Origin of the sequence: Consotaella aegiceratis, assembly GCF_036541425.1 — a bacterium.
Classification (GTDB): domain Bacteria; phylum Pseudomonadota; class Alphaproteobacteria; order Rhizobiales; family Rhizobiaceae; genus Consotaella; species Consotaella aegiceratis.
The window spans coordinates 1-53,928 of record NZ_JAZHFT010000007.1; the positions used below are offsets into that span (position 1 = coordinate 1).

Here is a 53,928-nt window from a genome sequence, read left to right on the forward strand (position 1 = left end):
CAGTCGGCCATCGACCCGCAGACGACGAGGAGCAGGATCTCCGGCAATGGATGATAAATCCGCCGGACGTCGCGCGGATCCTCGATCTCGCCGAAATGCTCCAGCAGAACAGCCAGACGCGACTTGGCGCCCAGGGCATCGGCAGTAGGCGACATGGCGGCGGCTCCTCGAATCAACCGCCGCCATGGAATCAGTCTCTGCGCAACCCGTCACCCAATGTCATTTGAGTTCGGAGCCCTGGAAGAGCCGGTCGGCGGGTTGACGGAAAATCCATATATGATAGACCAGAATTCCAATTTTGAAAACGTCGCGTCATGCAGCCGATGAACCCCACCGAGAGGACGCTTCAGGTGCTGGAATATCTGATGGCAGCAGGGCCCGGTCCGGTGAAGCAGGTCGACATCGCGCGCGACTGCCATCTCTCTCCGGCGACGCTGCATCGGATCATCCGGTCGCTTTCGGAGTGGGGGTATCTGTTCCGCACCAGCGAGAAATATTGCGTGCGGAATTTCCGGCTGGACCGCAACGTACCGATGTCCGAGCCCTATCTGGCGGAGCTCGATCGCATCACCCATGCCATCACCGCGCAGCTCGGTGTTTCGTCCGAGGTCGTGGTCGCGGCAGGGCACGAACTGCTCTGGCACTCGAAGACCGAACATCCGGATCCCTCCGTGGTGATCCGCGCCAATACCGGCTTTCGTCGAAGCCTCTATGAGTTGGACGCGATGGCACGGCTCTATCTGAGCCGCGTGGACCCGGACGAACTGGCGGCGCGCTTCTACACCGAAGGCTTCTACGATACCGGCTACCGATCCGGCCGAGACATCACCTGGCTGCCTGAGAAAGCTGCGCTGGAGCGCATCGCCGCCACGAGCGGCGTCGACTTCGATTACGATTTCGCCGGCAACCACGTAGGCATCCGCCGCTTTGCAACAGTGATCAGCGATCCGGACGGCGGCTTTCTGCATCTTCTGTCGATCGCGGAGCCGGTACGACCCGTGGCCGACGAGGCGGCGCACGTCGCCGCCTATGAGGAGGCCTTGCGCGTCGCGCGCGAGCGCCTGATGGCGCTGGTCGCCGCCGAACAGACGGCCCGGCGGCGCCCGCCCAAATTTCATGCCGCACCCGGCCGCGGAGGATAGGCAGCCGGGCGTTCATCACTGGGAGGAGAAGAATGCCATTGACCACACGACGGACCTTGTTGATCTCGGCGCTGGCCGGCGCCACGGCGTTGTATTCGGGCACGGCCCTGGCGCAGGAGAAGACGATCAACGTGCTTCTGTTCTCGATGCCCTATACGCAAGGGCTGCAGAAGCTCGCGCAGGACTTCGAGGACGAGACCGGCATCAAGGCCAATATCGACGTCGTCGGCCAGGATGTCTTCGAAAGCCGCATCACCCTGTCCTTTACCGGCGGCACGGGCGATATCGACGTGGTGCACACGCCGGTGATCCAAGTCCAACGCTGGGTCGAGGCCGGCTGGCTGACACCGCTAACCGACCAGATCAACGGCATCGAGGACAAGGACGACATCCTCAAAGGGCCGCTCGACGCCTATGAGGTGAAGGGCGACCTGTGGGCCGTGCCGTTCTTCGCCGAGACCGGGCTGATGGCTTACCGCAGGGACATCCTGGAGGAGGCCGGCCAGAAGGTCCCCGAGACCTGGGACGAGATGCTGGAGGTCGCCAAGGCCATCGACAGCGACGACACCGCAGCGATCGCCATGCGCGTGGCGCCCGGCCAGGGCTTCAACATGTTCGTCTTTCCGATGATCATGCGGGCCTATGGCGGCAAGTTCTTCGCCAACTACCCCGACGATCTGACGCCGGCGATCAACTCGCCTGAGAACCTCAAGGCGCTGCAGGTCTATTCGACGCTGATGAACGACTACGGGCCGGAGGGCGTCGGCAACTTCAACTTCAACGAAGTCGCGGCCGCGGTCCAGGCCGGCAAGGTCGCGATGATGGTCGACGGCACGTCGATCGTCAGCCAGGTGGTCGATCCGGAAAAGAGCCAGGTCGCCGACAAGATGGCGATCGCGCTGCCGCCGGGTGGTCCAGCCGGCCGTTCGCCGGCGATCGCCGTGCATGGCCTGGGCGTGCCCGCCAGCGCCAAGGATCCGGAAGCCTCGTTCAAGTTCATCGAATGGGCGACCAGCGCCGAGACGCTCACCAAGATCGCGCTCGCCGAACCCTATCCGGACTTTACGCGGGCCTCGCTCGCCGACAACCCGGAGATCAAAGAGAAGTATGCGGCGATCCAGCCGGACTTCCTGAGGCTCCGGGTCGAGGCGCTCGATCTCGCCAGCGGCAGCTATCGGCCGCTCATCCCGACCTGGCCCGAGATCGGCGCCGCGGTCGGCGACAACGTCAACGCGGCCGTCAACGGCTTGATGTCGCCCGAAGAGGCGCTCGAGGCGGCCGAGGATGAAATGAACGACATCCTCGGCAACTGACCTTCCGATTGCGCCCGACGAAATGCCTCGTCGGGCGCTCTTTTTCCAATCGGAGCAGACTATGAAACGAGTGGGCGCCTCGGCGGAGCTCGAGCGCATCTATCTGACCATGCTGATCCCCGCTGTCGTGGCGGTGGCGCTGTTCGCGATCCTGCCGCTGATCGGCATGTTCGCTCTGTCGCTCAGCGACTTTCATCTCGTGCGTGGCTGGAGCGGGCGGATCGGCATCCAGAACTTCATCAAGCTTCTGAGCGATCGTCGGTTCGTCGAGTCGGTCTACGTCATGGCGGCGCTGAGCGGCTTCGGCGTCGTCGCGCAGGTGGTGCTCGGCACGGCGATCGCGGTCGGCCTCGACAAGATCGTGCCGCGCTGGCGTTGGGCGCGGGGCATCTTCGTGGTCCCCTTCGCCGTGCCGGCCGTCGCCGTGGCGCTGATCTGGCTGTCGCTGTTCACGCCGACCCTGTCGCCGATCAACGCCTTCTTCGATCTCTTCGGGATCACGGTTCCGGCCTTCCTGACCACGCAGTGGGGCGCGATCGCCGCCATTGTCGTCGCCGATACCTGGGCGAGCTATCCGTTCGTCATGCTCATCGTGCTGGCGGCGCTGCAGGGGATCTCGTCCGAACTCGACGAGGCGGCGGCGCTGGACGGGGCAACCCAGGTGAAGGCCTTCTTCCTGATCACGCTGCCGCTCTTGACGCCTGCGCTGCTGATGGTCGCGCTGTTCCGCTTCATCGAGACGCTGAAGCATTTCCCGCTGATTTTCGTCATGACCAATGGCGGGCCGGGCCGGGCGACGCAGGCGACGAACTACTATGCCTACGTCCAGACGTTTCAGAACTCGAATGTCGGCTACGGCGCGGCGATTGCCGTCTTCCTGTTCCTCTTCGCCGCAGCGGTCAGCTTCTATATCGCGCGGGTCAACGCGAGGGTCGGCCATGCGTGACCCGTCGACGGCCTACAAGGTCAAGCGCGGCGCCGGCATCGCGATGATGGCGATCTTCCTGGCGTTCACGCTGCTGCCGATGATCTGGGCTATCCTCCTGTCGTTCCGTCCGGCCCGCGAACTGTTTGAGCCGATCTGGGAATCGCCGGGGGCTTTGACGCTCGACAATCTGCGCTCGATCGCGGGATCGGATTTTCCGCGCGCGCTGTGGAACAGCTTCGTCACCGCCGGCAGTTCGACGCTGCTTGCCATGATCATCGGCGTGCCAGCGGCGTTTGCGCTGTCGAAAAGCCGGATATCGGGAAAATTCCTGGCGTCCTGGATGCTGTTGCTGCTGAGGATGGCACCGCCGGTGGGTTTCGTCATCCCGCTCTTTCTCATCTACATCAAGGCCGGCCTGATCGACTCCTATGCCGGCCTGATCTTCGCCTACATGTCCTTGACGCTGCCCTTCGTGGTCTGGTCGATGTGGACCTCGTTCAACCAGATCCCGGACGAACTGGTCGAGGCGGCGTTGATGGACGGTGCGCCGCTGTGGAAGACCCTGCTCCTCGTCGTTCTGCCGGCGGCGCGGCCCGGCGTGGTCGCCGCCGCCGTGCTCGGCTTCCTGCTCGCCTGGAACGACTTCTTTTTCGCCCTGGTCATCACCAGAACCGGCACGATGACGGCTCCGGTCGCGGTGATGAACTTCGTCTCCTACGCCAGCGTCGACTGGGGCTCCATCGCCGTGGCGAGCATCGCGCTCACTCTGCCGATCCTACCCGTGCTGGTTCTCGCCAACCGGTATATCGTTCAATCGCTGGGCGGCGCGGTGAAGGGCTGAAGCGCATGATCATCGAACGCCGCCACAACTCCTGCCAGGCTCCGCAAACGCCATGACTTCGCCGCGTCCCAATATCGTCCTCGTCATCACCGACCAGCAGCGCTTCGATACGATCGCCGCGCTGGGCTTTCCGCACATGATCACGCCCAATCTCGACCGCATGGTGCGCGAGGGTGTGGCTTTCCGGCAGATGTTCGTCACCGCGCCGTCCTGCGCCCCGTCGCGCGCGAGCCTGTTCACAGGGCTCTATCCGCACACCAACGGCGTGCTGCGCAATGACGACCGCTGGACCTGGTCCTGGGTCGAGTGCCTGGCGGACGCCGGCTATCGATGCGTCAATATCGGCAAGATGCACACCTTCCCCTACGAGCAGTCGTTCGGGTTCCACGAACGCCATGTGACCGAGAACAAGGACCGGGCCCATCCCAGTCTGCCCTATTTCCTGGACAACTGGGACAAGGCGCTCTGGGCGCGGGGGCTGGAGAAGCCGAGCCGTGTCACCTACCGGCGCCGGGCGGACTATCGCGACCGCCTGGGTGCCTTTGTCTGGGAGCTGCCGGAGGACATGCACTCCGACAATTTCGTCGGCGATCTCGCCTGCCACTGGCTCGACAGCTATACGGGTGAGGAGCCGTTCTTCCTGGAGATCGGCATTCCGGGGCCGCACCCGCCCTATGATCCGACGCCGGATGCCCTGGCGCTCTATGCGGATCGCGACGTGCCCCTGCCGATCCTCGACGAGGCCGAACAGGCGAGCCAGCCGCAGCCGCTGAAGGATCTGCGCCGCGAGCATTGGGAGCAGGATCACGACGCTGTGGTGCATCTACCCGATCCGACGGATGAGCAGGTGCTGCGCCAGCGCCGGCACTATTTTGCCAACGTCACCATGATCGACGCGCAGATCGGCCATCTGATCGCGACGCTGGATCGGCGCGGCGTGCTCGACGACACCATCGTCATCTTCACCTCCGATCATGGCGACTGTCTCAACGACCACGGCCACAGCCAGAAATGGAACATGTACGAGCAGACCGTCCATGTGCCGGCGGTGATCTGGGGGCCGGGACTGACGGCCGGCGGCCGTCAGGTCGACGACCTGGCGGAGCTGATGGACTGGGGCCCGACCATTCTGGAGCTCGCCGGCATCACCCCGCCGTCCTGGATGCAGGCGCGCTCACTGCTGCCGCTTATCACCGGAGAGGGAGAGGGCAGCCGCCGCTACGTCTTTTCGGAACATGCGCGCGATGCCATCCTGAAGTCGACGGAATGCATGACGATGATCCGCGATCATCGCTGGAAGCTCGTTCATTTCGTCGACAGCGACGAGGGCCAGCTCTTCGACCTCGAGGCCGACCCTCGGGAGGTCCGCAACCTTTGGGACGAGCCGAGCCATCAGGGGCAGAAGAACCTGATGATCGACGAGATTCTCCGCTGGCGCACACGCACGGCGCTGGACAGCCAGAACTGGCGTCCTCAAACGAGCTAGATCGCCTCCCATTTTGCGGTTGCGATCGATGACCGGTGACGTGCCCTCGCGCCGAGCGCCCGGGCGTGCCTAAAACTGCTCGTCCGGGTAGACGCCCCAGATCTCGTGCTGGTGGACATAGCCGGTGCGTCCGGCGACCTCGATCTCGCACCAGCCGAGCCCGCAGGTGTCGACCTTCGACACGACGCCGGGCTGCATCTGGGCGATCAGCGTGCTGTCCTCGCTGGCCTGGGCGCGGACGTCGATGGTGGCTTCCTTGCCCTTCAACCACGGGGCGGCTTCGGCGGTGCGGTCGCCGCTTAGCAGCGAGTGGTAGACCCAGCCCTCGGTGCCTTCGCTGTCGCGCACCCGGCGCCAGAGATCGTATTCCTGGACGACCTCCATGGGCAAGCCGCGCTTGAGGTACAGCCAGGAAACGGCGTACTCCGTGCCCGGCCCGACGCGCATGTTGACGCGTTCGGCCTTCAGCGAGACATAGCGCGGCAGCGGCAGGCCGGTGCCGCCCGACCCTGCCGCGCCGGCGCCCGCCAGCGGCGCGGACATCGCGATCAGCGCGGCGACGGCTGCGAGAATGGGGCGCTTGACGGCGATGGCAAAGGGCATCTCGAACTCCATAGAACGGTGCCGACCTTACAGTTCGTGCCTCGCGCGGATTCGGCAGGGTACGAGCGAGGTCGGTTGGCCGGTCGGCCGCAATGCGGCAGGAGGCATGTCCTTCCGGGCCGAAGCGCCCTCTGCTAGGAAAGACCTCCCTGCCAACGATCCGATTATTGTTCGACTTGGTTAATGATGACTTTCGAGGGATGCGCCCGATGACGGAGAAAAAGAAGCCGACGGTCGTCATCACCCGCAAGCTGCCCGACGCGATCGAAACGCGTATGGCGGAACTCTTCGACGTCCGTCCCAACCAGACCGACCGTCCCTTCACGCAGCCGGAACTGGTTGCGGCGGTTCGCACCGCCGACGTGCTGGTGCCCACCGTGACGGACCGCATCGACCGCGCCGTCATCGAACTGGCGGGACCGCAGCTGAAGCTCATCGCCAATTACGGCAACGGCGTCGACAACATCGACGTCGATGCGGCATTCTCCAAGGGCATCTTCGTCACCAATACGCCGGACGTTCTCAACGAGGACACCGCCGACATGACCATGGCGCTGATCCTGGCGGTGCCGCGCCGGCTGGTCGAGGGGGCAGGACACCTGTCCGAAGACGAGTGCTGGCTGGGCTGGTCTCCGACCTGGATGCTCGGCCGCCGCATCCGGGGCAAGAAGCTGGGGATCATCGGCATGGGCCGGATCGGCACGGCGGTCGCCCGCCGCGCCAAGGCGTTCGGCCTTTCGATCCATTACCACAACCGCCGGCGGGTCAGCGCCCATACCGAGGCCGAGTTGGGCGCGACCTACTGGGAAAGCCTCGACCAGATGCTCGCCCGCATGGACATCATCTCCATCAACTGCCCCTCGACGCCGGCCAACTACCACCTGCTCTCGGCCAGGCGGCTGTCGCTGGTTCAGAGCCATGCCTTCATCGTCAACACGGCGCGCGGCGACATCATCGACGAGACCGCCTTGGTGCAGAGGATCTCGGCCGGCCAGATCGCCGGCGCCGGTCTCGATGTCTTCGAAGGCGAGCCGGTGCCCAACCGCAAGCTTCTGAAGCTCGCCGCGCAAGGCAAGGTGGTGGTGCTGCCGCATATGGGCTCGTCGACGATCGAGGCTCGCCTCGACATGGGCGAGAAGGTGATTCTCAACATCCGCACGTTGATGGACGGTCATCGCCCGCCGGACCGCGTGCTGCCAACCGATATCTAGGTCGAAGCGACTGCGTCAATCTGTCCCACGGACATCGCCTTATCTGCTCGTCGCGCACAGTGGACGGTCTTCATAAAACATGATCCTATTCATCATGTTTTTGTGAGCGCGCCTCCGGTGACGGCAAAGCGCGTCGGCGTGTTCGATCAGGAGACGAAGTGCCCGGTTTGCTGACGGAGCCTGCGAGCGCCGGCAAGGCTGCGCCGCCGTGCCGGCTGCGCCGACGGTGCGAGAGTTCGACCATTCAGGGCCTTTGTCCACCCACCAATGCGTTTTGCAGCGGACGGCCCCAGGGCCAATAGAAGGGGAAGTAATGCTCTCATGACCAAACACGTCATCTACGGATCGGACAGCGGCGCGACGCGAGGGATCGCCAAGAAGATCGCCGCGAAGCTTGATGCCGAGGTCTTCGACGTCAAACGCGTGACCGTCGCCGAGTTTGAGAATTGCGACCTCCTGGTCCTGGGCGTGCCGACCTATGGCGACGGGACCCTGCAGGACGACTGGGACGCGGCTCTGGACACGCTGCGCGCGGCCAATCTGGAGGGCAAGAAGGTCGCCCTGTTCGGGCTCGGTGATCAGATGGGCTATCCGGACACGTTCGTCGATGCGATCGGCATTCTCTACGACGAACTGATCGAAAAGCAGGCCGAGATCATCGGCCAGACCGCCACCGACGGCTACGAGTTCGAGGACTCCCTGGCGGTCCGCGACGGCGTCTTCGTCGGCCTGGCCCTCGATCAAGATAATCAAAGCTCCATGAGCACGAACAGGATCGCCGCTTGGACCAGCCAGCTCCCCTGATTTCCATTGCCAGACGCATCCTCAGCCACTCGCTGTACGAGTTCAAGAAGGGGGTGCGCCCCCTTTTCATGATCACCGTCGAGGAGGTCGAGTTGCCGAGGCTGCTGGAGCGGCTGATGGCCGATGCGGTCGACTATCATGTGCACACCGCGTCGGGCACCAAGGCCAATCTGTTCTTCGGGAAGCCGCTGCTGGTGGAAACCGTGCGCACCCTCGTGACCAAGCCGCTGTGCCACCTGACAGCAGAGGAGGACTTCATTCTCGGCGTCCTGCTCGGCTACGATCGGGAGCAGCAATGCGCGCGGCTGCTCGAGCGCATGTGGGATCGCCCGGACACGCGACAGACGACCGTCCGCAATCCGGAAATCCTGTGCGGGGCAACAGGATCCTGATTTTAGAACAAGCGGTTGGAGCGGGTTCGTGACTCGGCGTGATCACGCATCCCGCCCGCCCGCGAGCTATTCGACGACGCGGCCGACGAAGGGCAGTTCGCGCAGGGCGTGGCCGACATCCATGCCGTAGCCGACGACGAAAGCGTCCGGGCATTCGAAGCCGACATAGTCGGCCTCGATGGCGTGCTGGCGGCGTCCGCTCTTGTCCAGGAGCACGGCCAGCTCGACCTGCGCGGCTTCGCGCGAGACCATCAGTTCGCGCGCATAGCCGACGGTTCGTCCCGATTCCAGGATGTCGTCGATCAGCAGCACGTTGCGCCCCTTCACCTCGCTCTCGATGTCGCGCAGCACGCGCACCGGACCGCCTTCGGTTCCAGCGCCGTAGCTCGACAGCGAGATGAACTCGACCTCCGGGGCAAGGCCCGCACCGTGCATCGCCCGGATCAGGTCGGCGGCGAACACGAAGGAGCCTTTCAATACGGCGATGACCAGCAGATTTTCCGGCTTCTTGACCGCAATCTCCTTGGCCAGACGGCTCACTTCGGCGGCGATCTGCTCTTCGGAAAAAACGGTCTCGATCCGTCTGCCGGCCACGGTGATCATTGCAGGTCCTGATGTGATGGAATTGTTCTGTCCGTCGCCATGGCAGATACCGGCGCGGACTTCAAATCCTAATAGCACATCGAGGCCTGAAGCCGATGCTTGTCACCGGGATTTCGACGGCGGGTACCGATCGGCGCGGAACGGGCCTGGGCGACGTCCTATTGGCGCCGGAAGCCGATCGCGATGTCGCCGCTGGTGCCGTTTTCCACCGCGACGAAGGAGCGAAAGCGGATTTCGTCGCCCGGATCGAGGGTCGAGACCGCGGAGGCCATCGGACGGGTGCCGAGGCTTTGCCCGCCCTTGTCGTAAAGCGCGATGAGGATCGGGGGCACGGTCTCGGCCGAGCCGGACGTGTTCCGGATCAACCCTTCGACCGACAACACGTCACCATCGCCCCGCGGCTCGATCGCGGCGGTGGCCTCGGTGATGACGAGCCCGCGTGATGAGGAGGCGAGGGGAAGGCTCGCGGTCTCGGAGCGTCCGGACCAGATCGCCGCGGCAAAGGCGGTGGCGATCACGAGGCAGGCAGCCGCCGCGACACCGACTGCGATGGTGCGGTCCATCGACGGCCAAGACCGGCGAGATGCCGGACGCCGATGGCGCGCCGGGTTGACGGACGCCAACACGGAGGTGGGCACCTCCTGGAAGATGAATCCTGCGACGGGCACAAGCTGCCGCTGGGGAAGCATGGATTCGGCGGCCTCGGAGCGGGTGGTTCGCGGGCGGATCTGAAGCGGCCCGACCGTCGCCGGATCGTCGTTGGCGGGCTTGCCCACGCGCCGCGAGACCAGCGTCGCGGTTCCGTCGATGACGACGGATCGATTCCGCCGGAATTTACCGTCGTCGCGGCGGCGCATCGGTTCCGCGGTACTGCCCAATCCTGCCATGACGCCCCTCCAGGGTTGGCTGTTCAGAAATTGGTAACGACTTATGGTTAACTAAGAGTTTACCGCTGGTTCCGTGCGACCGGGACGGCGTGAAAACGACAAAGTCTCACGTCATTGAGTGAGTGTTCCAAACGACGGGCGAGGGGTGTCGGTGGTACGTTTCGAGAATGTCGGCTTGCGCTATGACATGGGACCGGAAGTGCTGCGCGACCTCAGTTTTCAGATCTGGCCGCAGTCCTTTCAGTTTCTGACCGGACCGTCGGGCGCCGGCAAGACCAGCCTGCTGCGCATGCTGTTTCTCGCGCTGAAGCCGACCCGAGGCTTGATCACCATCCTGGGCAAGGACGTCTCGACGTTGTCGCGCGCCGATCTGCCGATGATCCGGCGCCGAATCGGCGTGGTGTTCCAGGACTTCCGTCTGCTCGATCACCTGACGACCTACGAGAACGTCGCGCTGCCGCTGCGCGTACGCGGCAAGGAGGAAGCCGAATACCGCCGCGATGTCATCGATCTGATCCGCTGGGTCGGCCTTGGCGATCGGATGAACGCGCTGCCCGTGGTGCTGTCGGGCGGCGAGAAGCAGCGCGCCGCGATCGCCCGCGCACTGATCGACCGGCCCGACATCCTGCTGGCGGACGAGCCGACCGGCAACGTCGACCCGCCGCTGGCCCGGCGAATCCTGCGCCTTTTCCTCGAGCTCAATCGGTCCGGCACGGCGGTGGTGATCGCCACGCACGATCTCGCCCTGATGGACCAGGTGGAGGCCCGGCGGCTGATCCTCTCGGAGGGGAGGCTTGCGGTCTATGATTGACGCCTTGCGGACGTTCAATCCGCGCGATCGGCTGCAGCGCTGGCTGATGCAAATCTCCCGGCGGACTGCCGGACGCAGCCGGTCGGCGCCGATCGTGCCGCCCGCCAACGTCGCCGGCCGCGCCTTGATGACGGTGATCGGCATCATGACCTTCCTGGCGAGCCTCACGCTTGGAGCCGTGACGCTGGTCGCCGACACCGCCGCCGAGTGGCAGAGCCAGATCTCGCGCGAGATGACCGTGCAAATCCTGCCGGAAGAAGGCTTGGACATGGCTTCCGCGCTGACCCAGGTCCAGACGATTCTTCTGGCGACGCCGGGCGTCAGCAATGCCAGCGTTCTCGATGACGGCGCGACTTCGCGCCTGTTGGAGCCTTGGCTGGGCGACGACCTGGATCTCGACGAATTGCCGGTGCCGCGCCTCGTGGTCGTTTCCATAGACGAGGACGCGCCGCCGGATTTTGCGGCTTTGAAAGCACAGATCGAGGCGGCGGTGCCGCAAGCTAGCCTCGACGATCATCGCGCCTGGGTGTCGCGGCTGGTGGCGATGGCGCATGCCACCGTTCTCGTCGGCCTGTCGATCCTCGCGCTGGTGCTGACCGCTACGGTGCTGACCGTCGTCTTTGCCACGCGCGGTGCCATGTCCGGCAATCGCCATGTGGTCGAGGTGCTGCATTTCGTCGGGGCCAGATCCAGCTTCATCGCGGGCGAGTTCCAGCGCCACTTTTTGCGCCTCGGGCTGGTCGGAGCGCTGATCGGCGGAGCGACCACGCTGGTCCTGTTCGCCGTCATGGGTCGCTGGACCGCCAACAATCAGGCGACGCCGGAGGCCGACCAGATTAGCGCGCTGTTCGGTTCGTTCTCCATCGGCTGGCGCGGCTATGTCGGTGTGATCGTGGTCGCCGCAACCGTAGCGGGCCTCACTGCATTGACGTCACGAATAACGGTCATGCGTCAGTTGGCGCTGATCGACATGATTTCTCCGGTGGAGGGCTGAAGGATGAGGCCCCGTTGCGATTTCTGGCTTGCAGGCGGCGCTTTCGCCCGCGCCGCCACTCTTGGCGTCGGTCAAGGGTGATCTCATGACGATCGCAACGTCGCGTCTGTCTGCCGACAAGGAATGCGCCGAAGATTTGCCCGACGGCGCCAAGCGGCGGCCTTCGTCCTTCTGGCGATGGCTTCGCCGAGGCACCTTGGCGGTGTTCATCCTGCTCCTCTTGGCGGGCGGCTATGTCGTTGGCGGATTCCTTCGGTTCATGGAGGACGTCTCCAATCTCTCGATACCTGCGGACACCGGACCTGCCGATGGCATCGTCGTCCTGACCGGGGGAGCGATGCGCCTGGAAAGCGCCATCGACCTGCTCAAGAACGGCAAGGCGCGGCGGCTGCTGATCAGCGGCGTCAATCGCGGCACCAGCGCCAGGGCGCTGTCGCGGCTGACGGCGACCGATCCGTCGTGGTTCGAGTGCTGCATCGACATCGACCGCGCGGCGCTCAACACGATCGGCAACGCCGAGATGGCTGCCGCCTGGGCCCATCAGCGCGGCCTGCAGAGCCTGATTCTCGTCACTAGCGACTATCACATGCCGCGCTCGCTGCTCGAGTTCGATCGCACGCCGCTGATGCCGGCGATCCAGCCCTATCCGGTGGCGCGCGAGGACTTCTGGACGAAGGATCGCGTGCCGACATCCATCGGTTTGCGCGTGCTGGCGATGGAGTATCTCAAGTTTCTCGCGGCCAAGGCGCGCTCGTTCACCGGCTACCAGCCCACGCGCCCTGTCGACGAGCGTATCGCCGGCCTCGGCCAGGGCTGATCCGCGACGCCTTAGCGCGGGGATTTTTTCAATTTCGCTGCGCAAGACCCCTGGCCGAACGTCGATCTGGACGGACAAACGGTTTTTCCTTCCGCTGGATTTGCACTAAGAGAGCGACGCCGATCGTTGCCCGGCCATTCCCGGCCGGCCCAAGAGGACCGACACGCCACCGATGACCACGCTGCGCTCGCTCGTCTTCAACGCGCTCTTCTATCTGAACCTGATCGGGCAGCTGCTGGTCCTGTCGCCGATCTTCTTCGTCGTGCCCGAGCGGCTGACCTGGCGGTTCCTGAAGAACTGGGCGCGCTCGAGCCTCTGGCTCTTGCGCCACGTCGCCGGGCTCGACGCGAAGATGATCGGGCGCGAGAATATTCCGGCCGGCCCCGCGATCGTCGCGTCCAAGCATCAGTCGTTCTGGGATATCGTCGCGCTGGTGCCCGAGCTCGACAAGCCCACGTTCATCCTCAAGCGGGAGCTGATGCTCATTCCGTTCTTCGGCTGGTTCGCGGGGCGGCTGAAGATGATCCCGGTCGAGCGAGGCCGCGGCGGTGCGGCTATTCCGGAGATGCTGAAGAAGGCGAGAGAGGCCGTTGCCGACGGGCGCCAGATCGTGATCTTCCCGGAGGGAACGCGCACGGCGCCCGGTGCAGACCCCGGCTATCGCTCCGGCGTCTTTCGGCTCTATCGCGAACTGGCGCTGCCCGTCGTGCCGGTGGCACTGAACTCCGGGCTCTATTGGCCACGCCGCCAGTTCATTCGCCGACCCGGCACCGTCGTGGCGGCCTTCCTGCCGCCCATTCAGCCGGGACTGGAGCGCGATGTCTTCCTGTCGCGGTTGCGGCAGGCGATCGAAGGCCGGTCGGTGGACCTGCTGCGCGAGGCCTATCGGGACCAACCCGACCTGCCGGTGAGCCCGGAGGTGAGCGCCCGGCTGGCTGACCCCCTGAAAGCCTCCGCCGAGGCCGGCTGACGGCGGGGGCTACAGCCGGGCCACCACCTGCTCCAGCCACCCGTCCTTCAGGCCAAAGGCGCGGATTTCGTGCAGCGCATTGACCACGTAGTCGCGATTCGGCCCTGCCTGACCGTGCGATCGCGCGACGATTTCGGCCGCGTGCTCGGCGCTGATCCGTCCGGCATATTGCGAGTGGCCTTGGTCGACGACATAGACCAGGGCACGGACCGACCGGCCGTCATTGAGACGGACCGGCAGCGTCAGCTCGCGATAGACGTTGGTCACCAATTCGCGGGCACGCAGATACGCGGTGACGGCTTCGCGCTCCTCGGGCTTTACCCGAAACGCCATGCCGACGCAGGAGCCGCCACGATCCAGCCCAAAAACCAGGCCAGGCCGCTCCGGCGTGCCGCGATAGATATGCGACCAGATGCACAGCGACCGATGATAGCCCGCCAGCCGCCCCTTGATCCGATCCTCGTAGGCGAAACCCGGCTGCCATATGAGCGAGCCATAGCCAAAGACCCAGAAATCATTCATGGCGATGCGGTGCCTTGCGGGGACGGGGCCGAAACGAAAGCGGGACGAACTCTATGACCGTTGTCGAGGCGCGAGGGAAGAGGCGGGGCCGGACGTTCGCCTTCATCGCCATGATCGTCGTGCTCGTACTGGCGGTGTTGTTCACCGCCGGCTGGTTCGTCCTGGCCCGGCGCGTCGACCGCGCCGTCGACGACCTGGTGCGCCGCGCGGCCGAGGCGGGCATATCGGTCGCCTGCGACGGACGCGACGTCTTCGGCTATCCGCTGCAGATGGGCGTTCGCTGCGAGGCGTTAAGCGTCGACGCGCCGAACCGCGACCTTCGAGTGGCGGCCGCCGGAGCGAGCACCGCGGCGCAATTCTACGCCCCCGGCCATGCGTTTTTCGAGCTGAAGGCGCCGGTCCGTCTTGCTGGCGCGGGTGCGCCACCGATGGATTTCGACTGGCAGAGCGCGCGGGCGAGCGTCGAGGCGTGGATCGATGGCCTGAGCCGCGTCTCGATAGTCCTGGATTCGCCGCAGGTTGCCTTGGCTCGGCCGGCCGGCGACCGCTCGCCCGTGGCGCAATCCGATCATCTGGAGTTCCATGCGCAGGCGCGTGACGAGGATCTCGACATCGCCCTGGCTGATCAGGCTCTCAAATTTTCCGCGCCGAATGCCGCCACTCTGCCGCCGCTCGATCTCGCCGTTGACGTTTCGGTGCACGGCGCGGCGGATTGGCTGCGCCGGGGCGGGAATGGAAGCGGCGAACGGCCGAGCCTGCTCGGCCGGACGGGTGAAATCCGCCAGGCCCGCCTTGCGGTGGTGACGGACGAGGATGCCGACCTCTCGGTGTCGGGGCCGTTCTCTGTGTCGGACGAGGGCGCGATATCCGGTGATTTCCGCTTGGCGGTGGGCGATCCGGCAAAGATCGCCAATGTGATCAAGGCGGCGGCGCCGCAGGCTGCCGATCTCGCCGACAGCATCGCCGCGACGCTGCAACTGGCCGGCAGCAACGACGAGGGCCAGCGCGTTCTGCCGATCACCGTGCGCGATGGCATGGCCTCGGTCGGCATCATCCCGCTCGGGCGTATTCCGTCGCTGCGCTGAACGGGTCAGGCCTTGCCGTCGTCCTTGTGCGCGGGATGGCGGCCGAAGTCGGGCGCGGCGGTGTCCTGGCCGGCCTCGATGATGCCACGGCGGATGGCCCGCGTGCGGGTGAACAGCTCGAACAGCGCGTCGCCGTCGCCCCAGCGGATGGCTCGCTGCAGCGACGACAGATCCTCCGAGAAGCGCGCCAGCATTTCCAGCACCGCCTCGCGATTGTTGAGGAAGACGTCGCGCCACATGGTCGGATCGGATGCCGCGATGCGGGTGAAGTCGCGGAAGCCCGAGGCCGAGAACTTGATCACCTCCGAGCGGGTGACGGTTTCCAGGTCCGCCGCGGTGCCGACGATGTTGTAGGCAATGAGATGCGGCACGTGGCTGACGATGGCCAGCACCAGATCGTGGTGCTCGGCGGTCATCACCTCGACCATGGCGCCGCAGCCTTCCCAGAAGCGTTTCAGCCGATCGGAGGCCTGCGGATCGGTGCCCTCGACCGGGGTCAGGATCGTCCAGCGGTTTTCGAACAGCGCGGCGAAGCCGGCGTCGGGGCCGGACTCCTCTGTGCCGGCGATGGGATGGGCCGGCACGAAGTGGACGTGAGCCGGCAGGTGCGGTCGCATCTGGGCGATCACCGAACCCTTGACCGAGCCGACGTCGGAGATGATCGCGCCAGGCTTCAGCACGCCGGCAATCTCGGCGGCGACGGCGCCGCAGGCGCCCACCGGCACGCACAGGATCACCAGGTCGGCGTCCGCGCTGGCCTCGGCCGCGCTCAGCGTATAGCTGTCGCCCAGGCCGAGCTCTTCCGCGCGGGCCAGCGTCTCGGCGCGACGTGTCGCGATGGCGACGTGGCGGGCGAGACCGTGACGGCGGATGTTGAGCGCGATGGAAGAGCCGATCAGGCCGATACCGATCAGCGCCACCTTGTCGAAGAGCGGTTCTGCCTCGGTCATGCCTATGCCTTCAGGAAATCCGAAAGGGCGGCCACCACGCCGCGATTGGCCTCTTCCGTGCCCACGGTCATTCTGAGCGCGTTGGGAAAGCCGTAGCCGGTCACGCGCCGCAGCACGAAGCCGCGCGCGGTCAGGTGGGCGTCGGCCTCCGGGGCGGTCTTGCCGGGCTTATCCGGGAAATGGATGAGGACGAAGTTGGCGACGCTCGGCGTCACCGTCAGGCCAAGCCCGGTCAATTCTTCGGTCAGCCAGCCAAGCCAGCGGCCGTTGTGTTCCACCGACGCTTCGACATGCCCCCGGTCGCGCAGGGCGGCCGCTCCCGCCGCGATCGCCGCGGCGTTGAGGTTGAAGGGACCGCGCACCCGGTCGAGCGCGCCGACCACGGCCTCCGGCGCGTACATCCAGCCGATGCGCAGCGCCGCCAGGCCGTGCACCTTGGAGAAGGTGCGCGTCATCACGACGTTCTCCGCCGAGGCGACCAGTTCGATGCCGGCCGCGTAGTCGTTGCGCCGGACATATTCGGCATAGGCCGCGTCGAGCACCAGCAGCACGTTCTTCGGCAGGCCGGCCTGGAGGCGGCGGATCTCGTCGAACGGCAGATAGGTGCCGGTCGGGTTGTTCGGGTTGGCGAGGAAGACGATCCTGGTGCGTTCGGTTACTGCGGCCAGGATCGCATCGACGTCGGCGCGCGCCTCGCGCTCCTTGACGACCACCGGCGTGGCGCCACGCGCCAGGATCTGGATGTGGTAGACGAGAAATCCGTGCTCGGTGTGGATCGCTTCGTCGCCCGGCGCCAGATAGACGGCGCAGAGCAGGCCCAGCAGTTCGTCCGAGCCGTTGCCGCACAGAATGTTGGCCGGGTTGAGCCCCTGAGTCTCGGCAATCGCCTGCTTGAGCGCGATCGCCTGACCGTCGGGATAGTATTCCAGCCGCTCGGCAGCCTTGAGATAGGCCTCGCGCGCCTGCGGCGACGGACCGAGCGGCGTCTCGTTGGACGACAGCTTGTGGAGCTTGACGCCGGCCGGGACCTTGTCCTTCCCCGGCACGTAGGTGTCGATATCGAGCACACCCTTGATCGGCGTCGGGCGCAGGGTCTCGCTGCCCATGAAACAGTTCCTTCACGACGGGTCGAAGATCGGGCCCGTTTGGCTTTGGAGCGGGTCCACCGAGCCGGATAGCTCCCAACGACAGAGATGTCGAGGGCGTCCGGCGACGCCGATGCCCACTATTCGGCCTCCGCGGTGTGGCGATGCAGCTTTCGCGCGAGCCATGCGGTTGGCAACGACGCGGCCGAGCGTTTATATCCAGCGCGGTAGCCTGGGCGCTGCCCGCGAAGACGAGAGACCGGCTGGAATGCCATGACCATCGACGCCACCAAGCAGACTGTGTTGCCGGCGCTGGGCAGCCGAGAGGCCAACCATCCGTCGAGCCCTGTCGCCGTGTTCGGGACCGACGAGCCGCTGAGCCTCGACGCCGGCCGCGATCTGGCGCCGTTCCAGGTCGCCTACAACACCTACGGCAAGCTGAACGCCGACAAGTCCAACGCCATTCTGGTCTGTCATGCGCTGACCGGCGACCAGCATGCCGCCAACACCAATCCGGTGACGGGCCGGCCGGGCTGGTGGTCGACGCTGATCGGCGAAGGCAAGCCGATCGACACCTCGAAATACTTCGTCATCTGCTCCAACGTGATCGGCGGCTGTATGGGCTCTTCCGGCCCGGCTTCGGTCGATCCGGCGACTGGCGAGCCTTATGCGCTCGACCTGCCGGTCATCACCATTCGCGATATGGTGCGCGCCCAGGCCATGCTGATCGACCGGCTCGGCATCGAGACCCTGTTCGCCGTCATCGGCGGCTCGATGGGCGGCATGCAGGTGCTGCAATGGACCGTGAGCTATCCCGAGCGCGTCTTCGCGGCGCTGCCGATCGCCACCGGCGCCCGGCACACCTCCCAGAACATCGGTTTTGACGAGGTCGGACGCCAAGCCGTCATGGCCGATCCGGACTGGCGCGGCGGACGCTACATCGTCGAGGGCGTTCGTCCGCACAAGGGGCTCGCGGTGGCGCGCATGGCCGCGCACGTCACCTATTTGTCGGAAGCGGCGCTGCAGCGGAAATTCGGTCGCGAACTTCAGGATCGCGAGGCTTTCGGCTTCGGCTTCGAGGCGGACTTTCAGATCGAGAGCTATCTGCGCCACCAGGGAATGACCTTCGTCGACCGCTTCGACGCCAACTCGTATCTCTATCTGACGCGCGCGATGAACTATTTCGACATCGCGGCGGACTTCGACGGCCGTCTGGCCGCGGCCTTCCGCAACACAAAGACGCGGTTCTGCCTCGTGTCTTTTTCGAGCGACTGGCTGTTTCCCACAGAGGAGAACCGCGCTGTGGTGCATGCGCTCAACGCCGCTGCGGCATCGGTCTCCTTCGTCGAGGTCGAGACGGACCGAGGTCACGATGCCTTCCTGCTCGACGAGCCGGTATTCTTCGCGGCGATCGACGGGTTCATCTCGTCGGCGGCGCGGGCGAGGGGGCTCTAGAGCGGTGGATAGCCCTGTTTCCGCAACACAGAGCCTCGCCAACACGGCGGCATCGCGCGTCGATCTCCGCGTCATCGCCGATCTGGTGACGCCGGGGGCCCGCGTGCTCGACATCGGCTGCGGCGACGGCTCGCTGCTGGCGCTGTTGGAGACGCGGCGCGACGTCGACGGGCGCGGCATCGAGCTGAGCCAGCAGGGCGTCAACGAATGCGTGGCGCGTGGGCTTTCGGTCATCCAGGGCGACGCCGATGCCGACCTCGTGCACTATCCGGACGACGCTTTTGACTTCGTCGTCCTGTCGCAGACGATCCAGGCGACCCGCAATCCGCGGACGGTGCTCCAGGAGCTGCTGAGGATCGGCCAGCGGGCGATCGTATCCTTCCCCAATTTCGGGCACTGGTCGATCCGTCTGTCGCTCGGCATTCGCGGGCAAATGCCGGTGACGAAGAACCTGTCGCATGCCTGGTACGACACGCCCAACATCCACTTCTGCACGATCCGCGACTTCGTCGCTTTGGCCAAGGAGCTGGGCGCCGAGGTCGAGACGGCGATCGCGCTCAATGCGACCGGTCAGAAGATGGGCATGCGGATGCCCTGGGCCTTCTGGAACGTCTTCGGCCAGCAGGCGGTGTTCGTGCTGAAGCGGTGAGGGGAGAGCATCCTCCTGCCAACGATCTGATTTCGTCTTCTACAGCCCCAGCATCTTCATCGCCGCTTCGGGATAACGCGTGCCGGCGGCTGCGCCCTGCGGGAAGGCCGCGTCGAGCGCGGCGATCTCGTCCGCGGACAGCATGACGGCGTCGGCTCGGACGTTGTCCTCCAGATATGTCACCCGCTTGGTGCCGGGGATCGGCACGATGTCCGGCCCTTGCGCCAGAACCCAGGCGAGGGCGACCTGCGAGGCCGTTGCGCCTTTATCGTTGGCGATCGCCTCGACCTTGGCGACCAGATCGAGGTTCTTTTGGAAGTTCTCGCCCGAAAAGCGCGGATTGGCCTTGCGGAAATCGCCTTCGGGCAGATCGTCGGGCGTCTTGAAGCGGCCCGTGAGGAAGCCGCGGCCGAGCGGCGAATAGGGCACGAAGCCGATGCCGAGTTCGCGCAGCGTCGGCAGGATCGTATCCTCCACGTCGCGGGTCCACAGCGAGTATTCGGTCTGAACGGCGGTGATCGGATGGACTGCGTGAGCACGGCGGATGGTCTCCGGCGCGGCTTCGGACAGTCCGAGATGGCGGACCTTGCCTTGCTTCACCAGATCCGCCATGGCGCCGACCGTGTCCTCGATCGGCGTCTCTGGATCGACACGGTGCTGGTAGTAGAGGTCGATCATCTCGATGCCGAGGCGCTTCAGGCTCGCCTCGCAAGCGCTTTTGACATAATCGGGTCTTCCGTTGACGCCGAGACGCTCGCCGTTCGGGCCGCGAACATTGCCGAACTTCGTGGCGATGATGACGTCGTCCCGGTGGGGCGACAGCGCCTTGCCCACGAGCTCTTCGTTGTGACCGCTGCCGTACATGTCGGCGGTGTCGAAGAAGGTGACGCCGAGTTCGATCGCCCGATGAAGGACGGCCGTCGATTCCTGCTCGTCGCCGGCGCCGTAGAATTCCGACATGCCCATGCAGCCGAGACCCATGGTCGAGACTTCGAGGTCGCGTCCGAGGATGCGCTTGTCCATCGCTCTTCGCCTTTCGATAACTTCGGGAATACCGACAAAGTAGGGCGCGGAGGGCGGCGTCGCCAGAGTGGCGCGACGCTAGGACGGCAAACCTTGCGGCACCAGCACGGGCGTGCGGATGCGTTGGCGCTCGCGCCGTGCATCGGCGACCGGGATGCCACGATAGATCTGCTTCTTCGCCTCGACGACGACGACGCCGGAAAAGATCGGCCAGGCGTCACGGCCATAGCGCTCCATCGCTCCGGCGAGGCCGAGCAGCGACCGGCGCTTGAACGGCGGAAACAGGAGAGCCTCCGACACCGAGCAGGCCGTGAACATGGTCTCGCGCATCAGGTTCAGGAGCTGGCCGCGCGACCATGGCCGGCCCGAGCCGAAGGGGGTGTGCTCGAAACGGCTCCACACGCCGCGCCGGTTGGGCACCACCACCACGAGCTCGCCGCTCGGCGCCAGGACACGCCACGCCTCCGTCAAAAGCTGGTTCGGGTTTTCCGCGAATTCCAGGGCATGGACCATCAGGATGCGATCGACCGAGGAATCGGGCAGCGGCAGATCCTCGCCATCGACCATTGCCGTCAGGGAGCAGAGCCCCGCCGGCCACTTCACCGCGCCCTGGGCGGCGGGCATGAAGGCAAAGGCGCGTTCGGCGTCGCTCGCGAAGCGGTCGAGATAGGGCAGGGTATAGCCCAGCCCAACCAGCCGCTCGTCGGTGATCGGCTGCCAGACCGACGTCAGCGCGGCCTGCACGGCGCGCTGTGCGGCAAGCCCCAGGGGGGAGAGGTAGAACTCGCGCAGGTCGATGATATCGGCGTTCATGATCCAGGCTTGCGGGCGGCCTCGTGTTTCCTCCCGCCTTCTATAACGCGGCGATGATCGAATCATAAAGTCGGGGCTCGCTTGAGGCGCCGAACCCGCTCCCATCCGCTCGAACCGGTTTATTCCCGCCGTCGCGCGCCCTACATCAGCGACGCGGCATGTCAGAGAGGACTTTCATGAGCGAGATCGAAATCCGGCAATTCATGTGCCGCAGCGACAATTTTGGCGTTCTGGTTCACGATCCGCAGACCGGCACGACGATTTCCATCGACGCCCCCGAGGAACGGCCGATCCGTGCCGTATTGGACGAGACGGGCTGGACGCTGACCCATATTCTCACCACGCATCATCACGGCGACCATGTCGCGGCCAACGAAGCGCTGAAACAGGCCTATGGAGCGACCATCATCGGGCCGGAAAAAGAGCAGGATCGGATTCCGGGGCTCGACCGGGCGGCCAAGGGGGGCGACGTGCTCGACGTCGGCGGCATCCGGGTCGAGGTGATCGACACGCCTGGCCATACGCTGGGCGAGATCTCCTACTACCTGCCCGAAGCCAAGGCGCTGTTCGCGGCCGACGCCCTGTTCTCGCTCGGCTGCGGCCGGCTGTTCGAGGGCGACGCGGCGATGCTCTGGTCCTCGCTCCAGCGGCTCCGCGCCCTGCCGGATGAGACCATGCTCTATTGCGGGCACGAATACACCGCCACCAACGCCAAATGCGCGGTGGCGATCGATCCGGGCAACACGGCGCTACGCAACCGCATCGCCGAGGTCGAGCGACTGCGCGAGGAGGGCCAGCCGACGCTGCCCGTTCTGCTCGGCACCGAAAGGCTGACCAATCCGTTCCTGCGCGCCGACGACCCGATCCTGAAGGGTGAACTGGAGATGCTCGACACGGATCCGATCGAGGTCTTCGCCGTCATGCGCAAGCGGCGGGACCAGTACTGATGGCAGGCGCTGCGGATGTCATCATCGATCACCTGAAGCTGGAGCAGCATCCGGAAGGTGGCTGGTTTCGCGAGGTTTTCCGCGATACGGCGACGGACGCGGACGGGCGGGCGCGTTCGACGTCGATCTATTATCTCCTGAAGGTCGGCGAGACCTCGGCCTGGCATCGCGTCACGGATGCTGCCGAGACTTGGCATTGGTATGCCGGCGCGCCCCTGGTCCTGACCGTTTCGCCGAACGGCCACGACGCGTCGGCGCATCGACTGGGCTCCAACTTCGCGCTTCGGGAAGAGCCGCAATTCACCGTGCCCGCGGGCTGGTGGCAGACCGCGACGAGCCTTGGCGAATACACGCTGGTCGGGTGCACCGTGGCGCCGGCCTTCGTGTTTTCCAGCTTCGAATTGGCACCGCCTGACTGGCGCCCGACGCCAAGGCCGGCGGGCGGGCGTTCGGGATAGTCGGTGGGCGGCACGATCAGGCCACGCCGATTATCAGATTGATTCTGATTTTTCGCCTATGTGCTTGGGTCCATTTGGATTTCTTGTCGGCCCGTCGGGCGATCGCGGTCGGACCAGGCGCGCGAACAGCGGCAGGGCGGCGAGGACGGCGCCGGTGGTGATGAGGACGGCAGCCGACAGGATGGTTGCCGACATTCTCGTCTCGCCCGCCGCGACCAGGATCAGCGTCGACAGCAGCGGCGCGGCATAGCTCGATGCGCCGATGACCTGGATGTCGCCGTGCTTGACGCCGTGGTCCCAGACGTAGAAGGCGGCCCCCACGGGCATGAGGCCGAGGCCGAGCACCGCCAGCCATTCGCCCGCGCCCGCCGGCCACACCGTGGTCTCGAAGGCAAGGTGAACCGGCAGCGACAACAGCGCGGTGCCCAGGCAGAAGCCAGTGACCACTTCGCTCGGTACGCTGGAAAAGCGGCGCGAGGCGAGCGAATAGGACGACCAGAAGAAGGCCGCGCACAGGGCCAGCCCGTAACCGGCGGCGTAGCGTTGCGAAAAGTCGAGGCCGCCGCGATCGGCGATGATGAGAGCCGCGCCGCCCAGGCCGAGCAGCGCGCCCATTGCATGATACCAGCGCAGCCGCTCGCCCGGAAGCAGAGCCGATCCCAGCACGATCAACAGCGGCCAGAGATAGGCGATCAGGCTGGCTTCCGCCGCTGGTGCCCGGCGCAGGGCGGCGAAATAGAGCGCGTGATAGCCGAACAGGCCGCCGACGCCGACAAGCCAGACGGCCGGGCGCTGGCGAAACACCCGAAGCGGCGTTCCGCGCACCCACAAGGCGACGATGCCGACGAGGCTGCCCACCGCGAACGTCATGGCGTTGAGCTGGAAGGGCGGCACCGCCCCGCTCCTCGCGGTGAACAGCGCCAGGAGCGCCCACATCAGGACCGCCGCAAAGCCATAGAGGGTCGCCACAGCCTACTCCACACTCGAGGGATGCCCGTTGTCAGGCGTGCCCCTTCGCAGGTCAAGGTGGGAGGATGCCTCAGCGCTTGGCGAAGGTACTGGCGGTGATCGTCAGCGGCCCAACCTCGGTGGGGACGCGAACGCGAACCGGAGCGTAGATATCGGTGTCGCCGATCGGCGCGAAGCGAAGTTCGATCGTCTGATCGCGCATGAATTTCAGCTGCTTGTTGGACCGGCGATAGCCGCTGACCGGCCGGACCTTTGCCTTGCACACGATCGCGTCGCCCGAATAGCCGTCGGTGGAGACCTTCTGTTGACCGGCCGGCGACAATATCAGGTCGAGCCGCGTCCAGCCGTCATAGAAGGCAACCGTTCGCTGACACAGCGCGTCGCCGTCGCCCTTGCGAATCATCAACCCGCTGAGCGGATCCACGACGGAGGCGAGATGGTCCGGCTCGACGGCAATGAAATCGCGTTTGCGGTTGCGGTCCTCGGGCTTGGTTTGCGTGGCTACGGCCCGGCCCCCGGCGAAGTCGACCCGGCTCGACCAGGCCTTGTCGCCCATCTCGTAGGCGAGGGCATAGTGGTTGGGCAGAAGCTTTTCGCCTGCATAGCTCCCCTTCACCGAGCTGGTGCCGCGCGTCTTGGCGAAGAGATCGGCAAGCCCCGCCGAAGACAGTTCGCCCTCGACGGAGAACCCCTGCTCTTCGAGCGTGGTGTGGAACGTGGCACGCCCGACGATGAAGCCGATCAGCGAGATCTGATAGACGGTCTTATAGGACTGCCGTCCCGTGCCCTCCGCGCGCAGGGGCGAGGCGCCGGCCAGCCCCAGAGCGAGGCCGAGAAAGACACCGAGGTAAGCGCGCGAAAGAAGCATGGCGAGGTCCGATCGATCGGGGACACGCAAGCTAGGCTTGCAAATAGGGCGAAAGTCCGCCTTTTGTCTTTTCGCGCTCGGCATCCGGCATCGGGTGTCCGATCCGACCCGTCGTCCAGTGCTGTCGCTTCCCATGGAGCCAATGACGATGTCCGTCCAGCTCGTCAAGCCGAGCCTCGATCGCCTGCCGGCCTATCTGGCCGCGTTGCAGCGCGGCTTCTCGGCCGACACCGTGCGCGGGCGGGTGGCCGCCGAAGAGGAGATCGTGCGCATCGAGGCGGATGCCGCCGCCTTCGTGGACAGCCTCGACGATCCCGAGGCCAGGGGCGCGCCGATCAAGATGCCCGACGGCACGACGAAGCCGCGCCTGCCGGGATTCCGGCGGTGGATCTGGGACGACGATTTCTGCGGCAACATCAACTTTCGCTGGCAGCCGGGAACGCCGGCCCTACCTCCGCATGTCCTCGGCCATGTCGGCTATGCGGTGGTGCCGTGGAAGCAGAGCATGGGCTACGCCAAGGCCGGGCTCAAGCTGATCCTGCCCGAGGCGCGGGTTCTGGGGCTGCCCTATATCGAGATCACGACGGATCCCGAGAACCAGGCGTCTCAGCGCGTCATCGAGGCATGTGGCGGGTGGCTCGTCGAGCGCTTCCAGAAGCTCGATATCTATGGCGGGCACGAGGGCCTGCGCTACCGGATCGATCTCTAGGCGCGCCTTTTCGCGACTTCGACCGATAGCGGTCGGCGCGATCGTCGCTTTTGCCTGGAAGGGCTGCGGCGGGACAACCGCTGCAGCCCGATCCCGGCCTACCAGGACGCGATGACCGCGCCCTTGTATTCGGTGTCGATGAAGTCGCGGATCGACTGGTCGTGATAGGCGGCGATCAGCTTCTTCAGCCATTCGGCGTCCTTGTCCTCGCTGCGCACGGCGATGACGTTCACATAAGGCGACTTGGCGGATTCCCGGGCGATCGAGTCGTTTTTCGGATCGAGGCCGGCTTCCAACGCGTAGTTGGTGTTGATCGCCGCCGCGTCGACATCCGGCAGCGAACGCGGCAACTGCGCGGCGTCCAGTTCCACGATCTCGACGTTCTTCGGGTTTTCGGTGATGTCGAGCGGAGTCGCCTTCAGGCCGGCGTCGGCGTTCAAGGTGATGAGGCCGGCATCCTGCAGCAGCAGCAGGGCCCGCCCGCCATTGGTCGGGTCGTTGGGAATGGCGACCGTGGCGCCGTCCTGCAACTCGTCCAGGCTCTTCACCTTCTGTGAATAGACACCCATCGGCGTGTTGATGGTTGGTGCGACGCTGACGATGTCGAAGCCCCGATCGGCCACCTGAGCGTCGAGGTAGGGCTGATGCTGGAACGAATTGGCGTTGAGCTCTCCGTCCGCCAAAGCCTGGTTCGGCACGACGTAGTCGGAGAATTCGATGACCTCGATGTCGAGCCCTTCCTTGGCCGCGACGTCCTTCACCTTTTCCATGATCTCGGCGTGTTCGCCCGGCGTGACGCCGACGGTGATGCTCTCGGCCAGAGCGGGAGCGGCGACGCCAATTGCCAGCGTACCGGCGAGCAGAATGGTCTTGAGGGGCATGGGAGTCCTTTTAGCGTGAATTGGAGATTTCGAAGGATCAGGTGTTGCGGCTGCGCTTGTCGAAGCGGCGGGCGAGCAGGTCGCCGGTCGACTGCACCGCCTGGACGAGGGCGATCAGGACGACGACCACCGCCAGCATCATTTCCGGCATGAAGCGCTGGTAGCCGTAGCGAATGCCGAGATCGCCGAGCCCGCCGCCGCCGACGGCGCCGACCATGGCCGAGTAGCCGATCAGGCTGACCACGGTGAGCGTCAGCCCAAGCGTGATCGACGGCCGGGCCTCCGGCACCAGCACCTTCCAGACGATCTGCAGCGGGCTGGCGCCCATGGCGCGCGCGGCCTCGATCAGGCCCGGGTCGACCTCTCTGATCGAGGATTCGACGAGGCGCGCGACGAAGGGAATGGTCGCGATGGTCAGCGGCACGATCGCGGCCGACGTGCCGATCGAGGTGCCGGTCAAAAGCCGCGTGAAGGGAATGATCGCCACCACCAGAATGATGAAGGGCGTCGATCGCACGGCGTTGACGACGGCGCCGAGAACGCGGTTGAGGGCCGGGGCCGCGAACAGTTCGCCCGCCCGGCTGGTGGCGAGGAAGATGCCGAGCGGCGCGCCGAGAATCACCCCTATCACCGCCGACACCGCCACCATGAACAGCGTGTCGAGGGTGGCGCCCCAGATCAGCCAGAGCATGTTAGCGGACATAGCCGAGCACCTCCGTGGCCAGACCCCGTTCCTCGATGAAGCGGCGGGCCGGTTCGAGCACGGCCAGATCGAGAGAGACGACCAGCGTGCCGAAGGGCCGGCCGGCGATCTCGTCGACGGCGCCGGCCAGAATGTTGACGTCGATGGCCAATTCCTTGCCGAGCTGCGCGAGGATCGGATCGGTGGCGGTCGGACCGGTGAAGACGACCTTGAGCACGGCGCTCGCACCCGGCTCTGCCGCATCCGTCATCCGCTCCGTCACGAAGGCCGGCAGGCGAACACCGGTGACGCCTTCGAGAAAGCTTCTGGTGACAGGATGCTGCGGGCGGGAGAACACCGAGTAGGTGTCGCCGGTTTCCACGATACGGCCCCGGTCGAGCACGGCGACCCGGTCGGCGATCTCGCGCACCACCTGCATCTCGTGGGTGATCAGAAGCACCGTCAGACCCAATTCGCTGTTGACCTGTTTCAGCAGCGCCAGCACCGATCGCGTGGTTTCCGGATCGAGCGCGCTGGTCGCCTCGTCCGACAGCAGCACCTTGGGCCGCGTCGCCAGGGCGCGCGCAATGCCAACCCGCTGTTTCTGTCCGCCCGACAGCTCCGCCGGATAGCGGTCGCGTTTGTCCGCCAGTCCGACCAGGTCGAGCAAGGGCAGCACCCGTTCGCGGATTTCCGTCTTGCCGAGGCCGGCGATCTCCAAGGGCAGCGCCACGTTGGCATAGGCCGTGCGCGCCGACAGGAGATTGAAATGCTGAAAGATCATGCCGACGTTGCGCCGCAGGTCGCGCAAGCCGCGCTCGTCCATCGCGCCGACATCGACACCGTCGACCAGTATGCGGCCCGAGGTCGGGCGTTCGAGACCGTTGACCAGACGGATCAGTGTCGACTTGCCGGCGCCGGACCGCCCGATGATGCCGACGATGCGGCGGTTCGGGATCGCCAGATCGATATCTTCGAGGGCCGCGAAGGCCGTTCCGCCCTTCGGCGCGGCAAAGCGTTTTCCGGCGGCCTGGAAGCGCACGATCGTGTCGGTGTCGGCTGGCTCGCCCGGAGGTCCGCTCGGCTCGCCATGGGAGGGGTACGCTTGCACTATTCGGTCTCTGGTCTCGAAACTTCGCCGTTGCGGCTCGCGCCGCCGGCGCCAAGTGGCCCGCGTTCTGCCCGGTCGCGCCGCGACAGGCAAGGAACGTGCTTCCACGCCGGCCTCATACCGCGAAAAAGCGATCCTCCCTAGGCGCTTCCATCGGCGACATCGTCACATGGATTCGGCGCGGGGCGGGTCGGCAAGCGATGAACGACCCCGACCCGCGTGAGCCGCACGGCTTTGCGTGGCCGCGTGTTGACCTTATCGACCGATATCGGTATAGGGCGAGCGATTTTCCCGATCAGCCCCGGGCCATGATCGCGCCGGCCAAAAACGGTTGCGGCGGTCGGGTGGCATCGACCATATAAGGTGATCACAATGTCACGCGCTTGCGAACTGACCGGCAAGGCCGTCATGACCGGCAACAATGTGAGCCACGCGAACAACAAAACGCGTCGCCGCTTCCTGCCCAATCTCTGCAACGTCACGCTGATGTCCGACTCGCTCGGCCAGCGCGTCCGCCTGCGGGTCAGCGCCCACGCGCTGCGCTCGGTGGAGCATCGCGGCGGCCTCGACGCCTTCCTGATGAAGGCGAGCGAACGGGAGCTGTCGCCGCGCGCGCGCCTGCTCAAGCGCCAGGTGGCCAAGAAACTCGCGACCGCCGAAGCCTGAGCTTCAGCCTGAACTGTCCTTTTGCGGCCGGGCGTCATGGTGGCGCCCGGCCGTACTGGTTCCATCACCCAGGATAAAAAAATGAGCAGCACGCGCCGCTATCTTCCCGCCGTTCTGGCGATGACGCTGATCGTTGTCGCTTCCAACGTCCTCGTCCAGTTTCCGGTCGGGGGCTCGATCGGCTCGCTCCAGCTCGCCGATATCCTGACCTGGGGCGCCTTCACCTATCCCTTCTCCTTCCTGGTCACGGACCTGACCAATCGTCGGTTCGGGCCGAGAATCGCGCGTCGCGTCGTTCTCGTCGGCTTTCTGGCGGCGGTGGTCTGTTCGATCGTCGTGCCGAAGCTGCTGTTCAGCCTCGGTCTGATGGACTTCGCCACGGCCGCCGACCGGCTGATGCGCATCGCGCTCGCTTCCGGCTGCGCGTTCCTGGCGGCCCAGCTCCTCGACATCACCATCTTCAACGGGCTGCGGCGGCAGGCTTGGTGGCGGGCACCGGTGATCTCCTCCGTGGCGGGAACGGTCGTGGATACGGCGATCTTCTTCACCATCAGCTTTGCGCCCGCTTTTGCCTTTCTGGGGCCGAACGACGACTTCTCGCTGGGCACCGCGCCGCTCTTCGGCGTCTTGTCGGTGGAAACGGTGCGCTGGGTCTCCTGGGCGCTGGGCGATCTCGGCATCAAGCTCGTCATCGCCGCGCTGGCGCTTGTGCCCTACCGCATCATCATGCAGGCCCTGATGCCCTATCCGGTGCCGGCAAGGAGCTGAGACTGGGCAATCCTGTGCGGTCGAGATGGATCGCTCCTAACGCAGATCTCCAGAAGAGCAACGGCTTTGCAAATTCCGACTTGGTCCACCAGTCGGGAGTTGCTGCTGGCCCATTCGGTTCGGAGAGAGCGGCGGCTTCATTGCTGAGCAGTTCGATGTGTCATCACAATATAAAGGTGCATATATGGTAAATAACTACCATTGATTGCATTTCTTGTTGCTTTTGCTAAAATTGGCTCATTCGGCGCTTCCGATTACATGGCGGTCGATCCTGGGACGGAGGTGCGGGAATGACGTTAATGAAAAATCGGTTTGGGAGGATGGCATGCGCAGATGGCTGGCAATCGCGGCACTTTTGATTTTCCCCGCTTCGGCATGGGCGGCGCCGGGTGATTTCTGCGGCGGCGTGGCTGGTGGCCAATGCGGAGAGGACGAGTACTGCCGATATTCGCTCGAAGCGTCCTGCGGTATTGCGGATCAAGCGGGCACATGCATGGCCAAGCCAGAGATTTGCACCAAGGAGTTCATCCCTGTGTGCGGGTGCGATGGGGTGACATATAGTAACAAGTGCATGGCCGCCGCACATGGGGCCAGCGTCGCCTATGTCGGTAGCTGCCGGGCGTCGTCGGACCTGCAGGCGTGCGCGCAGGTTATCTCGTGTGGCATCATCGATGGTATATACCAGCAATTCCCGACGCCTTGTGCGGCGACAGCGGCCGGCGCGACGAACGTAACCCCAATGGAAGGCGACTCCTGTCCGGCAGTCCAGTAACGAACGACTCACGAGAAAGTGGGACTGCCATGGCTCGCGCGAGCTCTGAGATGCGAGCCATGGCAGCCAGTGCGCGCCCGACTGGCGAGGCCCGATAAGGATCTCGTCCGCTGAAATTTCCCGTCAGTTTGTCGCCGGCGAGCGATCGTCAGCCAGCCTGAACTCCAGCAGCAGGGTGCGCTGGAAGAAGTTGCCGTTGTCGTCGGAGATCAGCGTCAGGTAGGTCTTGCCGTCGTCGCCGACCGAGACCTCCAGCCCTTCCATGTTGTCGATCTCCTGTCCGAGATCGGCCTGCATGATGATCGGACCGTCGACCAGCGCGCCGGGCTGGATCGTCCGGCCGTCCACGCGGCGGATGCGCATGCCGATGCCGGACAAGATGCCCGTGAAGCGGCGCTCCAGGAGCAACAGGTCGCCGTCGGGCAGGAAGGCGCCGTCGGTCACGTCCCAGTTCTCGTCACGTCGCACCTTGAAGACCGACGAATGGTCGGCATCGAAGATCGCGGCGAAGAGATTGCCGTCCGAATCGATGGAATGCTCGCTCACCGTGACCAGCGATCCGTGAAGGCGGCTGCCCGAGGGCGCGGCCGCTAACATTTCCAACCCCTTGTTGCGTCTCAGTTCGCCGCGCGGCACCGGCAGTTTCACCGGCTGCGGCCGGCTCTCGGCTGGATCGAGGGGGTAGTCGAAGGCTTCGATGCGGGCGTCGCTTTCGAATGCGACGAACGCCTTGTCGCCGACGACGGCCAGCGCCTCGGCATCCGCGTCGCGTTTGCGCTTGGCAGGCTGGCCATGGGTATCGAGGATCGGGAAGAGCCGCGCATCATCGATGCCGGCCGGGCGTCCCTGCGGATCGCGGCGCAGGTCGCCCGTCACCCAATAACCGGTGTCCGTCACCACCAGGAAGTGGCTCCGACCCGCGGTGAACCGAAACGAGGACAGGCCGGAAAACCGGACATCCGACGACGCGAGCTTCAGCCCGCCCACGAAATCGAGACTGCCGAAGCGGGTCTGTGTCGAGCCGGGCTGGAATTGGCTGATCGATGAGGCCGTGATGGTGATGTCCGGCTGCGCGGCAAGATGCGGCTGTGCGCAGGCGGCTGTGACCAGCGCGACGCTCGCCGCCGCGAGACCGAGCGTCCGGCCGCGCATCACCGGCGAATGCCAGCCCGCCGCCGTTGCGAAGATCCGCCGCCCTGGCTCTCGTCCTCGAAGAGGCCGGCCAGTTGCTCGGTCATTGCGCCGGCAAGTTCCTCTGCGTCGACGATCGTCACGGCGCGGCGATAGTAGCGCGTGACGTCGTGGCCGATACCGATCGCCAGCAGTTCGACCGGCGAGCGGGTCTCGATCTCCTCGATGACGGCTCTCAGATGCCGTTCCAGGTAGTTGCCCGGATTGACCGAGAGCGTCGAATCGTCGACGGGAGCGCCGTCCGAGATCATCATCAGGATCTTGCGCTGCTCGGGCCGGCCGAGCAGCCGGTTGTGCGCCCAGATCAGCGCCTCGCCGTCGATATTCTCCTTGAGCAGGCCCTCGCGCATCATCAGCCCGAGATTGCGGCGCGAGCGGCGCCAGGGCGCGTCGGCGCTCTTGTAGACGATGTGGCGCAGATCGTTGAGCCGGCCGGGGCGCGGCGGCTTGCCGGCCTTGAGCCAGGCCTCGCGGGCCTGGCCGCCCTTCCAGGCGCGGGTGGTGAAGCCCAGCACCTCGACCTTGACGCCGCAGCGCTCCAGCGTGCGGGCCAGGATGTCGGCGCAGGTGGCCGCCACGGTGATCGGACGACCGCGCATCGAGCCGGAATTGTCGAGCAGCAGTGTCACCACCGTGTCGCGGAAGGAGGTGTCGCGCTCCATCTTGTAGGAGAGTGGCTGCATCGGGTCGATCACCAGCCGCGATAGGCGGGCGGGATCGAGATAGCCTTCTTCCAGGTCGAACTCCCAGGCGCGGTTCTGCTGCGCCATGAGACGGCGCTGCAGCCGGTTGGCGAGCCGGCCGACAACGCCCTGGAGCGAGGCGAGCTGCTTGTCTAGGAAGCTGCGCAGACGGTCGAGTTCGGCTTCGTCGCAGAGTTCCTCGGCGCCGACCACCTCGTCGAACTGTGGCGAGAACACCAGATAGTCGGACTCGCGCGGCTGGTTGGTGAGCGGCTGGTTCGGGCGGCGCGATTCGCCCGGCGCCTCGGCGTCGGCCTCCTCGTCCGTGAGCATTTCCTCGGCAGACATTTCGGCCGCGTCCGTCTCGGCGGCGTCTTCGGCCTGGTTCTCGCTCTCGGACTCTTGCGGCTGGGCATCCTCGGAGCTGGAGTCCGCCTCCGAACCGCCGCGCTCCTGGCTTTCGCCTTCCTGCTTCTCGCCCTGGTCCTGGTCGTCGCTGTCGTCGGGGTTCTCGTTGCCGAGCTCCTCGGCCATGTCCATCGAGGCGAGCATGTCGCGCATGGCGCGGGCGAAGCTCTGCTGATCCTCCAGAGTCTCGGCCAGGCGTTCGAATTTCGTGCTGGCCTTCTCGTCGACGAAATCGCGCCAGAGGTCGACCAGCGCTCGGGCGCTGGGCGGCACCGGCCGGCCGGTCAGCTTTTCGCGCACGATCAGCGCCAGGGCGTCTTCCAGCGGAGCCTCGGCCCGATCGGTCACCTCGGTCAGGTTGGAGCGGAAATAGCGGTCTTCCAGCATCGAGGCGAGGTTGTCGCCGACGCCTTCCATGGTGCGGGCGCCGATCGCCTCGACGCGGGCCTGCTCGACGGCGTCGAAGATCGCGCGCGCGTTGCGCCCCTCCGGGCAGAACTTGGCGTGAAGCCGCGAATCGTGGCGGGCGCGGCGCAAGGCCATGGCGTCGGACAGCCCGCGGGTGACGGCCACGTCGTTCTGGGTCGCGCGTTTGGGCAGTTCGGGCAGGCGCGCCCGGTTGCCGGAGAGGCCGGGCCGGTCGTTGCCGAAGGTGATCTCCAGCTCGTGGTCGCCGGCAATGGCGCGCAAGCAGCCGGAGACCGCGCGCCGGAACGGCTCGCGATCCTTGGAGCTGCTGCCCTTGCGGGCTTCCGAATTGTCGCCGATGCGGGCCATGGTCGAGGTCTTGCCCTAGTCCAGAACCATGTTGGCGCTCGACTCCGGTAGCTCCTTGCCGAAGGCGCGCTGGTAGAACTCGGCCACCAGCGGGCGCTCCAGGTCGTCGCACTTGTTGATGAAGGTCACACGGAAGGCGAAGCCGACATCGCCGAAGATCTCGGCGTTCTCGGCCCAGGTGATCACCGTGCGCGGGCTCATCACCGTCGACAGGTCGCCGTTGACGAAGGCCGAACGCGTCATGTCGGCGATGCGCACCATCTTGGCGACGGTCTCGCGGCCCTCCTTGTTATCGAAATGCTTGGCCTTGGCGACGACGATGCCGACCTCGTTGTCGTGCGGCAGATAGTTGAGCGTCGTGACGATCGACCAGCGGTCCATCTGCGCCTGGTTGATCTGCTGGGTGCCGTGATAGAGGCCGGTGGTGTCGCCGAGGCCCACCGTGTTGGCCGTGGCGAACAGCCGGAACGCCGGATGCGGCCTGATGACGCGGCTCTGGTCGAGCAAGGTCAGGCGTCCGGAGGATTCCAGCACGCGCTGGATGACGAACATCACGTCTGGTCGGCCGGCGTCGTATTCGTCGAACACCAGCGCCACGTTGTTCTGGTAGGCCCAGGGCAGGATGCCGTCGCGGAACTCGGTGACCTGCAGGCCGTCGCGCACGGTGATCGCGTCCTTGCCGACGAGGTCGATACGGCTGATGTGGCTGTCCAGGTTGACGCGCACGCACGGCCAGTTGAGCCGCGCCGCCACCTGCTCGATATGGGTCGACTTGCCCGTGCCGTGGAAGCCGGCGACCATGACGCGCCGGTTCTTGGCGAAGCCGGCCAGGATTGCCAGCGTCGTCTCCCGGTCGAACAGGTAGTCGGGATCGATCTCGGGGACATGCTCGGTGACGTCCCTATAGGCCGGCACCTTCAGGTCGCTGTCGAAGCCGAACTTGTCGCGGACCGAAATCGTGCAGTCGGGAAGTCCGGCCACATCCTGTACCGCTGCACTCATCACACCTCCATCGGACCGGCGGCCTTGTCGGGCCGGCCCGTTCCTTCAATCCTGCGCCACGCGGTCTATCCCGCTGGCCGCGGTCTTCTCAAAATGCGCCGCAAAGACACTCGCGACGCGGCGCATGGCGCGATTCCGAAAGCTCGCGCCACCTTAAGATCAGGAAGCGGAGCGGGCTCGGGAGTCGAAAAGACGCCAGCAAGCTCTTGTTCTGGCACGATGTTCGGATTTGAGCCGGGCCTTGGCATCTGCCATGGGCCGCAGAGCAAGCCTCGGATTCACCGCGCCAGTGCGGATTGCACAGCTCTGACCTAGCAAAAACCGGACTGCTTCAAAAGCTTGTAGGCCTGAATCACTTCTCGCAACCGGTCTTCGCTGCCACGGTCGCCGCCGTTGGCGTCCGGATGATAGCGCTTCACCAGGCTCTTGTAACGGGTTCGGATGGCGTCGCCGGCGGCATCCTGAGCCAGATCGAGCGTCTCGAAGGCGCGCGCTTCCAGCGAGCGGACCTTGCGGCGCCTCGGTTCGGGTCGGCGCGGGGCTGCCTGGTCGCCAAACAGGTCGTACGGATCGCGGACATGCCCGTTCCAATGCCGGGAGCGCGTTTTTGCGGCCCGCGTCGCGGCGGCTGCCTGCGGATCCGACGAGTTCGAGCCCATGGTCCACGTCGGCCGGTGGCCGGTCAGCGAATCCTTGAGGTAGGCCTGAATGTCCTTGTCGCCGAGGCCGGAGAAGTAGTTGTACGACTTGTTGTAGAGCCGCACGTGATCCATGCAGAAATGATAGTACTCGCCCTCGTGGTTGCGGCCGCGCGGTGCGCGGTAAAGACCGGGTTCGTCACATCCTTCCCAGGCGCAGCGCGGAGCGCGCGCTTTTTCGTTCGCCTGGGGGTCGGGACGGACTCGGATCCGATCGAAATATTTAGAGTCGAGCTTCATTGGCCGGATTATGGTGCCGCACCAGGGCGCGAACAAGAATTGACAGGACGGAAAAATGCCTGGCGTCTAACGGGAGCCGCTTCGTTTCGCGATCCGAAGCAGGGCGGGATTGATAGCACGGTTTATGCATCGAATTGGGATCAAATCATGAGCACCAGGGATACGATCGAGGCCAAACTCACCACCGCCTTCGCTCCGGAGGCGCTGATCGTTCTCGATGAAAGCCATCGCCACGCCGGCCACCAACCCGACGGCCCGGGCCACGCTCCCGTCAGCGGTGCGGGCGAGACCCATTTCCGGGTGCGGATCGTATCGGCCGCCTTTGCCGGCCAAGGCCGCATCGAACGCCACCGGGCCATCAATTCGGCGCTGGAAACGGAGCTGTCCGGCGGCGTCCATGCGCTGGCGATCGAGGCTCTCGCGCCGGGCGAACCGCGCGGCTGGTAGGCGTCTGCATCAAGCGAGAAGGCTGTGGCATCGATCGGATCGGCCGCAGTTGGGGGAGGGCTTGCGATGTGACCTGCGATCTAGTTTGGCGCGGTCCTTTCGACAACGATGAACTGGCCGCCCTGGGCGCGGATTGCTTCGGCGCGCGCCCGGCCGTCCGCGATCAGCGGGCGCAGATGATCGAACACAGCCTCGGCTGGGTGTGCGCGCGCCTGTCCGGCAGCCTCGTCGGTTTCGCCAACGTGGCCTGGGATGGCGGCGAGCATGCGTTTCTGGTGGACGTCATGGTCGCCTTGCCGCATCGCCGCCACGGTCTGGCGACGCGGATCGTCGCCGAGGCCACGCAGCGCGCCTGCGCGGCCGGCTGCACCTGGCTGCATGTGGACTTCGAACCGCATCTGCGAGATTTCTATTGGAACGCCTGCGGCTTTCGGCCGACGGACGCAGGCCTCATTGCCCTTGGGGAGCAGCCTTCAGCAACGAACGGAGCATCGCCATGATCGAAGCGTCCTGCCATTGCGGCGCCGTCCGTCTCCGGATCGCCTCTCCGCCGAACGAGGTCACGGACTGCAACTGTTCGATCTGCCGCCGCTATGGTGTGCTTTGGGCCTACTACGCGCCGAGCGACATCGAACTGTCGAACGACAACGAGACTGACACCTATCTCTGGGGTCCCCGTTCGACCGCGTTTCACCGGTGTTCGGTGTGCGGCTGCGTCACGCATTGGTCCGGCGTCGATCCGGAGCGCGGCCGGATGGGCGTCAATGCCCGGCTGATGGCCCCGCAGGTGCTCGCGCAGGCCAAGGTCAGACGCCTCGATGGCGCAAATACCTGGCAGTACCTCGACGAATAATGCGCTGGGGTGAACACCGCCGGCCGAGCGCCAAGGACCGGCCAGCGCGTCAGCTCAAGGTGTGGCGGTGTCGCCATCGTTCTTCAGCGCAGTTTCCGCGAGACGCAGCGCGTAGGCTGCGATGTCTTCCGGCCAGCGCGCGATCTCCCCGGCAAAGCGCTTTCTGTCGCCGGCGAACAGGGCGCGCGAGGCCTCTTCGAAACCCGGGAAATCGCCGGCCATGCTCGACATGACGCGATAGGCGGCTTCTCGCGCCATCCTCTTGCGGGTTTCGTCGCCGTCGGCTCGGCGGGCTTGGTCCACCAGGCGACGGAGTGCCTGCGACGCTCCGCCCGGCTGGGCCGCGAGCCAGTCCCAATGGCGTGGAAGAAGCGTCACCTCGCGCGCCACGACGCCCAGCTTCGGGCGCCCTCGGCCCCGGCCTGACGGTTCGCCGTTGCCGGAGGGCTCGATCGCGGCAGACCGGCCGGCGTGCCGCGCCGCGATCTCCTCCGGGCTGCCGCGCAGATCGAGATCCACGACGCGGCCTGTCGTATCGTCAAAGACTAGGATCGGCTCGTCGGGATCATCGGAGGCTCCTTTGACGACAAGAGCGACCTGCGCAAGCGCGCCTTGGCCGATCTGCCGCCGGCCGGCGAAGGCGGTGAAGGACGAGGGCTGGGAACTGGGCATCGGGTCTTGCTCGATCGACGGGATGAAGGACGATAATTCTACCCGGATGAAATTGCAAAAATTTTTACCCGGGTATAAATCGAAGCCAGATCGCGGCGTCGAGCCGCTTGGTCAAAGGAAACCGCGTGAGCCCATCATGACACCAGACGACAGAAAAGTTGCGATCGCGGCCTACAAGAAGCGCAAGAGCGTCGCCGGCATCTACGCCTTGCGCTGCACGCCGACAGGTCAATGCTGGGTCGGTCGCGCGCCGGATCTCGCCACCATTCAGAATCGTCTGACGTTCACCCTCAAACGGGGCGGAAGCCCCAGCCGCTCCCTGCAGAGCGCCTGGACCGAACATGGCGACAGCGCCTTTTCGTTCGAGGTGCTGGAGGAACTGGAAGAGGAAGAGTCGGCCTATGTGCGTGACCGCGTGATCAAGGACCGGCACGCCCACTGGCGGGCGCAACTCGGCGCCGAGACGATCTGACGGCCGGCCGTCCCGCGCTTTGGCCGGCCGCCACGGGTGCGCCATCGAGCCGAAGGATCACAATGGATCGCGATCCGATCTGTTGTCCGGACGCGGCTCGTCGGATCCCTCGGGCAGGGGAGATTCCTCGGCCGGCGCTACGGGGATCGCGGCATCCGCGTTCGCTGCGATGTCGTTTTCCAGCCGATGGGTGTCTTCGACATCGCCGTCTTCTGGGAAAACGTCTTCGTCGTATTCGACAGGGGGCGGTGAGTGGTCCTCGGTCGAGGCCGTGCCGCCCAGCTTCTTGGGCGGCACCAGCACGGTCGCCGGACGGATCCTGAGACGGGCGATGCGGTTCTTCTCGCGCTTCAGGACGGTGAAGCGCTTGTTGAAGAAAGTGAAGGCCTGGCGCTCCTCGGGGATCGTCTGGGTCTCGTGGATGACGAGCCCGGCGATCGTCACCGCCTCTTCGTCCGGCAGGTTCCAGTCGAGCGCGCGGTTGAGATCGCGGATCGGCACCGAGCCCTCGACCAGCACGGAGCCATCGGCCTCGGTGGTCACGCCCTGCATCTCGACGTCGTGCTCGTCGGCGATGTTGCCGACGATCTCTTCCAGGATGTCCTCCAGCGTGATCAGGCCTTCGACCTCGCCATATTCGTCGACGACGATGGCGAAATGCGAGCGCCGGCGCAGGAAGGCGTTGAGCTGGTCCTGCAGCGAGGTCGTCTCCGGCACGAACCAGGGCTTGGCGGCGATCTTCAGGATGTTGATCTTGCTGGGATCGTTGTCGACCTCGTGCAGCGCGCGAAGCAAGTCCTTGGCGTGCACCACGCCAACGATGTTGTCGTAGTCGTTCTTCCAGACCGGCATGCGCGTGTAGGGGCTTTCCAGGATCTGGCGGACGACCTCCTGCGACGGATCGTCGGCGTTCACCTGGCGCATCGCGGTGCGGTGCACCATGACGTCCGAGACCTCCAGTTCGGCAAGGTCGAGCAGGCCGCCGAAACGGTTGCGGTCGGCGTTGACCAACGCGCCCTCGCGGTGCAGCACCTCGACGGCGCCGCGCAACTCCTCGTGCGCGGTGAGCAGCGAGGCACCGGATTCCAGGCTCATGCCGAACAGCGCCAGGATACGGCGAACGATCCAGTTGACCACCGAGGTCAGCGGCCCGAGGGTCGTCACGACCGCCGAAACCACTTTGGAGATCTTGAGCGCAACCGTGTCGGGGTAGGCGATCGATACGGATTTCGGCAGCACCTCGCCGAAGATGACGACGAGCACGGTCATGCCGATGGTGGCGACCGCGACGCCGGACTGGCCGAACAGCTCCAAAAAGGCGGTGGTGGCCAGTGCCGAGGCGAGGATATTGACGAGATTGTTGCCGATCAGGATGGCGCCGATCAGCCGGTCCTTCTTTTCGATCAGCCGGCTGACGACGGTGGCGCGCGCATCGCCGTTTTTCTCGTAGCTCATCATGCGCGCCCGCGAGACCGCGGTCAGCGCCGTCTCGGAGCCGGAAAAGAAGGCCGAGAGGCAGATGAGAGCCAGAACGATGGCCAGCATCAGCCACAGGGTTACGGTCATGATGACAACTCGTTCCGTAGAAACGCTTCGACAGCGGCCGGGTCCACATCGGAGGCGATGAAGGCGCGGCCGATCCCCCGCGTCAGGATGAAGGTCAGGTGCCCGCGGCGCACCTTCTTGTCCTGCGCGATGTGATGCATCAGCATATCGGCGTCGAGCGGCGCGCCTGCAATGGCTCCGACCCGCGTGGGCAGGCCGGCCGCCTGAAGATGGACCTCGACGCGGCGCGCGTCGTCCTCGGCGCACAGGCCGAGACGCGCGGAAAAGCGGAAGGCCTGGGCCATGCCGATCGCCACACCCTCGCCGTGGACCAGCCGCTCGGCCGAATAACCGGTGGCCGCCTCCAGTGCGTGGCCGAAGGTGTGGCCGAGATTGAGCAGCGCGCGGTTGCCGGATTCGCGCTCGTCGGCGGCGACCACGTCGGCCTTGGCCTGGCAACTGACGGCGATGGCATGGCGACGCGCCGCGCCGCCAGCGAAGAGGGCGGGGCGGTCCTCGTCCAGCCAGGCGTAGAAGTCCGGGCGGTCGATCAGCCCATATTTGACGACCTCCGCATAGCCGGCCGCGAACTGGCGCCGGTCCAGCGTGTCGAGGACATCGGTATCGGCCAGCACCAGCGAAGGCTGATGAAAGACGCCGACGAGGTTCTTGCCGTGGCGCGCGTTGATGCCGGTCTTGCCGCCGACCGAGGAGTCGACCTGGGCCAGCAGCGTCGTCGGGATCTGGACGAAGCGCATGCCGCGGCGCACGATGCCGGCGGCAAATCCCGCGAGATCGCCGATGACGCCGCCGCCCAGCGCCACCACGGCATCGCCGCGTTCGAGCCGCGCCGCCAGCACGGCGTCCACAACCTGCTGGAGCTTTTCGAACGACTTGGTCGCTTCGCCGGCGGGCAGGGTGACGACGGTGTTGGGAATGCCCGAATCGTCCAGGGCCTGCGTCAGGGTCTCAAGATGGAGAGCGGCAACCGTCTCGTCGGTGACCACCGCCACCTTGATGCCCGGCAGACGCGCCGCAATCTCCTGGCCGGCGCGCGCCAGCAGGCCGGCGCCGATCAGCACGTCGTAGGATCGCTCGCCGAGCGCGATGCGCACGGTGGAAATGGCGGTCTCGTCGCCGGATGTTTCTGTGGTTTCGCTCATGTGCCCTGTCTTTCAGCCAGCCAGTCGTCGACGGCGACCGCGATTTCACGCGCGATGGTCTCACGCGCGACGTTGCGCGAGTGCACGGTGATGTCGGCCTCGGCATAGATCGGATAGCGCTGATCGATCAGCGCCTGCATGGTTCCGCGTGGATCGGGCGTGCGCAACAGCGGCCGGGTGTCGCGCCGCGAGACGCGTTCCATCAGAGTGTCGAGATCGGCCTTCAGCCAAACCGTCACGCTGTTCTCCTTGAGAAACTGCCGCGTCGTGGGGTTGACGTAGGCGCCGCCACCGGTGGCGATGACGGCGGGGCCGTTGGCCGCCAGCCGGGCGACGACACGGGTCTCCAGCGCTCGGAATTCCGGCTCGCCATAGGTTGCGAACAGATCGGCGACCGACATGCGCGCGGCGGCCTCGATCTCGTCGTCGGTGTCCACGAACTCGAGTTCGAGCAGTCGCGCGAGCCGGCGGCCGACGGCGGTCTTGCCGGCACCCATGAGACCGACCAGCGCCAGCGGCCGCGATCCCAGCCGCGCGACGATCCGGCCAACCTCAACGGTATCTGTTGCAGTCGATTGCGCCAAGAGAGTCCTTCCGTCAGTAAACGGTCGGCCTTCGGAGAATAGGAAATCCGCTGGCCCGTCAAGGTTTGGCCGCCCCCAGCGGACAACCATCGTCAGGTGGCGTGGTCGCAGCGGGGAAACGGCGGTGGCCTTGCCTTGGCCCGAGAAGCCGTCTAGGTGGTGGCCGCCGCTTCCCCGCAGCGCGAGCAGAAGCCGTCATGCCCACCCTGGTTCGCCTTTTGACGACCGTTCTCATCATCGCAGGCCTCGTCTATGGCGCCATGGCCGCGCTGGTGATGTGGGTCCATCCGGTCCAGCGTCCTGTGGTCGTGGATATCCCGTTGCCGCAACTGGATCGCGAGGCGGGCACGGAGCAGGCCCAGCCATGACGGGCACCGCAGCGGGCGGACGAACCGCCGCCGACATCGAAGCCTTTCTGGAGATGATGGCGGCGGAGCGGGGCGCGGCGGACAATACGCTGGCCGCCTATCAGCGCGATCTCACCGATGCGGCGGACTTTCTGAGTCAGACGGGGCGCTCGCTCAGCGAAGCCGAGACGCAGGACATCCGCGACTATATCGGCGATCTGGCCGCGCGGGGCTTCGCAGGATCGAGCCAGGCCCGGCGCCTGTCGTCGCTGCGCCAGTTCTACCAGTTTCTCTATACCGAAGGGCGACGCGGCGACGACCCTACGGGTTCGATCGACAGCGCCAGGAAAGGGCGCCCGCTGCCGAAGATCATGAGCGAGGCCGAGGTCGACCGGCTGCTCGATCAGGCTGCCCTGGAGGCCGCCGACACGACACGGTCGGCGAACGCGCTTCTCCGGGCGCGGCGGCTCTATGCCTTGGTCGAGCTTCTTTATGCGACCGGCCTGCGCGTCTCCGAACTGGTCGGCCTGCCGCGCTCGGTGCTGCGCTCGCGCGGCCAGATGATCGTGGTGCGCGGCAAGGGCAACAAGGAACGCATGGTGCCGATCGGCGAGCGCGCCCGCGATGCCTTGGCCAATTTCGGCGCCGTGCTGCCGCCCGCCAGCCAAGGGGGGGTGGAGAGCGGCTGGTTGTTTCCGGCCTTCTCGGAGAGCGGCCACATGACGCGCCAGGCGTTCGCCCGCGACCTGAAGGCGCTGGCGGCCCGTGCCGGCATCCCCGCGGCCAAGATCTCGCCGCACGTGTTGCGGCACGCCTTTGCCAGCCATTTGCTCCAGAACGGGGCCGATCTCCGGGCGGTGCAGGAACTCCTCGGCCATGCCGACATTTCGACGACGCAGATCTATACGCATGTTTTGGAAGAGCGCCTGATCCAGCTCGTCGAGGATCACCATCCGCTGTCGCGGACGGCGCGCAAGTAGAGGGTGCGATTTCCTTGACAAGGAACTGTCATATCGTCAGTTTGCAGCCGGCTTTGCGCCGCATCTTTGTGCATTCGATGCCTAACGTCGCGCCAGTTTTCCCAGGTATATGAGTCACGGCCGCCTGCATGCATAACTATCTGGATTTCGAAAAACCGGTCGCCGACCTTGAGGGGCAGATCTTCGAGCTGAAGAAGCTGGGCGGCGAGGACGAGAGCGTCGACGTCACGGAAGAGATTCAGCGGCTGGAAAAGCGCTCTCACGACGCGCTGGCCGATCTCTACAAGAAGCTGACGCCGTGGCAGCGGACGCAGGTCGCCCGCCACCCTGACCGGCCACATTGCAACGACTATCTGGACCGCCTGATCACCGACTTCACGCCGCTCGCCGGCGACCGGAAATATGCCGAGGACGAGGCGGTGATTGCGGGCTTCGGGCGCTTCAACGGCGAATCGATCGCGGTCATCGGCCAGGAGAAGGGCGCCGACACCCAAGCGCGCCTCAAGCACAATTTCGGCATGGCGCGTCCGGAGGGGTACCGCAAGGCCGTGCGGATCATGGAACTGGCCGAGCGGCTCGGCATCCCGGTTCTGACGCTGGTCGACACCGCCGGCGCCTATCCGGGGCTGGGGGCCGAAGAGCGCGGCCAGGCGGAGGCCATCGCGCGATCGACGGAAGCCTGCCTCAACCTGCGGGTGCCGCTGGTATCCATCGTCATCGGCGAGGGTGGCTCCGGCGGCGCGATCGCCTTGGCGGCGGCCAGCCGCGTCCTGATGATGGAGAACTCCGTCTATAGCGTGATCACGCCGGAGGCTGGCGCCTCGATTCTATGGCGCGATGCGGCGCGGGCCCGGGACGTCGCCCAATCGATGAAGCTCACCGCGCGCGACCTTCACGGATTCGGCGTCATCGACGAGATCATCCCCGAGCCGCTGGGCGGAGCGCACCGGGCGCCTGCCGAGGCGATCGATTCCGCCGGCGAACGGATCGCCGCCCATCTAGACGAGCTCATCCCTCTGGATGGTGAGACTTTGCGGCAACAGCGCCGGGAAAAGTTCCTCGCAATCGGCCGCAATCTCTAGACACGTCATCCCTTCGCGCCATCGAGGGATTTTCATCTTGGCCGGAATCCGACAAACTTCAGCCATGCTCCGTTGCTAAGCGCGCCGGAGTTGCCGTTGAGGAATTCGAGGGATTAACACTTCCTCAACGGTGCAGGGGCAATTTGGGGACCTCGGCAAGAGCTGCTTAACGATACCGTTGCGGCGATGCCGAAGCAGCGGTCGCAGATGGCGACTGCCGATTGGATAAAAACGGGGCTGGCCTTGCCGGCCCGGTGACCGAGGGGCGAGGGGATGATCGCAAGGCGTCTCGCGACGGCTGCCGTTCTCACGGCGGGTCTCATGCTGTCGGCTTGTCAGGGTACGTTCGACGATTTGGCGATGGGCGCCGAAGCGCCGCTTCCCGCCGAACTGGTCAAGATGATCAAGGCCCAGGGGATGGGCGTGAACTCGCCCATCCTGGTGCGGCTGTTCAAGGAAGAATCCCAGCTCGAGCTCTGGAAGCAGAAGGACGACGGCACCTACGCGCTGCTGAAGACCTATTCGATCTGCGCCTGGTCCGGCAAGCTCGGCCCCAAGACGGCGGAAGGCGACCGCCAGGCGCCCGAGGGCTTCTACACCATTACCCCGGGGCAGCTGAACCCAGCCTCGAACTATCATCTCGCGATCAATATCGGCTACCCCAACGCCTACGACCGGGCCCGTGGGAGCACCGGCCAGCACCTGATGCTGCACGGCTCCTGCAATTCGTCGGGGTGCTATGCCATGGACGATTGGCAGATCGGCGAGATCTTCGCGCTCGCGCGTGACGCCTTCAAGGGCGGCCAGCGCAGCTTCCAGGTCCAGGCGTTTCCGTTCCGCATGACGCCTGAAAACATGGCGCGGCATCACAACTCCGAGCACTACGACTTCTGGAAGATGCTGAAGCAGGGTTACGATCGCTTCGAAGTCACGCACAAGCCGGCCGAGGTCGGCGTCTGCGAAAAACAGTATGTCTTCGACGCCAAGTTCGAGGATGGCCGTACCTTGTCGCCACTCGGCCCGTGCCCGGAACTTCGCGAGCCGGTCGAGGTCGCCGCCAAGCGGATCAAGGACGAGGCCGTGGAGCAGCGGATCGCCTCCAGCATGGACCCGAGCGAGTTCGCGGTTCAATCGACCTTTTCCTACAAGACTGGGACGCCGATCACCGCCGAGGCCTATGCCGCCGAGCAGCATCGCCGTCCCGGCTACGACCGGCTCGGCAAGCGCCTGACCAAGCCGTCGATCTTCGAGAACCTGCTGCAGCAGTAAGTCGGGGTAATCCCGTTCCTTTTTCTTCTCGGCAATTTCGGCCGGCTGCCGCATCGTGCGGCCGGTCGGTGGTCGCCGCGCCGAGATCCGCACCTCCCAATGTTTCCGATAACGCCGGGCACGGGCCGGTATGCCCCCGCCCAGCGCTGCCTGCGGCTCCTGCCGTCGGCTGGTCGGTCTCTGCCGTTTAGGCACGGGCCGGCGGCCGTTGCCCCGGAGCGAGAGGATCCATGAAGGCCCGAGCAGTGCGGCTGGGCCAAAACTGTTCGGTGAACCGGCGAACGTGAGCGGGCTTTGCACCGCAATCATATCGCGCGCGTCTTGCCCGACAGCGCGCTGATCGAAGCCCCGATACCGATCGCCAAAACCTGACCGATCGAAACGGATAGGGGGTGGCCGCCAGTTTCACGCCTTGAACGGGGCGCACCCGCGCCCTCCCGGCCGATCTGTTCACGACCGCGCGAGTTGGGCCGGTTTGGCGTGCCGTTTTCCGGCGCTCCGGCCTGCCAATAGGGCTTCTCAGCGGTCCCACGCCCATTGTTCCGATCCCGGAACAGGCTGTTCAAGAAAACACCCTGGTGCCTTCGAAGTCCTGTAATTACCTAGGCCTCATCGGCAGTTGGCTGTGAGACTTTTCTGCCAATCTGTAAAGAAGGAAAAATAAAATGAAGATCGTTACTCTTGTTGCGGCTGGTGCATTGCTTTCTGGAATGACGGCTGTTGCGTCCGCTGATGAGCTCATTACCAATTCCATTAGCGATCAGGACTATACGCTGGTGCATGTCAGCGACATGGCCCGTTTCAGCGACAACAACGTCGCTCGCACCACCACTCTCGCGGGTGCTCAGCCCACGGGCGATGCGATCCAGCGCCAGATCCAGGCGAATGCTGGTCTCGGCGCCGCCCTGCAGGCTCGTGGCGTCGACCTCGGCTCGATCGAGGCGCTCGACGTTCTGCCGGGCAACGTCGTCTACTACGTCGACTAATCCAAGCCGACAGCTTGGCCCCGGAGACCCGGCGGTCGCCGCCGGGTCCCATCTCCTCCTGATCGCGAGCAACGTCCAATATTAGCGCTCTGCGATCACCACACCGCCAACATTTTCACGGTCTGATCGACTTATTCAGATAATACGAACTGTAATAAATCTGAAAAGTATTCGATTAAAGCGCGATTAAAATCAAACAGTTCTATAATTTATAGAACGATGAAGGAACTTAAGATGAAAATCGGTGCAATCATTACTGCTGGTGCAGTTCTCGCCGCCGCCACCTCTGCGGCCTCCGCCGGTACGTTGTTCAATACCTCGTCGAACGGCTACACGCTGTTGAACGTGCAGCACGCGGCCTCGTTCAAGGACGACGATGCGCTCTATACAACCGGCGTGTTCGGCCCCGCACCGACGGCGGCCGCGCTGCAGAAGACCATCGATGCCAATCCGGGCCTGGCACAGGCGTTCCAGGCGCAGGATGTCGACCTCAGCAGCCTCCAGTCGATCAGCGTGCTGCCGGGTCACGTCGTGGCCTACAGGAACTGATCGCCGCGGCTTGAACCGCGAGCAAGCTCCCGGACGAAGGCCCGGATGGAACCCCATCCGGGCCTTTGCCTATGCATGACGTCGAAGCGTCTGCCGGAACGGTCGCGGCCCTTCGAACGCAATCGTGCGATCCAATGAAACGACAGAGCGAACCGACGGCTCGACCCGATCGCGGGCCGTTCCTAGTAGGCGTCTTCCATCAGGCTGGGCACGTCGAGCCCAAAGCCGGTCCGTTTTTCGCGAAAGAAAGTGGTCAGCCGCTGGTGGACGGTGTCGATGAACACGCGAACGGCCGGGCGCATGCCGCGGCGCGATGCAAAGGCGATATGCAACGTGTCGCCCGCGCCGACCCAGTCCGTCAGGATCGGCTTCAAAGCGCCGGACATGACGAACGGAGCAGAAATGACTTCGGGCAGGAAGGCGATACCGCCACCGCGCTCGGCGGCCCGCAGGTGAACCAGGAGATCAGGCGAGGAGATTCGGGGCGCGATGCGGATCGTCCGGCGCGAGCCGGCGGAATTCTGCAGATACCATTCTTCCGTCCCCCGCCAGTCCTTGCGGCCGATCGTCGGATAGGAGGCCAGATCGTCGGGCGTCTCGGGTTCGCCCATGCGGTCCAGAAGCGGCTGGCCGGCGACGAGGCTGGAAGACACTTCGAGGACGCGCTTGACCACCAGATCGGATTCGCCTTGCCGCTGCAGCGGCCCGCTGCGAATGGCGACGTCGATGCCGTCCTCGAGCAGATTGAAACGGTAGACGCTCACCAGCAGGCGAACCCGTAGCTTCGGATATTGCTCCATCATTTCGAGGAGCACCAGCGACACGATGTCGGCGCAGCGGCCGGGCGGGCAGGTGACCGTCAAATCGCCGCGCGGTTCTTCGGTCATCGAATTGGCGATCTTCTCGGCCGCCTCCATCTCCACCACCGCTGCGCGGCATCGCTCGTAGAACTGCATGCCGAGTTCGGTGACCTTGAAGGTATGGGTCGTGCGATCGATCAGGCGAATGCCGAGCCGATCTTCCATTTCCCGGACGCGTCGCGACAGAATCGATTTGGCCACTCCGATGTCGCGTGCGGCGGCGCTGAAGCCGCCATTGCGCACCACGGCCTCGTAATAAAACAGCTCGTTGAGATCACGCACGGTATTTCCCTTCGTCGCAGAGTCGCGCAACCATCCGGGCCGCTGACGCGAGCCGGAGAATGCGAGCCTGGCTCCTATGTTTGTGCTGTGGATTGCTATGCCTAGAGGACCGGCATCCGTGATACGTTTTGCAATGGTTTGTTTCGCAACCTGGAGCTCCGACGAGCGGTTTTCCTGCCGAACCAAAAAGCAAGGAAATCCTGTGAAAACACTTGTTTATGTCACCCTGGCGGCTGGCTTGGCGTTGACCTCTCCGGCCCTGTCACAGTCTCGTGTTCCTACGTCGGACCAGCACGTCACCGAGCAGTTCGTGGCCGAGAAACCGGCTCCGCAACCCAAACAGACCTGCCGGACGGAACGCACCGAAAAGGTGGTCAACGGCAAGAAGACCGTGACCACGAAAAAGATCTGCGAGGATACGAAGTCGACGTCCAAGCCGAAGCGCTGATTGCCGTTGCAGCCGAGAAAGGGCCTTCCCGGCCGGAAAAGACTGGGAAGGCCGACTGATTCCGCAATTTTAAAAGCTACGAATTTCCTGATCTGATTTAGTGATGATGGAGCGCGATGCGACCGATCCAGGTCGTCATCCCGCTCCTTTTTTCGTATGTCGCCATGGCGAAAAAAAGCTTGGCGACCCGTCCGGAGACGGCCGAAACCTGAAGCGTCGCCCCGTCGAAACCGTAGACCCACTGGAAGGGCCCGTTCCAAGCTGAGGCCGAAGCGCCCACGCTAGGCGTGCGTCAGCGCTCCGTGACAATGCTTGAACTTCTTGCCTGAGCCGCAGGGGCAGGGCTCGTTGCGCCCGACGTGACCCCACGACTCCGGATCGCCCGGATCGCCGCGCAGGCGGTCGGCCGCCGTCGGTGTGAAATTCGCCGTCAACCGCTCGGCGCCGTTGCCGCCCTCGTCGACACCGCTGGTCGCATCGACATGATGCAGTTCCATCGGCGGCGGGGCCGGCTGCTGCTCTTCGGGGCGCACGATCTCGACACGCATCAGCTGCGCGGTCGTCCGCTCGCGCAATTGCGACAGCATCGACTGGAAGAGCTCGAAGGCCTCGGACTTGTACTCGTTTAGCGGGTCGCGCTGGGCATAGCCACGGAAACCGATCACCGAGCGAAGGTGGTCGAGATTGACGAGGTGCTCGCGCCACAGTCCATCCAGCGTCTGCATGACGACGGAGCGCTCGATGTAGGTCGTCACCTCCGGCCCGAACCGCTCGGCCTTGTCGGCCGCCAGCTTGTCGGCGGCCTCCTTGATGCGCTCGCGGATGTCGTCGTCGGCGATCCCTTCCTCGGCGGCCCACGCTTCGATCGGCAGGTCGAGATTGAGAAGCTCCTGGGCCTCGGCCTTCAATTCGGCCGTCTGCCACTGCTCGGGATAGGCGCGCTCCGGAATATGCCGGGCGACCATGTTCTCGATCGTCTCGTGGCGCATGTCTTCGACCGTGTCCGACAGGGTCTCGGCGTCCATCAACTCGAGCCGCTGCTCGAAGATGACGCGGCGCTGGTCGTTCATCACGTCGTCGTACTTGAGCAGGTTCTTGCGGATGTCGAAGTTGCGCGCCTCGACCTTTTTCTGGGCCTTCTCGAGCGCCTTGTTGATCCACGGATGGACGATCGCCTCGTCCTCCTTGAGACCGAGCTTGGTGAGCATCGAATCCATGCGCTCGGATCCGAAGATGCGCATCAGGTCGTCCTGCAGCGACAGATAGAATTTCGAGCGGCCGGGATCGCCCTGACGGCCCGATCGGCCACGCAACTGGTTGTCGATGCGGCGGCTTTCGTGGCGCTCGGTGGCGAGCACGTAGAGGCCGCCCGCCGCGATCGCCTCTTCCTTCAGGCGCTGGATGTCGGCGCGGATCGCCGCTTCCTTGGCGGTGCGCTCCTCGCCCTCGGGCATGTCGCCGAGTTCCTGTTCGATCCGCATGTCGGCATTGCCGCCGAGCTGGATGTCGGTGCCGCGGCCGGCCATGTTGGTGGCGATCGTCACCGAGCCGGGAACGCCGGCCTGGGCGACGATATAGGCCTCCTGCTCGTGGTAGCGGGCGTTGAGGACCTGGAAATCCTTGAGCCCCTCCTTGCGCAGGCGGTCGGCCAGAAACTCCGATTTCTCGATCGAGACGGTGCCGACCAGGATCGGCTGCCGGCGCTCCGCCGCGTCCTTGATCTCGCCGACGATGGCGCGGAACTTTTCCTCCGCCGTCCGGTAGACCTCGTCGTGTTCGTCGGTGCGCTGGATCGGCAGATTGGTGGGAACGGTGATGACATCGAGGCCGTAGATGTCCGCGAATTCGGCGGCCTCGGTATCGGCCGTGCCGGTCATGCCGGCCAGCTTCCCGTACATCCGGAAATAGTTCTGGAAGGTGACCGAGGCCAGGGTCTGGTTCTCGGGCTGGATCTTGACCTTTTCCTTGGCCTCCAGCGCCTGGTGCAGACCTTCGGAATAGCGCCGTCCGGGCATCATGCGACCGGTGAACTCGTCGATGATGACGATCTCGCCGTTGCGCACGATGTAGTCCTTGTCGCGCTGGAACAGCTTGTGCGCCTTGAGCGCATTGTTCACGTGGTGAACGATGGACACGTTCTCGATGTCGTAGAGCGAGGCGCCCTGCAGATGGCCGGCGGCGGCGAGCATCTGCTCCAGCTTCTCGGTGCCTTCCTCGGTGAAGGTGACGGTGCGCTGCTTTTCGTCGATCTCGAAATCGTCGTCGGCGAGCTGCGGAATGAAGCTGTCGATGATCTGGTAGAGCTCGGAGCGGTCGTCGAGCGGACCGGAGATGATCAGCGGCGTACGCGCCTCGTCGATCAGGATCGAGTCCACCTCGTCGACGATGGCGTAATGGTGGCCGCGCTGGACCATCTGGGCGCGCTCATACTTCATGTTGTCGCGCAGATAGTCGAAGCCGAGCTCGTTGTTGGTGCCGTAGGTGACGTCGCAGGCATAGGCCTCGCGCCGCTCGGTGTCGGACAGGCCATGGACGATGACGCCGACGGTCAGGCCGAGGAAGCGGTAGACGCGGCCCATCCACTCCGAATCGCGCGTGGCCAGGTAGTCGTTGACCGTGACGACGTGGACGCCCTTGCTTGCCAAGGCGTTGAGGTAGACGGGCAGAGTGGCGACCAGGGTCTTGCCTTCGCCGGTGCGCATCTCGGCGATCGAGCCGTCGTGAAGCACCATGCCGCCGATCAGCTGAACATCGAAGGGGCGCATGCCGAGTGCCCGCTTGGACGCTTCGCGAACCACCGCGAACGCCGGGACCAGGAGATCGTCGATCGTCTTGCCGTCGGCCAGGGCGGCACGGAACTCGTCGGTCTTGGCCTTCAGGGCCTCGTTGCTCAGTGCGGCCATCTCGCTTTCGAGCGCATTGATGGCGTCGACCTTGGGCCGGTAGCCGCGAATGATCCGGTCATTGCTTGAGCCGAGCAATTTGCGGGCGAGACCGCCGAAACTGACCATCGAAAAGGGCCCCTTTGCATCTAGGCGGTGCCGCCGGCCGAAGCCACGCCGCACTCTGCTGTCAAATGCCGCGCCGTGCCCAGTCTGTCAGGCGGCTCGGCAGGACCTGGAGCAAGAATCATTCAGATGAAATCGCCATCTGTTCCGAGCTGACGCGAAGACTGCGAAGCCGGACCGTATCGTCCGCCACGCTTCGGTCCGCGTTCAGCAAGGAGCTTCGAGGCCTCTGGTCCTTCCCTGACCCGGTCGTCCTTTCGGAGGAGTGCTCATTGCATCCTCTTCATCGGCGGCCTGTCAGCCCGAGAGTTCCATGGATTTCATCTGAATGTTTCTTGCTCTCCGGAACGGGCGAGAGATAAGAGGGGGGCCAAGCGATGTCAACGTTTGGCGCCGTGGGTCGCTCGGCGCAGGGATGGCCGAGAAGCACTCTGCTTTATATATCGCGCCTGCCGGCTCGGCCCAATGAACAAACCTAAAGGACGAATCGATGAAATCAATGCCCCGCTTCACGACGGCCGCCGCCGTTCTTGCGCTCGTGTATGTCTGCGCGCCCGCGGGAGCGGCCGAGACCGACGTGGTGGCGAAGGTCGGCGCGGACGAGATCACCGAACAGGATCTGGCGCTGGCCACCGACGAACTCGGCTCGCAGTTCGGCCAGATGCCGCCGGACCAGCAGCGGCTCGCCATCCTGTCGGCGCTGATCGACATCAAGGCCTTGGCGCAGGAAGCCGAGACGGCGGGCCTGGAGAAGGACCCGAAGGTCGAGGCTCAGATCGAGCTCCTGCGCGATCGGGCGCTGCACAACGCGTATTTCGAGAAGAACGGCCTGAACTCCGTCACCGACGACGAGATGAAGGCGCGCTACGAGAAGGAAGTCGCGGCGATGCCGGCGACGGAGGAGGTCCATGCGCGCCACATCCTGGTGAAGACCAAGGAAGAGGCCGAAGACATCATCAAGCAGCTGGACGGCGGCGCCGACTTCGCCGAACTGGCCAGCCAGAAGTCGACCGGTCCAACGGGGCCGCAGGGTGGCGATCTCGGCTTTTTCGGCCCTGGCCAGATGGTGCCGGAATTCGAGAAGGCGGCCTTCGCCCTGGAGCCGGGCTCCTATACCGAGGAGCCGGTACAGACCCAGTTCGGCTGGCACGTCATCAAGGTCGAGGAAAAGCGCGAGCAACAGCCGCCCGCGTTCGACGAGGTCAAGGATCAGGTCCGGCAGGTCGTCCTGCGCGAGAAGTATATGGAGCTGGTCCAGCAGGCGCGCTCCAAGCTCGGCATCGAATATGTCGATCCCAAGGTGAAAGAGCAGGTCGAGGCGCTGGAAAATCGCGGCGTGGCCGAGCCGGAAGGCGCGGCGACCGGCGAGGCCGGCGCAGCCCCCGAGGCGGGCTCCGAAACGGCTCAATAATCCTCGCGGTCGAACGACGCGGCGGCCGGCAGAGGCACCGGCCATCGCCGTCGGCGGATTTTCCCCGCTCGAACGGCACCCGCCGACAGCTGCCTCGTTCTTCAAGGATGCACGATGAGCGGATCCGTTTCTCCGCTGGCTCCGTCGGTTCTGGCCATCTTGCCGCCCATCGAAGGGGTGCGGATGGCCACCGCCGCGGCCGGGATCAAGTACAAGGGACGCACCGACGTCCTGATGATGGTATTCGACCGGCCGGCGGACGTCGCAGGCGTCTTCACCCGGTCCAAATGCCCGTCGGCCCCGGTCGACTTTTGCCGCGACAACTTGAAGGGCGGCGTGGCGCGGGCGCTCGTGGTCAATTCGGGCAACGCCAACGCCTTCACCGGTCGCAAGGGGCGCGAAGCCACGGCGATGACGGCGGAAGCCGCCGCACAAGCCGTGGGCTGCTCCGTCAGCGATGTTTTCCTCGCGTCGACCGGCGTCATCGGCGAACCCTTGGAGGCGGCCCGGTTTGCCGGTGTCCTCGACGACCTCGCCTCGACGGCCGATGGCGACCGCTGGCGCGAGGCCGGCGAGGCGATCATGACCACCGACACCTATCCTAAACTCGCCACACGCGCGGCGGCGATCGACGGCAAAACGGTGACGATCAACGGCATCGCCAAGGGCGCCGGCATGATCGCGCCCGACATGGCGACCATGCTCTCCTTCGTGGCCACCGATGCGCCGATCGGCGCGGCGGCGCTGCAGGCGATGCTGGCCGCTGCGGTGGAGCCGAGCTTCAATTCGGTCACGGTCGACAGCGATACGTCGACGTCGGACACGCTCCTCGTCTTTGCGACCGGGGCGGCCGCCGATCGCGGCGTGCCGCGGATCGAGGATGCCGGCGATCCGCGCCTTGCGGCGTTCCGGGCGGCGTTGGCCGATCTGCTGCACGATTTGGCTCGCCAGGTGGTGCGCGACGGCGAGGGCGCGCGCAAGGAGATCCAGGTGACGGTGGAAGGCGCGGTCGACGACGCTTCGGCCAAGCGGATCGCGCTGGCGATCGCCAATTCGCCGCTGGTCAAGACGGCCGTCGCCGGCGAGGATGCCAATTGGGGCCGCGTCGTCATGGCCGTCGGCAAGGCGGGAGAGCCGGCGGACCGCGACCGCCTGGCGATCTGGTTTGGCGAGGTGCGGGTCGCCTTTGACGGCGAGCGCGACGCCGACTACAGCGAGGAGGCGGCATCCGCCGTCATGACGGGCAACGAGATTCCGATCCGCGTCGACCTCGGGCTGGGATCGGGCCGCTGGACCGTCTATGGCTGCGATCTGACGAAGGAGTACGTGGCGATCAATGGCGACTACCGAAGCTGAGCGCCTGCGGCAGTTGGCCGTCGTACGCCGTCTCGAGGCCGCGGGGTTTCGGGCCTGGCCGGCTTCGAGCACCTGCTTCGACGGCACCTGGGCGATCCGGCTGACCAAGGGTTTTCCGGCCAAGCGGCTGAACTCGGTCAATCCGCTGGACCCCGGCGATCACCGCGACATCGCCACGCGGATCAAGCTTGCCGGCGAACGCTTCGAGAGTTTCGGCCGGCCACTGCTGTTTCGCATCTCGCCGCTCGCGCCGCCCAAGCTCATCGACTATCTCGACCAGAAGGGTTGGTCGACCTTTTCGGAGTCCATCGTCTTCAAGGCGGATCTCGCCAAGCTCGATTTGTCGGATGCCATCGACCGCATTCCGATCCGCGATCTCTGCCGCTATGTCGATGCCAGC

At 65.3% G+C, this 53,928-nt stretch carries 60 protein-coding genes (1 of these 60 only partly in view); 35 read left to right on the forward strand and 25 right to left on the reverse strand.

The window, feature by feature from the left end; translation table 11 throughout:
* On the reverse strand, nucleotides 1-155 hold a 155-nt coding region (locus tag SMD10_RS06815; RefSeq protein ID WP_331685070.1), incomplete at its 3' end, for a transposase family protein.
* 168 nt (nucleotides 156-323) lie between these two features.
* Here SMD10_RS06815 and SMD10_RS06820 point away from each other — a divergent pair.
* The 5 genes from SMD10_RS06820 to SMD10_RS06840 all read left to right on the forward strand — a co-directional run bounded on the left by SMD10_RS06820 (nucleotide 324) and on the right by SMD10_RS06840 (nucleotide 5,710).
* Nucleotides 324-1,142, forward strand: a complete 819-nt coding sequence (locus SMD10_RS06820; RefSeq protein ID WP_331685071.1) for a helix-turn-helix domain-containing protein — start codon at nucleotides 324-326, stop codon at nucleotides 1,140-1,142.
* 32 nt (nucleotides 1,143-1,174) lie between these two features.
* Entirely contained in the window at nucleotides 1,175-2,455 is a 1,281-nt protein-coding gene (locus SMD10_RS06825) for an ABC transporter substrate-binding protein (protein ID WP_331684916.1), read from the forward strand.
* Nucleotides 2,456-2,516: 61 nt separating this feature from the next.
* On the forward strand, nucleotides 2,517-3,401 hold the full coding sequence (locus SMD10_RS06830) for a carbohydrate ABC transporter permease (protein WP_331684917.1): 885 nt from the start codon (nucleotides 2,517-2,519) through the stop codon (nucleotides 3,399-3,401).
* Nucleotides 3,394-4,224: a carbohydrate ABC transporter permease gene (locus SMD10_RS06835; protein WP_331684918.1), complete on the forward strand. Its 831-nt coding sequence runs from the start codon at nucleotides 3,394-3,396 to the stop codon at nucleotides 4,222-4,224. Before SMD10_RS06830 ends, SMD10_RS06835 begins: the two co-directional genes overlap by 8 nt.
* 52 nt (nucleotides 4,225-4,276) lie before the next feature.
* Nucleotides 4,277-5,710 (forward strand): sulfatase family protein, encoded by a 1,434-nt coding sequence (locus SMD10_RS06840; protein ID WP_331684919.1) that lies wholly within the window; start codon nucleotides 4,277-4,279, stop codon nucleotides 5,708-5,710.
* Between the two features lie 69 nt (nucleotides 5,711-5,779).
* Here the strand turns inward: SMD10_RS06840 and SMD10_RS06845 are convergent, their stop codons facing one another.
* Entirely contained in the window at nucleotides 5,780-6,313 is a 534-nt protein-coding gene (locus tag SMD10_RS06845; protein ID WP_331684920.1) for an SH3 domain-containing protein, read from the reverse strand.
* Between the two features lie 209 nt (nucleotides 6,314-6,522).
* Between SMD10_RS06845 and SMD10_RS06850 the strand changes: the two genes are divergently transcribed.
* From SMD10_RS06850 to SMD10_RS06860, 3 genes are all read left to right on the forward strand, one after another.
* Nucleotides 6,523-7,524 (forward strand): 2-hydroxyacid dehydrogenase, encoded by a 1,002-nt coding sequence (locus SMD10_RS06850; RefSeq protein WP_331684921.1) that lies wholly within the window; start codon nucleotides 6,523-6,525, stop codon nucleotides 7,522-7,524.
* A 321-nt stretch (nucleotides 7,525-7,845) separates the two neighbouring features.
* Nucleotides 7,846-8,328, forward strand: coding sequence for a flavodoxin FldA (gene fldA, locus SMD10_RS06855; RefSeq protein WP_331684922.1), 483 nt, complete (start codon nucleotides 7,846-7,848; stop codon nucleotides 8,326-8,328).
* A complete protein-coding gene (locus SMD10_RS06860; RefSeq protein WP_331684923.1) occupies nucleotides 8,307-8,720 on the forward strand; it encodes a DUF2023 family protein in 414 nt (137 codons plus the stop codon). Before fldA ends, SMD10_RS06860 begins: the two co-directional genes overlap by 22 nt.
* Before the next feature lie 66 nt (nucleotides 8,721-8,786).
* Here SMD10_RS06860 and hpt read toward each other — a convergent pair whose 3' ends face one another.
* Nucleotides 8,787-9,323 (reverse strand): hypoxanthine phosphoribosyltransferase, encoded by a 537-nt coding sequence (gene hpt, locus SMD10_RS06865; RefSeq protein ID WP_331684924.1) that lies wholly within the window; start codon nucleotides 9,321-9,323, stop codon nucleotides 8,787-8,789.
* Between the two features lie 158 nt (nucleotides 9,324-9,481).
* Nucleotides 9,482-10,210 carry an FxLYD domain-containing protein gene (locus tag SMD10_RS06870; protein WP_331684925.1) on the reverse strand — a complete coding sequence of 243 codons (729 nt, stop codon included), beginning with the start codon at nucleotides 10,208-10,210 and terminating at the stop codon, nucleotides 9,482-9,484.
* 151 nt (nucleotides 10,211-10,361) lie between these two features.
* Between SMD10_RS06870 and ftsE the strand changes: the two genes are divergently transcribed.
* From ftsE to SMD10_RS06890, 4 genes are all read left to right on the forward strand, one after another.
* Nucleotides 10,362-11,021: a cell division ATP-binding protein FtsE gene (gene ftsE, locus SMD10_RS06875; protein WP_331684926.1), complete on the forward strand. Its 660-nt coding sequence runs from the start codon at nucleotides 10,362-10,364 to the stop codon at nucleotides 11,019-11,021.
* Complete coding sequence (locus SMD10_RS06880; RefSeq protein ID WP_331684927.1) at nucleotides 11,014-12,015, forward strand: cell division protein FtsX; 1,002 nt, start codon at nucleotides 11,014-11,016, stop codon at nucleotides 12,013-12,015. The genes ftsE and SMD10_RS06880 overlap by 8 nt, the downstream gene beginning before the upstream one ends.
* Nucleotides 12,016-12,100: 85 nt before the next feature.
* A complete protein-coding gene (locus SMD10_RS06885; protein ID WP_331684928.1) occupies nucleotides 12,101-12,832 on the forward strand; it encodes a YdcF family protein in 732 nt (243 codons plus the stop codon).
* Nucleotides 12,833-13,004: 172 nt separating this feature from the next.
* A complete protein-coding gene (locus SMD10_RS06890) occupies nucleotides 13,005-13,802 on the forward strand; it encodes a lysophospholipid acyltransferase family protein (RefSeq protein ID WP_331684929.1) in 798 nt (265 codons plus the stop codon).
* Between the two features lie 9 nt (nucleotides 13,803-13,811).
* Here the strand turns inward: SMD10_RS06890 and SMD10_RS06895 are convergent, their stop codons facing one another.
* Nucleotides 13,812-14,324 carry a gamma-glutamylcyclotransferase gene (locus SMD10_RS06895; RefSeq protein WP_331684930.1) on the reverse strand — a complete coding sequence of 171 codons (513 nt, stop codon included), beginning with the start codon at nucleotides 14,322-14,324 and terminating at the stop codon, nucleotides 13,812-13,814.
* A 53-nt stretch (nucleotides 14,325-14,377) separates the two neighbouring features.
* On the opposite strand from SMD10_RS06895, the gene SMD10_RS06900 reads away from it, so the two are divergent.
* A complete protein-coding gene (locus SMD10_RS06900; RefSeq protein WP_331684931.1) occupies nucleotides 14,378-15,409 on the forward strand; it encodes a DUF2125 domain-containing protein in 1,032 nt (343 codons plus the stop codon).
* Between the two features lie 5 nt (nucleotides 15,410-15,414).
* Here the strand turns inward: SMD10_RS06900 and SMD10_RS06905 are convergent, their stop codons facing one another.
* Together SMD10_RS06905 and hisC are read right to left on the reverse strand one after the other, a co-directional pair.
* On the reverse strand, nucleotides 15,415-16,359 hold the full coding sequence (locus SMD10_RS06905; protein ID WP_331684932.1) for a prephenate/arogenate dehydrogenase family protein: 945 nt from the start codon (nucleotides 16,357-16,359) through the stop codon (nucleotides 15,415-15,417).
* A gap of 2 nt (nucleotides 16,360-16,361) precedes the next feature.
* A complete protein-coding gene (gene hisC / locus SMD10_RS06910) occupies nucleotides 16,362-17,465 on the reverse strand; it encodes a histidinol-phosphate transaminase (protein ID WP_331684933.1) in 1,104 nt (367 codons plus the stop codon).
* Between the two features lie 252 nt (nucleotides 17,466-17,717).
* Between hisC and metX the strand changes: the two genes are divergently transcribed.
* Nucleotides 17,718-18,899, forward strand: coding sequence for a homoserine O-acetyltransferase MetX (metX, locus tag SMD10_RS06915; RefSeq protein ID WP_331684934.1), 1,182 nt, complete (start codon nucleotides 17,718-17,720; stop codon nucleotides 18,897-18,899).
* Nucleotides 18,900-18,903: 4 nt separating this feature from the next.
* Entirely contained in the window at nucleotides 18,904-19,548 is a 645-nt protein-coding gene (metW, locus tag SMD10_RS06920) for a methionine biosynthesis protein MetW (RefSeq protein ID WP_331684935.1), read from the forward strand.
* Between the two features lie 39 nt (nucleotides 19,549-19,587).
* Here the strand turns inward: metW and SMD10_RS06925 are convergent, their stop codons facing one another.
* Nucleotides 19,588-20,571 carry an aldo/keto reductase gene (locus SMD10_RS06925; protein ID WP_331684936.1) on the reverse strand — a complete coding sequence of 328 codons (984 nt, stop codon included), beginning with the start codon at nucleotides 20,569-20,571 and terminating at the stop codon, nucleotides 19,588-19,590.
* Nucleotides 20,572-20,649: 78 nt separating this feature from the next.
* Nucleotides 20,650-21,384, reverse strand: a complete 735-nt coding sequence (locus tag SMD10_RS06930; RefSeq protein WP_331684937.1) for a class I SAM-dependent methyltransferase — start codon at nucleotides 21,382-21,384, stop codon at nucleotides 20,650-20,652.
* A 176-nt stretch (nucleotides 21,385-21,560) separates the two neighbouring features.
* On the opposite strand from SMD10_RS06930, the gene gloB reads away from it, so the two are divergent.
* A complete protein-coding gene (gene gloB, locus SMD10_RS06935) occupies nucleotides 21,561-22,331 on the forward strand; it encodes a hydroxyacylglutathione hydrolase (RefSeq protein WP_331684938.1) in 771 nt (256 codons plus the stop codon).
* Nucleotides 22,331-22,789 carry a cupin domain-containing protein gene (locus SMD10_RS06940; protein ID WP_331684939.1) on the forward strand — a complete coding sequence of 153 codons (459 nt, stop codon included), beginning with the start codon at nucleotides 22,331-22,333 and terminating at the stop codon, nucleotides 22,787-22,789. The genes gloB and SMD10_RS06940 overlap by 1 nt, the downstream gene beginning before the upstream one ends.
* Nucleotides 22,790-22,822: 33 nt before the next feature.
* Here the strand turns inward: SMD10_RS06940 and yddG are convergent, their stop codons facing one another.
* Together yddG and SMD10_RS06950 are read right to left on the reverse strand one after the other, a co-directional pair.
* Complete coding sequence (gene yddG, locus SMD10_RS06945; RefSeq protein ID WP_331684940.1) at nucleotides 22,823-23,758, reverse strand: aromatic amino acid exporter YddG; 936 nt, start codon at nucleotides 23,756-23,758, stop codon at nucleotides 22,823-22,825.
* A gap of 70 nt (nucleotides 23,759-23,828) precedes the next feature.
* Nucleotides 23,829-24,626, reverse strand: a complete 798-nt coding sequence (locus SMD10_RS06950) for a DUF3108 domain-containing protein (RefSeq protein ID WP_331684941.1) — start codon at nucleotides 24,624-24,626, stop codon at nucleotides 23,829-23,831.
* A gap of 148 nt (nucleotides 24,627-24,774) precedes the next feature.
* Here SMD10_RS06950 and SMD10_RS06955 point away from each other — a divergent pair, with 148 nt between their 5' ends.
* A complete protein-coding gene (locus SMD10_RS06955; protein ID WP_331684942.1) occupies nucleotides 24,775-25,335 on the forward strand; it encodes a GNAT family N-acetyltransferase in 561 nt (186 codons plus the stop codon).
* A 98-nt stretch (nucleotides 25,336-25,433) separates the two neighbouring features.
* Here SMD10_RS06955 and SMD10_RS06960 read toward each other — a convergent pair whose 3' ends face one another.
* The 3 genes from SMD10_RS06960 to SMD10_RS06970 are packed head-to-tail and all read right to left on the reverse strand — an operon-like array spanning nucleotide 25,434 to nucleotide 27,943.
* Nucleotides 25,434-26,216, reverse strand: coding sequence for a MetQ/NlpA family ABC transporter substrate-binding protein (locus SMD10_RS06960; RefSeq protein WP_331684943.1), 783 nt, complete (start codon nucleotides 26,214-26,216; stop codon nucleotides 25,434-25,436).
* Between the two features lie 37 nt (nucleotides 26,217-26,253).
* Complete coding sequence (locus SMD10_RS06965) at nucleotides 26,254-26,919, reverse strand: methionine ABC transporter permease (RefSeq protein WP_331684944.1); 666 nt, start codon at nucleotides 26,917-26,919, stop codon at nucleotides 26,254-26,256.
* Nucleotides 26,909-27,943 carry a methionine ABC transporter ATP-binding protein gene (locus SMD10_RS06970; RefSeq protein ID WP_432757201.1) on the reverse strand — a complete coding sequence of 345 codons (1,035 nt, stop codon included), beginning with the start codon at nucleotides 27,941-27,943 and terminating at the stop codon, nucleotides 26,909-26,911. The genes SMD10_RS06965 and SMD10_RS06970 overlap by 11 nt, the downstream gene beginning before the upstream one ends.
* A gap of 438 nt (nucleotides 27,944-28,381) precedes the next feature.
* Between SMD10_RS06970 and rpmB the strand changes: the two genes are divergently transcribed.
* From rpmB to SMD10_RS06985, 3 genes are all read left to right on the forward strand, one after another.
* A complete protein-coding gene (rpmB, locus tag SMD10_RS06975; RefSeq protein ID WP_331684945.1) occupies nucleotides 28,382-28,675 on the forward strand; it encodes a 50S ribosomal protein L28 in 294 nt (97 codons plus the stop codon).
* Nucleotides 28,676-28,756: 81 nt separating this feature from the next.
* The gene (locus tag SMD10_RS06980) at nucleotides 28,757-29,443 is read left to right on the forward strand and encodes a queuosine precursor transporter (RefSeq protein ID WP_331684947.1); all 687 of its coding nucleotides are present in this window, start codon (nucleotides 28,757-28,759) and stop codon (nucleotides 29,441-29,443) included.
* 493 nt (nucleotides 29,444-29,936) lie between these two features.
* The gene (locus SMD10_RS06985) at nucleotides 29,937-30,215 is read left to right on the forward strand and encodes a Kazal-type serine protease inhibitor family protein (RefSeq protein WP_331685073.1); all 279 of its coding nucleotides are present in this window, start codon (nucleotides 29,937-29,939) and stop codon (nucleotides 30,213-30,215) included.
* Between the two features lie 123 nt (nucleotides 30,216-30,338).
* On the opposite strand, the gene SMD10_RS06990 is transcribed toward SMD10_RS06985, so the two are convergent.
* The 4 genes from SMD10_RS06990 to SMD10_RS07005 form a co-directional block, all read right to left on the reverse strand.
* Nucleotides 30,339-31,367: an esterase-like activity of phytase family protein gene (locus tag SMD10_RS06990; RefSeq protein ID WP_331684948.1), complete on the reverse strand. Its 1,029-nt coding sequence runs from the start codon at nucleotides 31,365-31,367 to the stop codon at nucleotides 30,339-30,341.
* The gene (cobT, locus tag SMD10_RS06995; protein ID WP_331684950.1) at nucleotides 31,367-33,274 is read right to left on the reverse strand and encodes a cobaltochelatase subunit CobT; all 1,908 of its coding nucleotides are present in this window, start codon (nucleotides 33,272-33,274) and stop codon (nucleotides 31,367-31,369) included. The genes SMD10_RS06990 and cobT overlap by 1 nt, the downstream gene beginning before the upstream one ends.
* A 15-nt stretch (nucleotides 33,275-33,289) precedes the next feature.
* Complete coding sequence (gene cobS / locus SMD10_RS07000; RefSeq protein WP_331684951.1) at nucleotides 33,290-34,276, reverse strand: cobaltochelatase subunit CobS; 987 nt, start codon at nucleotides 34,274-34,276, stop codon at nucleotides 33,290-33,292.
* Nucleotides 34,277-34,587: 311 nt separating this feature from the next.
* Complete coding sequence (locus SMD10_RS07005; protein ID WP_331684952.1) at nucleotides 34,588-35,214, reverse strand: J domain-containing protein; 627 nt, start codon at nucleotides 35,212-35,214, stop codon at nucleotides 34,588-34,590.
* A gap of 147 nt (nucleotides 35,215-35,361) precedes the next feature.
* On the opposite strand from SMD10_RS07005, the gene SMD10_RS07010 reads away from it, so the two are divergent.
* The 3 genes from SMD10_RS07010 (at nucleotide 35,362) to SMD10_RS07020 (ending at nucleotide 36,514) form a co-directional block, all read left to right on the forward strand.
* Nucleotides 35,362-35,661, forward strand: a complete 300-nt coding sequence (locus tag SMD10_RS07010; protein WP_331684953.1) for a BolA family protein — start codon at nucleotides 35,362-35,364, stop codon at nucleotides 35,659-35,661.
* 68 nt (nucleotides 35,662-35,729) lie between these two features.
* Nucleotides 35,730-36,161, forward strand: coding sequence for a GNAT family N-acetyltransferase (locus SMD10_RS07015; protein WP_331684954.1), 432 nt, complete (start codon nucleotides 35,730-35,732; stop codon nucleotides 36,159-36,161).
* Nucleotides 36,158-36,514, forward strand: a complete 357-nt coding sequence (locus SMD10_RS07020) for a GFA family protein (protein WP_331684956.1) — start codon at nucleotides 36,158-36,160, stop codon at nucleotides 36,512-36,514. Before SMD10_RS07015 ends, SMD10_RS07020 begins: the two co-directional genes overlap by 4 nt.
* Nucleotides 36,515-36,568: 54 nt before the next feature.
* Here the strand turns inward: SMD10_RS07020 and SMD10_RS07025 are convergent, their stop codons facing one another.
* The gene (locus tag SMD10_RS07025) at nucleotides 36,569-37,186 is read right to left on the reverse strand and encodes a DUF2239 family protein (protein WP_331684957.1); all 618 of its coding nucleotides are present in this window, start codon (nucleotides 37,184-37,186) and stop codon (nucleotides 36,569-36,571) included.
* A gap of 136 nt (nucleotides 37,187-37,322) precedes the next feature.
* Here SMD10_RS07025 and SMD10_RS07030 point away from each other — a divergent pair, with 136 nt between their 5' ends.
* Complete coding sequence (locus SMD10_RS07030; protein WP_331685074.1) at nucleotides 37,323-37,658, forward strand: GIY-YIG nuclease family protein; 336 nt, start codon at nucleotides 37,323-37,325, stop codon at nucleotides 37,656-37,658.
* 57 nt (nucleotides 37,659-37,715) lie between these two features.
* On the opposite strand, the gene SMD10_RS07035 is transcribed toward SMD10_RS07030, so the two are convergent.
* The 3 genes from SMD10_RS07035 to SMD10_RS07045 are packed head-to-tail and all read right to left on the reverse strand — an operon-like array spanning nucleotide 37,716 to nucleotide 40,950.
* The gene (locus tag SMD10_RS07035; RefSeq protein ID WP_331684958.1) at nucleotides 37,716-39,224 is read right to left on the reverse strand and encodes an HlyC/CorC family transporter; all 1,509 of its coding nucleotides are present in this window, start codon (nucleotides 39,222-39,224) and stop codon (nucleotides 37,716-37,718) included.
* Complete coding sequence (gene aroB / locus SMD10_RS07040; protein WP_331684959.1) at nucleotides 39,221-40,366, reverse strand: 3-dehydroquinate synthase; 1,146 nt, start codon at nucleotides 40,364-40,366, stop codon at nucleotides 39,221-39,223. The genes SMD10_RS07035 and aroB overlap by 4 nt, the downstream gene beginning before the upstream one ends.
* On the reverse strand, nucleotides 40,363-40,950 hold the full coding sequence (locus tag SMD10_RS07045) for a shikimate kinase (protein ID WP_331684960.1): 588 nt from the start codon (nucleotides 40,948-40,950) through the stop codon (nucleotides 40,363-40,365). Before SMD10_RS07045 ends, aroB begins: the two co-directional genes overlap by 4 nt.
* A gap of 197 nt (nucleotides 40,951-41,147) precedes the next feature.
* Here SMD10_RS07045 and SMD10_RS07050 point away from each other — a divergent pair, with 197 nt between their 5' ends.
* The 4 genes from SMD10_RS07050 (at nucleotide 41,148) to SMD10_RS07065 (ending at nucleotide 44,628) form a co-directional block, all read left to right on the forward strand.
* Nucleotides 41,148-41,318 carry a histidine kinase gene (locus SMD10_RS07050; protein WP_331684961.1) on the forward strand — a complete coding sequence of 57 codons (171 nt, stop codon included), beginning with the start codon at nucleotides 41,148-41,150 and terminating at the stop codon, nucleotides 41,316-41,318.
* Nucleotides 41,315-42,277: a site-specific tyrosine recombinase XerD gene (xerD, locus tag SMD10_RS07055; protein ID WP_331684962.1), complete on the forward strand. Its 963-nt coding sequence runs from the start codon at nucleotides 41,315-41,317 to the stop codon at nucleotides 42,275-42,277. The genes SMD10_RS07050 and xerD overlap by 4 nt, the downstream gene beginning before the upstream one ends.
* Nucleotides 42,278-42,405: 128 nt before the next feature.
* The gene (locus tag SMD10_RS07060; RefSeq protein WP_331684963.1) at nucleotides 42,406-43,359 is read left to right on the forward strand and encodes an acetyl-CoA carboxylase carboxyltransferase subunit alpha; all 954 of its coding nucleotides are present in this window, start codon (nucleotides 42,406-42,408) and stop codon (nucleotides 43,357-43,359) included.
* A 273-nt stretch (nucleotides 43,360-43,632) separates the two neighbouring features.
* Nucleotides 43,633-44,628, forward strand: a complete 996-nt coding sequence (locus tag SMD10_RS07065; protein ID WP_331684964.1) for a murein L,D-transpeptidase family protein — start codon at nucleotides 43,633-43,635, stop codon at nucleotides 44,626-44,628.
* Nucleotides 44,629-44,933: 305 nt separating this feature from the next.
* Here SMD10_RS07065 and SMD10_RS07070 read toward each other — a convergent pair whose 3' ends face one another.
* The gene (locus SMD10_RS07070) at nucleotides 44,934-45,194 is read right to left on the reverse strand and encodes a hypothetical protein (protein ID WP_331684965.1); all 261 of its coding nucleotides are present in this window, start codon (nucleotides 45,192-45,194) and stop codon (nucleotides 44,934-44,936) included.
* Between the two features lie 99 nt (nucleotides 45,195-45,293).
* Between SMD10_RS07070 and SMD10_RS07075 the strand changes: the two genes are divergently transcribed.
* Nucleotides 45,294-45,614, forward strand: a complete 321-nt coding sequence (locus SMD10_RS07075; protein ID WP_331684966.1) for a hypothetical protein — start codon at nucleotides 45,294-45,296, stop codon at nucleotides 45,612-45,614.
* A 234-nt stretch (nucleotides 45,615-45,848) separates the two neighbouring features.
* The gene (locus SMD10_RS07080; RefSeq protein WP_331684968.1) at nucleotides 45,849-46,163 is read left to right on the forward strand and encodes a hypothetical protein; all 315 of its coding nucleotides are present in this window, start codon (nucleotides 45,849-45,851) and stop codon (nucleotides 46,161-46,163) included.
* A gap of 182 nt (nucleotides 46,164-46,345) precedes the next feature.
* Here SMD10_RS07080 and SMD10_RS07085 read toward each other — a convergent pair whose 3' ends face one another.
* Nucleotides 46,346-47,305 (reverse strand): LysR substrate-binding domain-containing protein, encoded by a 960-nt coding sequence (locus SMD10_RS07085; RefSeq protein WP_331684969.1) that lies wholly within the window; start codon nucleotides 47,303-47,305, stop codon nucleotides 46,346-46,348.
* 202 nt (nucleotides 47,306-47,507) lie between these two features.
* Here SMD10_RS07085 and SMD10_RS07090 point away from each other — a divergent pair, with 202 nt between their 5' ends.
* Nucleotides 47,508-47,753, forward strand: coding sequence for a hypothetical protein (locus tag SMD10_RS07090; RefSeq protein ID WP_331684970.1), 246 nt, complete (start codon nucleotides 47,508-47,510; stop codon nucleotides 47,751-47,753).
* Nucleotides 47,754-48,034: 281 nt separating this feature from the next.
* On the opposite strand, the gene secA is transcribed toward SMD10_RS07090, so the two are convergent.
* Nucleotides 48,035-50,764: a preprotein translocase subunit SecA gene (gene secA / locus SMD10_RS07095; RefSeq protein ID WP_331684971.1), complete on the reverse strand. Its 2,730-nt coding sequence runs from the start codon at nucleotides 50,762-50,764 to the stop codon at nucleotides 48,035-48,037.
* 487 nt (nucleotides 50,765-51,251) lie between these two features.
* Between secA and SMD10_RS07100 the strand changes: the two genes are divergently transcribed.
* The 3 genes from SMD10_RS07100 to SMD10_RS07110 all read left to right on the forward strand — a co-directional run.
* A complete protein-coding gene (locus tag SMD10_RS07100) occupies nucleotides 51,252-52,172 on the forward strand; it encodes a peptidylprolyl isomerase (protein ID WP_331684972.1) in 921 nt (306 codons plus the stop codon).
* A 114-nt stretch (nucleotides 52,173-52,286) separates the two neighbouring features.
* Nucleotides 52,287-53,528, forward strand: a complete 1,242-nt coding sequence (gene argJ, locus SMD10_RS07105) for a bifunctional glutamate N-acetyltransferase/amino-acid acetyltransferase ArgJ (RefSeq protein ID WP_331684973.1) — start codon at nucleotides 52,287-52,289, stop codon at nucleotides 53,526-53,528.
* A protein-coding gene (locus tag SMD10_RS07110; protein ID WP_331684974.1) for a GNAT family N-acetyltransferase crosses the window boundary here: on the forward strand, nucleotides 53,509-53,928 show its 5' portion. 393 nt of this gene lie beyond the right edge of the window; 420 of the gene's 813 nt are visible here — the first part of the coding sequence; the start codon lies at nucleotides 53,509-53,511; its stop codon lies beyond the right edge, outside the window. Before argJ ends, SMD10_RS07110 begins: the two co-directional genes overlap by 20 nt.

Bases quoted from the DNA above. Each gene is read 5' to 3' on its own strand.
- SMD10_RS06820 (WP_331685071.1), top strand. From the start codon at position 324: ATGAACCCCACCGAGAGGACGCTTCAGGTGCTGGAATATCTGATGGCA.
- SMD10_RS06825 (WP_331684916.1), top strand. From the start codon at position 1,175: ATGCCATTGACCACACGACGGACCTTGTTGATCTCGGCGCTGGCCGGC.
- SMD10_RS06830 (WP_331684917.1), top strand. From the start codon at position 2,517: ATGAAACGAGTGGGCGCCTCGGCGGAGCTCGAGCGCATCTATCTGACC.
- SMD10_RS06835 (WP_331684918.1), top strand. From the start codon at position 3,394: ATGCGTGACCCGTCGACGGCCTACAAGGTCAAGCGCGGCGCCGGCATC.
- SMD10_RS06840 (WP_331684919.1), top strand. From the start codon at position 4,277: ATGACTTCGCCGCGTCCCAATATCGTCCTCGTCATCACCGACCAGCAG.
- SMD10_RS06845 (WP_331684920.1), bottom strand. From the start codon at position 6,313: ATGCCCTTTGCCATCGCCGTCAAGCGCCCCATTCTCGCAGCCGTCGCC.
- SMD10_RS06850 (WP_331684921.1), top strand. From the start codon at position 6,523: ATGACGGAGAAAAAGAAGCCGACGGTCGTCATCACCCGCAAGCTGCCC.
- fldA (WP_331684922.1), top strand. From the start codon at position 7,846: ATGACCAAACACGTCATCTACGGATCGGACAGCGGCGCGACGCGAGGG.
- hpt (WP_331684924.1), bottom strand. From the start codon at position 9,323: ATGATCACCGTGGCCGGCAGACGGATCGAGACCGTTTTTTCCGAAGAG.
- SMD10_RS06870 (WP_331684925.1), bottom strand. From the start codon at position 10,210: ATGGCAGGATTGGGCAGTACCGCGGAACCGATGCGCCGCCGCGACGAC.
- SMD10_RS06880 (WP_331684927.1), top strand. From the start codon at position 11,014: ATGATTGACGCCTTGCGGACGTTCAATCCGCGCGATCGGCTGCAGCGC.
- SMD10_RS06885 (WP_331684928.1), top strand. From the start codon at position 12,101: ATGACGATCGCAACGTCGCGTCTGTCTGCCGACAAGGAATGCGCCGAA.
- SMD10_RS06890 (WP_331684929.1), top strand. From the start codon at position 13,005: ATGACCACGCTGCGCTCGCTCGTCTTCAACGCGCTCTTCTATCTGAAC.
- SMD10_RS06895 (WP_331684930.1), bottom strand. From the start codon at position 14,324: ATGAATGATTTCTGGGTCTTTGGCTATGGCTCGCTCATATGGCAGCCG.
- SMD10_RS06900 (WP_331684931.1), top strand. From the start codon at position 14,378: ATGACCGTTGTCGAGGCGCGAGGGAAGAGGCGGGGCCGGACGTTCGCC.
- SMD10_RS06905 (WP_331684932.1), bottom strand. From the start codon at position 16,359: ATGACCGAGGCAGAACCGCTCTTCGACAAGGTGGCGCTGATCGGTATC.
- hisC (WP_331684933.1), bottom strand. From the start codon at position 17,465: ATGGGCAGCGAGACCCTGCGCCCGACGCCGATCAAGGGTGTGCTCGAT.
- metX (WP_331684934.1), top strand. From the start codon at position 17,718: ATGACCATCGACGCCACCAAGCAGACTGTGTTGCCGGCGCTGGGCAGC.
- SMD10_RS06925 (WP_331684936.1), bottom strand. From the start codon at position 20,571: ATGGACAAGCGCATCCTCGGACGCGACCTCGAAGTCTCGACCATGGGT.
- SMD10_RS06930 (WP_331684937.1), bottom strand. From the start codon at position 21,384: ATGAACGCCGATATCATCGACCTGCGCGAGTTCTACCTCTCCCCCCTG.
- gloB (WP_331684938.1), top strand. From the start codon at position 21,561: ATGAGCGAGATCGAAATCCGGCAATTCATGTGCCGCAGCGACAATTTT.
- SMD10_RS06940 (WP_331684939.1), top strand. From the start codon at position 22,331: ATGGCAGGCGCTGCGGATGTCATCATCGATCACCTGAAGCTGGAGCAG.
- SMD10_RS06950 (WP_331684941.1), bottom strand. From the start codon at position 24,626: ATGCTTCTTTCGCGCGCTTACCTCGGTGTCTTTCTCGGCCTCGCTCTG.
- SMD10_RS06955 (WP_331684942.1), top strand. From the start codon at position 24,775: ATGTCCGTCCAGCTCGTCAAGCCGAGCCTCGATCGCCTGCCGGCCTAT.
- SMD10_RS06960 (WP_331684943.1), bottom strand. From the start codon at position 26,216: ATGCCCCTCAAGACCATTCTGCTCGCCGGTACGCTGGCAATTGGCGTC.
- SMD10_RS06965 (WP_331684944.1), bottom strand. From the start codon at position 26,919: ATGTCCGCTAACATGCTCTGGCTGATCTGGGGCGCCACCCTCGACACG.
- rpmB (WP_331684945.1), top strand. From the start codon at position 28,382: ATGTCACGCGCTTGCGAACTGACCGGCAAGGCCGTCATGACCGGCAAC.
- SMD10_RS06980 (WP_331684947.1), top strand. From the start codon at position 28,757: ATGAGCAGCACGCGCCGCTATCTTCCCGCCGTTCTGGCGATGACGCTG.
- SMD10_RS06985 (WP_331685073.1), top strand. From the start codon at position 29,937: ATGGCCAAGCCAGAGATTTGCACCAAGGAGTTCATCCCTGTGTGCGGG.
- SMD10_RS06990 (WP_331684948.1), bottom strand. From the start codon at position 31,367: ATGCGCGGCCGGACGCTCGGTCTCGCGGCGGCGAGCGTCGCGCTGGTC.
- cobT (WP_331684950.1), bottom strand. From the start codon at position 33,274: ATGGCCCGCATCGGCGACAATTCGGAAGCCCGCAAGGGCAGCAGCTCC.
- cobS (WP_331684951.1), bottom strand. From the start codon at position 34,276: ATGAGTGCAGCGGTACAGGATGTGGCCGGACTTCCCGACTGCACGATT.
- SMD10_RS07005 (WP_331684952.1), bottom strand. From the start codon at position 35,214: ATGAAGCTCGACTCTAAATATTTCGATCGGATCCGAGTCCGTCCCGAC.
- SMD10_RS07010 (WP_331684953.1), top strand. From the start codon at position 35,362: ATGAGCACCAGGGATACGATCGAGGCCAAACTCACCACCGCCTTCGCT.
- SMD10_RS07020 (WP_331684956.1), top strand. From the start codon at position 36,158: ATGATCGAAGCGTCCTGCCATTGCGGCGCCGTCCGTCTCCGGATCGCC.
- SMD10_RS07025 (WP_331684957.1), bottom strand. From the start codon at position 37,186: ATGCCCAGTTCCCAGCCCTCGTCCTTCACCGCCTTCGCCGGCCGGCGG.
- SMD10_RS07030 (WP_331685074.1), top strand. From the start codon at position 37,323: ATGACACCAGACGACAGAAAAGTTGCGATCGCGGCCTACAAGAAGCGC.
- SMD10_RS07035 (WP_331684958.1), bottom strand. From the start codon at position 39,224: ATGACCGTAACCCTGTGGCTGATGCTGGCCATCGTTCTGGCTCTCATC.
- aroB (WP_331684959.1), bottom strand. From the start codon at position 40,366: ATGAGCGAAACCACAGAAACATCCGGCGACGAGACCGCCATTTCCACC.
- SMD10_RS07050 (WP_331684961.1), top strand. From the start codon at position 41,148: ATGCCCACCCTGGTTCGCCTTTTGACGACCGTTCTCATCATCGCAGGC.
- xerD (WP_331684962.1), top strand. From the start codon at position 41,315: ATGACGGGCACCGCAGCGGGCGGACGAACCGCCGCCGACATCGAAGCC.
- SMD10_RS07060 (WP_331684963.1), top strand. From the start codon at position 42,406: ATGCATAACTATCTGGATTTCGAAAAACCGGTCGCCGACCTTGAGGGG.
- SMD10_RS07065 (WP_331684964.1), top strand. From the start codon at position 43,633: ATGATCGCAAGGCGTCTCGCGACGGCTGCCGTTCTCACGGCGGGTCTC.
- SMD10_RS07075 (WP_331684966.1), top strand. From the start codon at position 45,294: ATGAAGATCGTTACTCTTGTTGCGGCTGGTGCATTGCTTTCTGGAATG.
- SMD10_RS07080 (WP_331684968.1), top strand. From the start codon at position 45,849: ATGAAAATCGGTGCAATCATTACTGCTGGTGCAGTTCTCGCCGCCGCC.
- secA (WP_331684971.1), bottom strand. From the start codon at position 50,764: ATGGTCAGTTTCGGCGGTCTCGCCCGCAAATTGCTCGGCTCAAGCAAT.
- SMD10_RS07100 (WP_331684972.1), top strand. From the start codon at position 51,252: ATGAAATCAATGCCCCGCTTCACGACGGCCGCCGCCGTTCTTGCGCTC.
- argJ (WP_331684973.1), top strand. From the start codon at position 52,287: ATGAGCGGATCCGTTTCTCCGCTGGCTCCGTCGGTTCTGGCCATCTTG.